This is a genomic window from Phyllobacterium sp. A18/5-2, from assembly GCF_025452215.1.
Classification (GTDB): domain Bacteria; phylum Pseudomonadota; class Alphaproteobacteria; order Rhizobiales; family Rhizobiaceae; genus Phyllobacterium; species Phyllobacterium sophorae.
Window position 1 is genome coordinate 1,491,920 of sequence record NZ_CP104967.1, and the last position, 57,394, is coordinate 1,549,313.

Annotated in this window: 52 protein-coding genes and 9 pseudogenes (1 of these 61 only partly in view); 29 read left to right on the top strand and 32 right to left on the bottom strand. The window is 56.0% G+C overall.

Going from position 1 to position 57,394, the window contains the following annotated elements; all coding sequences use genetic code 11:
• Positions 1-513 precede the first annotated feature (513 nt).
• The gene (locus tag N8E89_RS25885; protein WP_262262614.1) at positions 514-1,563 is read left to right on the top strand and encodes an aldo/keto reductase; all 1,050 of its coding nucleotides are present in this window, start codon (positions 514-516) and stop codon (positions 1,561-1,563) included.
• 221 nt (positions 1,564-1,784) lie between these two features.
• A pseudogene (locus N8E89_RS25890) lies at positions 1,785-2,246 on the top strand (aminoacyl-tRNA deacylase); the annotation flags it as partial.
• 197 nt (positions 2,247-2,443) lie between these two features.
• Here N8E89_RS25890 and ybaL read toward each other — a convergent pair.
• Together ybaL and N8E89_RS25900 are read right to left on the bottom strand one after the other, a co-directional pair.
• Positions 2,444-4,159: a cation:proton antiporter domain-containing protein gene (gene ybaL / locus N8E89_RS25895; RefSeq protein ID WP_262262615.1), complete on the bottom strand. Its 1,716-nt coding sequence runs from the start codon at positions 4,157-4,159 to the stop codon at positions 2,444-2,446.
• Positions 4,160-4,388: 229 nt separating this feature from the next.
• A complete protein-coding gene (locus tag N8E89_RS25900) occupies positions 4,389-5,327 on the bottom strand; it encodes a hydrogen peroxide-inducible genes activator (protein ID WP_262262616.1) in 939 nt (312 codons plus the stop codon).
• 290 nt (positions 5,328-5,617) lie between these two features.
• Between N8E89_RS25900 and katG the strand changes: the two genes are divergently transcribed.
• Positions 5,618-7,813, top strand: a complete 2,196-nt coding sequence (katG, locus tag N8E89_RS25905) for a catalase/peroxidase HPI (RefSeq protein WP_262262617.1) — start codon at positions 5,618-5,620, stop codon at positions 7,811-7,813.
• A gap of 111 nt (positions 7,814-7,924) precedes the next feature.
• On the opposite strand, the gene N8E89_RS25910 is transcribed toward katG, so the two are convergent.
• Positions 7,925-8,353 (bottom strand): hypothetical protein, encoded by a 429-nt coding sequence (locus N8E89_RS25910; RefSeq protein ID WP_262262618.1) that lies wholly within the window; start codon positions 8,351-8,353, stop codon positions 7,925-7,927.
• A 35-nt stretch (positions 8,354-8,388) separates the two neighbouring features.
• Between N8E89_RS25910 and N8E89_RS25915 the strand changes: the two are divergent.
• Together N8E89_RS25915 and N8E89_RS25920 are read left to right on the top strand one after the other, a co-directional pair.
• Positions 8,389-8,669, top strand: a pseudogene (locus tag N8E89_RS25915) (DUF6516 family protein).
• Positions 8,666-9,025 (top strand): HVO_A0114 family putative DNA-binding protein, encoded by a 360-nt coding sequence (locus N8E89_RS25920; protein ID WP_262262619.1) that lies wholly within the window; start codon positions 8,666-8,668, stop codon positions 9,023-9,025. Before N8E89_RS25915 ends, N8E89_RS25920 begins: the two are co-directional and overlap by 4 nt.
• 187 nt (positions 9,026-9,212) lie before the next feature.
• Here the strand turns inward: N8E89_RS25920 and N8E89_RS25925 are convergent, their stop codons facing one another.
• Genes N8E89_RS25925 through N8E89_RS25945 form a run of 5 tightly spaced genes read right to left on the bottom strand, consistent with a single transcriptional unit; the run spans position 9,213 to position 13,679 of the window.
• A complete protein-coding gene (locus N8E89_RS25925; protein WP_262263335.1) occupies positions 9,213-9,992 on the bottom strand; it encodes an amino acid ABC transporter ATP-binding protein in 780 nt (259 codons plus the stop codon).
• A 14-nt stretch (positions 9,993-10,006) separates the two neighbouring features.
• Positions 10,007-10,969, bottom strand: coding sequence for an amino acid ABC transporter permease (locus N8E89_RS25930; RefSeq protein ID WP_262262620.1), 963 nt, complete (start codon positions 10,967-10,969; stop codon positions 10,007-10,009).
• Entirely contained in the window at positions 10,966-11,862 is an 897-nt protein-coding gene (locus N8E89_RS25935) for an ABC transporter substrate-binding protein (protein WP_410010421.1), read from the bottom strand. Before N8E89_RS25935 ends, N8E89_RS25930 begins: the two co-directional genes overlap by 4 nt.
• 39 nt (positions 11,863-11,901) lie before the next feature.
• Positions 11,902-12,690: a deaminated glutathione amidase gene (locus N8E89_RS25940; protein ID WP_262262622.1), complete on the bottom strand. Its 789-nt coding sequence runs from the start codon at positions 12,688-12,690 to the stop codon at positions 11,902-11,904.
• Positions 12,687-13,679, bottom strand: a complete 993-nt coding sequence (locus tag N8E89_RS25945) for a substrate-binding domain-containing protein (protein ID WP_262262623.1) — start codon at positions 13,677-13,679, stop codon at positions 12,687-12,689. The genes N8E89_RS25940 and N8E89_RS25945 overlap by 4 nt, the downstream gene beginning before the upstream one ends.
• A 102-nt stretch (positions 13,680-13,781) precedes the next feature.
• Between N8E89_RS25945 and N8E89_RS25950 the strand changes: the two are divergent.
• Positions 13,782-15,123, top strand: a pseudogene (locus N8E89_RS25950) (PLP-dependent aminotransferase family protein).
• A gap of 143 nt (positions 15,124-15,266) precedes the next feature.
• Here N8E89_RS25950 and N8E89_RS25955 read toward each other — a convergent pair.
• The 8 genes and pseudogenes from N8E89_RS25955 to N8E89_RS25990 all read right to left on the bottom strand — a co-directional run bounded on the left by N8E89_RS25955 (position 15,267) and on the right by N8E89_RS25990 (position 24,724).
• A complete protein-coding gene (locus N8E89_RS25955) occupies positions 15,267-16,589 on the bottom strand; it encodes an NAD(P)/FAD-dependent oxidoreductase (protein WP_262262624.1) in 1,323 nt (440 codons plus the stop codon).
• Positions 16,590-16,603: 14 nt separating this feature from the next.
• Positions 16,604-17,491 (bottom strand): ABC transporter permease, encoded by an 888-nt coding sequence (locus N8E89_RS25960; protein WP_262262625.1) that lies wholly within the window; start codon positions 17,489-17,491, stop codon positions 16,604-16,606.
• Between the two features lie 10 nt (positions 17,492-17,501).
• Complete coding sequence (locus N8E89_RS25965) at positions 17,502-18,452, bottom strand: ABC transporter permease (RefSeq protein WP_106663837.1); 951 nt, start codon at positions 18,450-18,452, stop codon at positions 17,502-17,504.
• Between the two features lie 96 nt (positions 18,453-18,548).
• Positions 18,549-20,226, bottom strand: a pseudogene (locus N8E89_RS25970) (peptide ABC transporter substrate-binding protein).
• 109 nt (positions 20,227-20,335) lie between these two features.
• Positions 20,336-21,668, bottom strand: a pseudogene (locus N8E89_RS25975) (NAD(P)/FAD-dependent oxidoreductase).
• Entirely contained in the window at positions 21,669-22,367 is a 699-nt protein-coding gene (locus N8E89_RS25980) for an SDR family NAD(P)-dependent oxidoreductase (protein WP_262262626.1), read from the bottom strand. It abuts the pseudogene before it with no gap.
• A 16-nt stretch (positions 22,368-22,383) separates the two neighbouring features.
• Entirely contained in the window at positions 22,384-22,866 is a 483-nt protein-coding gene (locus N8E89_RS25985; RefSeq protein ID WP_262262627.1) for a MarR family winged helix-turn-helix transcriptional regulator, read from the bottom strand.
• A 214-nt stretch (positions 22,867-23,080) separates the two neighbouring features.
• Entirely contained in the window at positions 23,081-24,724 is a 1,644-nt protein-coding gene (locus N8E89_RS25990; RefSeq protein ID WP_262263336.1) for an ABC transporter ATP-binding protein, read from the bottom strand.
• Positions 24,725-25,059: 335 nt separating this feature from the next.
• Between N8E89_RS25990 and N8E89_RS25995 the strand changes: the two genes are divergently transcribed.
• Complete coding sequence (locus N8E89_RS25995) at positions 25,060-27,297, top strand: putative bifunctional diguanylate cyclase/phosphodiesterase (RefSeq protein WP_262262628.1); 2,238 nt, start codon at positions 25,060-25,062, stop codon at positions 27,295-27,297.
• Positions 27,298-27,595: 298 nt separating this feature from the next.
• Here N8E89_RS25995 and N8E89_RS26000 read toward each other — a convergent pair whose 3' ends face one another.
• From N8E89_RS26000 to N8E89_RS26015, 4 genes are all read right to left on the bottom strand, one after another.
• Positions 27,596-28,552, bottom strand: a complete 957-nt coding sequence (locus N8E89_RS26000) for a S1C family serine protease (RefSeq protein ID WP_262263337.1) — start codon at positions 28,550-28,552, stop codon at positions 27,596-27,598.
• A gap of 241 nt (positions 28,553-28,793) precedes the next feature.
• The gene (locus tag N8E89_RS26005; RefSeq protein WP_262262629.1) at positions 28,794-29,513 is read right to left on the bottom strand and encodes a DUF1194 domain-containing protein; all 720 of its coding nucleotides are present in this window, start codon (positions 29,511-29,513) and stop codon (positions 28,794-28,796) included.
• A 122-nt stretch (positions 29,514-29,635) separates the two neighbouring features.
• Entirely contained in the window at positions 29,636-30,187 is a 552-nt protein-coding gene (locus N8E89_RS26010) for an MBL fold metallo-hydrolase (RefSeq protein ID WP_262262630.1), read from the bottom strand.
• Between the two features lie 7 nt (positions 30,188-30,194).
• A complete protein-coding gene (locus N8E89_RS26015; RefSeq protein WP_262262631.1) occupies positions 30,195-30,584 on the bottom strand; it encodes an MBL fold metallo-hydrolase in 390 nt (129 codons plus the stop codon).
• A gap of 251 nt (positions 30,585-30,835) precedes the next feature.
• Between N8E89_RS26015 and N8E89_RS26020 the strand changes: the two genes are divergently transcribed.
• Positions 30,836-31,036 (top strand): DUF2905 domain-containing protein, encoded by a 201-nt coding sequence (locus N8E89_RS26020; protein ID WP_262262632.1) that lies wholly within the window; start codon positions 30,836-30,838, stop codon positions 31,034-31,036.
• 193 nt (positions 31,037-31,229) lie between these two features.
• Here the strand turns inward: N8E89_RS26020 and N8E89_RS26025 are convergent, their stop codons facing one another.
• Positions 31,230-31,463, bottom strand: coding sequence for a hypothetical protein (locus N8E89_RS26025; RefSeq protein ID WP_262262633.1), 234 nt, complete (start codon positions 31,461-31,463; stop codon positions 31,230-31,232).
• Between the two features lie 441 nt (positions 31,464-31,904).
• Here N8E89_RS26025 and N8E89_RS26030 point away from each other — a divergent pair.
• A pseudogene (locus N8E89_RS26030) lies at positions 31,905-33,213 on the top strand (mechanosensitive ion channel family protein).
• A 28-nt stretch (positions 33,214-33,241) separates the two neighbouring features.
• Here N8E89_RS26030 and N8E89_RS26035 read toward each other — a convergent pair.
• The 4 genes from N8E89_RS26035 to N8E89_RS26050 form a co-directional block, all read right to left on the bottom strand.
• Positions 33,242-33,427 carry a hypothetical protein gene (locus tag N8E89_RS26035; protein ID WP_106663848.1) on the bottom strand — a complete coding sequence of 62 codons (186 nt, stop codon included), beginning with the start codon at positions 33,425-33,427 and terminating at the stop codon, positions 33,242-33,244.
• A 64-nt stretch (positions 33,428-33,491) separates the two neighbouring features.
• Complete coding sequence (locus tag N8E89_RS26040) at positions 33,492-33,950, bottom strand: NUDIX hydrolase (protein WP_262262634.1); 459 nt, start codon at positions 33,948-33,950, stop codon at positions 33,492-33,494.
• Between the two features lie 16 nt (positions 33,951-33,966).
• Positions 33,967-34,974, bottom strand: a complete 1,008-nt coding sequence (locus N8E89_RS26045; RefSeq protein WP_262262635.1) for an ATP-dependent DNA ligase — start codon at positions 34,972-34,974, stop codon at positions 33,967-33,969.
• A gap of 220 nt (positions 34,975-35,194) precedes the next feature.
• Complete coding sequence (locus tag N8E89_RS26050; protein WP_410010422.1) at positions 35,195-35,722, bottom strand: cytochrome c family protein; 528 nt, start codon at positions 35,720-35,722, stop codon at positions 35,195-35,197.
• Between the two features lie 1,409 nt (positions 35,723-37,131).
• Here N8E89_RS26050 and N8E89_RS26055 point away from each other — a divergent pair.
• Positions 37,132-37,452 carry a hypothetical protein gene (locus N8E89_RS26055; protein ID WP_262262636.1) on the top strand — a complete coding sequence of 107 codons (321 nt, stop codon included), beginning with the start codon at positions 37,132-37,134 and terminating at the stop codon, positions 37,450-37,452.
• Positions 37,453-37,538: 86 nt separating this feature from the next.
• Positions 37,539-37,799: a hypothetical protein gene (locus tag N8E89_RS26060; protein ID WP_262262637.1), complete on the top strand. Its 261-nt coding sequence runs from the start codon at positions 37,539-37,541 to the stop codon at positions 37,797-37,799.
• A gap of 77 nt (positions 37,800-37,876) precedes the next feature.
• Here N8E89_RS26060 and N8E89_RS26065 read toward each other — a convergent pair whose 3' ends face one another.
• Complete coding sequence (locus N8E89_RS26065; RefSeq protein WP_262262638.1) at positions 37,877-38,332, bottom strand: phasin; 456 nt, start codon at positions 38,330-38,332, stop codon at positions 37,877-37,879.
• Between the two features lie 377 nt (positions 38,333-38,709).
• Here N8E89_RS26065 and N8E89_RS26070 point away from each other — a divergent pair, with 377 nt between their 5' ends.
• The 11 genes and pseudogenes from N8E89_RS26070 (at position 38,710) to N8E89_RS26120 (ending at position 47,756) form a co-directional block, all read left to right on the top strand.
• A complete protein-coding gene (locus N8E89_RS26070; protein ID WP_262262639.1) occupies positions 38,710-39,216 on the top strand; it encodes a hypothetical protein in 507 nt (168 codons plus the stop codon).
• 709 nt (positions 39,217-39,925) lie between these two features.
• Positions 39,926-40,501 carry a serine hydrolase domain-containing protein gene (locus tag N8E89_RS26075; protein WP_262262640.1) on the top strand — a complete coding sequence of 192 codons (576 nt, stop codon included), beginning with the start codon at positions 39,926-39,928 and terminating at the stop codon, positions 40,499-40,501.
• Complete coding sequence (locus N8E89_RS26080; RefSeq protein WP_262262641.1) at positions 40,434-41,105, top strand: serine hydrolase domain-containing protein; 672 nt, start codon at positions 40,434-40,436, stop codon at positions 41,103-41,105. Before N8E89_RS26075 ends, N8E89_RS26080 begins: the two co-directional genes overlap by 68 nt.
• The gene (locus N8E89_RS26085) at positions 41,102-41,515 is read left to right on the top strand and encodes a DUF3471 domain-containing protein (protein WP_262262642.1); all 414 of its coding nucleotides are present in this window, start codon (positions 41,102-41,104) and stop codon (positions 41,513-41,515) included. Before N8E89_RS26080 ends, N8E89_RS26085 begins: the two co-directional genes overlap by 4 nt.
• Before the next feature lie 23 nt (positions 41,516-41,538).
• Positions 41,539-41,721, top strand: a complete 183-nt coding sequence (locus tag N8E89_RS26090) for a hypothetical protein (protein WP_262262643.1) — start codon at positions 41,539-41,541, stop codon at positions 41,719-41,721.
• A gap of 241 nt (positions 41,722-41,962) precedes the next feature.
• A pseudogene (locus tag N8E89_RS26095) lies at positions 41,963-42,278 on the top strand (ArsR/SmtB family transcription factor).
• The gene (locus N8E89_RS26100; protein ID WP_262262644.1) at positions 42,275-42,631 is read left to right on the top strand and encodes an SRPBCC family protein; all 357 of its coding nucleotides are present in this window, start codon (positions 42,275-42,277) and stop codon (positions 42,629-42,631) included. Before N8E89_RS26095 ends, N8E89_RS26100 begins: the two are co-directional and overlap by 4 nt.
• 36 nt (positions 42,632-42,667) lie before the next feature.
• Positions 42,668-43,300, top strand: coding sequence for an ATP-dependent Clp protease proteolytic subunit (locus N8E89_RS26105; protein ID WP_262262645.1), 633 nt, complete (start codon positions 42,668-42,670; stop codon positions 43,298-43,300).
• Between the two features lie 279 nt (positions 43,301-43,579).
• Positions 43,580-44,092 carry an isoprenylcysteine carboxylmethyltransferase family protein gene (locus N8E89_RS26110; protein ID WP_262262646.1) on the top strand — a complete coding sequence of 171 codons (513 nt, stop codon included), beginning with the start codon at positions 43,580-43,582 and terminating at the stop codon, positions 44,090-44,092.
• A 573-nt stretch (positions 44,093-44,665) separates the two neighbouring features.
• Entirely contained in the window at positions 44,666-45,031 is a 366-nt protein-coding gene (locus N8E89_RS26115; protein WP_262262647.1) for an SPW repeat protein, read from the top strand.
• Positions 45,032-46,529: 1,498 nt separating this feature from the next.
• On the top strand, positions 46,530-47,756 hold the full coding sequence (locus N8E89_RS26120; RefSeq protein ID WP_262262648.1) for an adenylate/guanylate cyclase domain-containing protein: 1,227 nt from the start codon (positions 46,530-46,532) through the stop codon (positions 47,754-47,756).
• A gap of 192 nt (positions 47,757-47,948) precedes the next feature.
• Here the strand turns inward: N8E89_RS26120 and N8E89_RS26125 are convergent, their stop codons facing one another.
• Positions 47,949-48,077: a hypothetical protein gene (locus N8E89_RS26125; RefSeq protein WP_262262649.1), complete on the bottom strand. Its 129-nt coding sequence runs from the start codon at positions 48,075-48,077 to the stop codon at positions 47,949-47,951.
• Between the two features lie 174 nt (positions 48,078-48,251).
• Positions 48,252-48,599 (bottom strand): hypothetical protein, encoded by a 348-nt coding sequence (locus N8E89_RS26130; protein WP_262262650.1) that lies wholly within the window; start codon positions 48,597-48,599, stop codon positions 48,252-48,254.
• A 469-nt stretch (positions 48,600-49,068) separates the two neighbouring features.
• Here N8E89_RS26130 and N8E89_RS26135 point away from each other — a divergent pair, with 469 nt between their 5' ends.
• A complete protein-coding gene (locus N8E89_RS26135) occupies positions 49,069-49,359 on the top strand; it encodes a DUF1236 domain-containing protein (protein ID WP_262262651.1) in 291 nt (96 codons plus the stop codon).
• 166 nt (positions 49,360-49,525) lie between these two features.
• Here N8E89_RS26135 and N8E89_RS26140 read toward each other — a convergent pair whose 3' ends face one another.
• Positions 49,526-49,690, bottom strand: a complete 165-nt coding sequence (locus N8E89_RS26140) for a hypothetical protein (RefSeq protein ID WP_262262652.1) — start codon at positions 49,688-49,690, stop codon at positions 49,526-49,528.
• Between the two features lie 259 nt (positions 49,691-49,949).
• Here N8E89_RS26140 and N8E89_RS26145 point away from each other — a divergent pair, with 259 nt between their 5' ends.
• From N8E89_RS26145 to N8E89_RS26165, 5 genes and pseudogenes are all read left to right on the top strand, one after another.
• Positions 49,950-50,084, top strand: a complete 135-nt coding sequence (locus N8E89_RS26145; protein ID WP_262262653.1) for a hypothetical protein — start codon at positions 49,950-49,952, stop codon at positions 50,082-50,084.
• A 710-nt stretch (positions 50,085-50,794) separates the two neighbouring features.
• Positions 50,795-50,989, top strand: a complete 195-nt coding sequence (locus N8E89_RS26150; protein WP_262262654.1) for a hypothetical protein — start codon at positions 50,795-50,797, stop codon at positions 50,987-50,989.
• 449 nt (positions 50,990-51,438) lie between these two features.
• On the top strand, positions 51,439-51,717 hold the full coding sequence (locus N8E89_RS26155; protein WP_262262655.1) for a hypothetical protein: 279 nt from the start codon (positions 51,439-51,441) through the stop codon (positions 51,715-51,717).
• Positions 51,718-52,567: 850 nt separating this feature from the next.
• Entirely contained in the window at positions 52,568-52,795 is a 228-nt protein-coding gene (locus N8E89_RS26160; protein ID WP_262262656.1) for a hypothetical protein, read from the top strand.
• Positions 52,796-53,350: 555 nt separating this feature from the next.
• Positions 53,351-53,672 (top strand): annotated as a pseudogene (locus N8E89_RS26165) (DUF1214 domain-containing protein); the annotation flags it as partial.
• 1,144 nt (positions 53,673-54,816) lie between these two features.
• Here N8E89_RS26165 and N8E89_RS26170 read toward each other — a convergent pair.
• Both N8E89_RS26170 and N8E89_RS29600 read right to left on the bottom strand, forming a co-directional pair.
• A complete protein-coding gene (locus N8E89_RS26170; RefSeq protein ID WP_262262657.1) occupies positions 54,817-55,146 on the bottom strand; it encodes a DUF7940 domain-containing protein in 330 nt (109 codons plus the stop codon).
• 820 nt (positions 55,147-55,966) lie between these two features.
• Positions 55,967-57,025: pseudogene (locus N8E89_RS29600) on the bottom strand (phage minor head protein).
• Positions 57,026-57,107: 82 nt separating this feature from the next.
• Here N8E89_RS29600 and N8E89_RS26180 point away from each other — a divergent pair.
• Positions 57,108-57,326, top strand: coding sequence for a hypothetical protein (locus N8E89_RS26180; RefSeq protein ID WP_262262658.1), 219 nt, complete (start codon positions 57,108-57,110; stop codon positions 57,324-57,326).
• A gap of 3 nt (positions 57,327-57,329) precedes the next feature.
• Here N8E89_RS26180 and N8E89_RS26185 read toward each other — a convergent pair whose 3' ends face one another.
• A protein-coding gene (locus N8E89_RS26185) for a hypothetical protein (protein WP_262262659.1) crosses the window boundary here: on the bottom strand, positions 57,330-57,394 show its end. Its footprint extends 310 nt past the window's final position; 65 of the gene's 375 nt are visible here — the last part of the coding sequence; its start codon lies off the right edge, out of view — the gene reads right to left on this strand; it ends in the stop codon at positions 57,330-57,332.

A 57,394-nucleotide genomic window follows, 5' to 3' on the forward strand; every position in this document is an offset into this window, starting at 1 on the left:
AACCCGAAAGACGTCACAGCGCCAATGCTGTTGCAACCATAGAAGAAAGGCCAATACCATGAACACATCATTTCTCGCCAGAGCAATCGGGTTTGTGCGGCGGCATCACGCGCCAAGCGCTTCCGATCAACGCCTGCTCGAACAGCTTGATGATTATACCTTGCGCGACATCGGTTTGTGCCGCGGGCCTTCAATCCGCGTGCGAATTGATGGACACCGACTGACGCCGAGGCGAAGTGCCGCTTTTTATACAGCGCCCCCAACAATTTAGATTATAGTCCAGGCGATCTTTTGACGAAGAAACAACAGTTTTCAATGACGATGAGCAGCCCGTTCGCGTTGGCATGTGCTCCTCTCACGCCGCAACAGAACACGAATCGTCACCGATGCTATGGAGCCACGGCTACAGGTTCCTGATAAACGTCTACTAGCAACTCTCTTGCGAGCCATGCCCGAGGTTGGATATGGACTGTTTCAGCTTTCAAATCGAATTGGGATTGGAAGGAGAATGCGTTGAGAATTCGTCGTTTCGATCGCGTGGGTAACGGTGGTCTTGGCTTTACAGAGCTAGGTTTTGGCGGCGCACCGCTCGGCAATCTCTTCAAAACGGTCTCGGATGAGGACGCCTTCGGCATCCTGAACGCTGCTTGGCAAAGCGGGGTGCGATACTACGACACGGCGCCCCTTTACGGGCTCGGTCTTTCAGAACGTCGCGTCGGCAGATTTCTGACCACCAAACGTCGAGACGATTTTATCATATCAACAAAGGTTGGCAGACTGTTGCAAGTCTGTCCTCCAGGACAGAGAACTGGCATCGGCAAATTCTTTGATACGCCCAATCGCCGCGAGGTTTACGATTACAGCTATGACGGCGTCATGCGCTCTTTCGAGATATCGCTGGAGCGGACGGGGCTCGATCGGTTCGACATTCTTTTTGTCCATGATCTGGATGTCTTCAATCACGGAACGACCGATAAGTGCCAAGCTTATTTCGACCAGTTCATGCGTGGTGGCTACCACGCAATGCTGTCGCTCAGGGATCAGGGTGTGGTGAAGGCCATCGGCGGGGGCATAAATGAATGGCAAATGTGCCAAGCTCTGGCCGAGCGGGGCGACTTTGATCTCTTCCTGCTCGCGGGCCGATATACATTGCTCGAACAGGATGCCTTGGAAAGCTTCCTGCCCCTGTGCGAAGAACGCCGGATAGGCATCGTGTTGGGAGGTCCTTATAACTCCGGGATCCTCGCTCGCGGGCCAGCTACAGATGCCCAATACAACTACTCACAAGCGCCACGGAACGTCATTGAGCGGGTAAGGCGTATCGATGCCATCTGCAAGAAGCACGATGTTGCATTGATAGAGGCCGCACTGAATTTTCCACTCTATCATCCTGCTGTCGTCTCAGTGATCCCGGGAGGGCAGAGCATTTCAGAGGTCAAGGCCAATAAGGGAATTCTTGGAAGAGAACCGCCGAGCGCACTATGGGCCGAGCTTAAGGCCGCTGGATTGATGAGACGCGATGCGCCAACCTTGCGAAATGTTGCTTGCAACGGCAAAGGTTGATGTCTTGAAGGCAATCGTGCGAAGACCGGTCCTTGCGCGGTTGTTGCAAGTGGTCGATTGGCCCAATTGCCGTTCAGCGATCAGTGGCAGCACCGAACATGGCGGCCAACAGAACTGAGTCATGGCTTGCATTGGCGCTGTTTAATCGTCGGTGACTTCGCAGGTTATGAGAGGAAAATGTCTTTTTATGCCTCACCACGCAACAAAAGGGGCGGCCTTCCATGACAATTGCAAGGAAACTTCAGGACTATATCGACGCTCAGGGCATCGCCTACGACACCGTCGCTCATCACCGTACAGCAACGACCAGCCAGTCGGCGCACGCGGCGCGGGTTCCGGGCAGCAAGCTGGCCAAGTCCGTGGTCGTGCATCACGAAATGGGCTACGTCCTGGCCGTTGTTCCAAGCACGCACCGGATCGAGCTCTCCACCTTGCAGGAAGTGGTGGACAGGCGTCTTGGTCTCGCCTCGGAGGAAGAAGTCAGCGCGCTCTTTGCCGATTGCGACATCGGCGCGGTGCCGCCCATCGGATCGGCCTACGATGTGCCGGTGATCCTCGACGAAAGCCTCGGTGACGCCAGCGACGTCTATTTCGAAGGCGGCGACCACAAGACACTGGTGCATGTCAGTGGGCCGAACTTTCGCAGCCTGATGAAGGATGCGCGCCTCGCCCGCTTCAGCCACGAGATCTTAGACGGCGCGATCCCTGACCCCAGAATACCTCCGTCGCAATTTCGACTATGGTCGAGAGAGACCGATCCTTTCGACTTAGCGGTACCCGCCGCCCTCGTATCGCATATGATCTTCTTGCCATCATCGATCTCCACCCTCATTTCACCGTTGCGAACGTGCTCCCAAGGTCTTGTCGATCTGGATCTGCTTTAATGCTTTGTGCGGCTCGCCCGAATGTGTTCGACAATGCCGCGCGCAATTTCTTGCTCTCCCATAATGATAAGGTTCGCTCCAAACTTACCAAGGTGTTCAACCTCAGCGTCAGTGTGCGCACGTGCAATGATCTCCAGATTCGGATTTGCAGCCCGCGCCTGTTGGACAAGATTTCCTCCTTCGAAAGGATTGGGAATGGCACTGATAAACCAGCGTGCGTGCGCAAGATTTGCGGCATTCAAGATATCAGGCTGCAAGCCATTTCCGGAAAATGCCTCTATGCCACGGGCATGTAACTGCCCGACAACTTCCTGGCGTTCTTCAATAACCAGCAAGGACACATGGTCAGCAAGCAAAGCTTCGGCGACACGGCTTCCAACACGGCCATGACCAACAAGGACCGCATGACCAGTGAGCTGTGTCATATTCGCTTCACCTTTCCTTGAAACAGATTCAGGCTGATCAGGCGTATTATCCTCTCGCTCATGTTCGGCAATCCACGGCATTGCACGATTGAGAACAGCAAAAAGTAACGGATTGACGAGAATTGATAGAATTGCACCAGCCAAAATGAGGTCGCGTCCCTCCTCTGGCAGCAGCTTGAGAGCGACGCCGAGTCCGGAGAGAATGAAGGAAAACTCGCCAATTTGCGACATGCTCGCACCCATCGTCAGCGCGGCCCGAAGCGGATAGCGGAGAGCAAGGGTTATGAAGAACGCGACCATGGCATTGCCGGCGACAATAACCAGGAATGTGGCAACGATCGGCACCGTCTCGCGCACGAGAATTGTCGGATCAAACAACATCCCGACAGAAACAAAAAACAGAACTGCAAATGCGTCGCGCAACGGCAGCGTTTCTTGCGCCGCCCGCTGGCTAAGCCTTGACTCTGCAAGGATCACGCCCGCGAAGAAGGCTCCCAGAGCAAGGGAAACACCAAATAATTCCGCAGCGCCATAGGCAACCCCGAGTGCCACGGCCAACACTGCTAGCCGAAAGAGTTCTCGCGAACCGGTGTGGGCGGAGTAATGAAGTACCCATGGGATTACCCGCTTTCCAACCACCATCATCAGCAGCACAAACGCGCCGATCTTGACGACGGTGAGGCTGAGCGCACCCCACACGGTCTGCGTCTCGAACCAACCGAACAGCCCAGTGGTCCGTGTCGTGCCTTGTCCCAGCCCTCCTAGAGTCTCGGCGAACAGGGGCAGCAATACAAGTGCGAGGATGACCGCTACGTCCTCGACGATCAGCCAGCCAACCGCGATGCGTCCCCGCTCCGTTTCTAACAATCTGCGCTCTTCGAGGGTCCTCAAGACGACGACGGTACTTGCAACCGATAGCGAAAGACCAAAAACGATGGCTGCTCCAATGGTCCAGCCCATCGCATGAGCCAACCCGCCGCCGAGCAGCGACACGAGCCCGATTTGGCCAAAGGCCGCGGGCACTGCGATTGCCCGCACCGAGAAGAGTTCCTGAACCGATAGATGAAGCCCAACGCCGAACATAAGGAGCAGAACGCCGACTTCGGCGAGTTGTTGCGCGAGCGCCTGGTCTGCAACGAAACCGGGGGTGAAAGGCCCAATCACCACGCCCGCGATGAGGTAGCCCACGATCGTCGGCAGGCGCAGCCTATTGGCAATCGTACCAAAAACGAATGCAAGCCCTAAGGTTGCGACCAAAGTAGCAATCAGCGGTGTTTGGTGGATCATTCTGCCCTTATGCGTCTTTTGACGGTCGACGCGTCGTCTAATGCGATAAAGAGACAGCGCACCCTCAAGCCTCCGTGCCGATGAAATGCATGATAACGGTGCCACCCAAGATTGAAAGCGGATAACGTGGGAAGGAAAGGTTTGTCAGAGAGAAATGCGCTTCTTTTGATCCTGATCTTCCATGCAGGCGCGTTACCCGTCATTAGCCATCGCACAACGGACTTGGACGTCAGGCCAGAGACATGCGCGATGACGATGCTTGATTGTGCTGCTCGCGCAACGCGGCGGCCGACTGACGAACGACTTCAGAAATCTGCAAGAGCTGTTTGGCAATCGGACTCGTCTTGCGCCATATCATGCCAATGGTCCGCGAGGGCTGGGGGCTCTTGAAGCGGGAGACAGATACTGACGCCGAGCGTGTCTCCACCGCCACTGCCATTTCTGGGATCAGAGTAACACCGATGCCGGCGCTCACCATTTGGACCAGTGTGGACAAAGAGCTCCCATCCAGCAATTCCCGTGGCCGTGCCGAATGCAAATTGCAAAACGACAGTGCCTGATCGCGGAAACAATGCCCCTCTTCCAGCAGAAGCAGCCGCATTTCGCGTAACGTTTCGCGATTAGGCACCGGCTTTCCCTCATCCTCTCCTGGCCGGACCAACACAAAATTCTCTGTAAACAGCACAACCTCCGTCAGCGAAGGTTCGGACACCGGCAGAGCGACAATAGCCGCGTCGAGTCGACCTTCGGCCAGCTCTTGGATCAGCCTCTGCGTCAGCGTTTCGCGCACGTGAATATCAATGCCGTCATGCATGCTGGCTAGGTTGCCGATTATGGTAGGCAGCAGGTAGGGCGCGATCGTCGGGATCACGCCCAATCGCAGCCGTCCCACCAGCTGGTCCCGTGAGGCGCGTGCCAGGTCGCCCAGTTCATCGACCGCGCGCAGGATGTCGCGGATGCGCAGAGCAAACTCTTGTCCGAAGCTGGTCAACCGAACCTGTCGGGCGCTTCTTTCGAAGAGCTCCGTGCCCAGCGTTGCTTCCAGTTCCTTTATTTGCACCGAAATAGCAGGCTGAGAGATCGCACAGGCATTCGCCGCGCGTCCGAAGTGGTTAAGTCGTGCCAATGCCTCGAAGTAACGAAGCTGCTTCAGCGTCAGGTTGGTCATAACAATATCTTATCCCAGCAATCAGTAAATCGAACTTAAATTAATCAATCCGCTCTGCTAAAGATTTGCAAGGGAGATCATGGGCAGCCAATGTCGCAAGCGCCTTGGGTTTTTTGCACTGATTTGTCCAACTGTCCGGATGATTGGCGCTTCTCAGGCATTTTTGCTTCAGGCTTTTTGTCCAAGGCAGATCAAAATAGTGGGACATTCCACAAATTTGGCTGAAACGGACTGTTTTTAAGGGCATTCCCGCAGCAGTTCCAGCAACGTAGATACGATCGGAGAGAACGATGGACGCAAAGACTGATGACATTAGCGCGGGCAAATGCCCGGTGGTGCACACAACCGCTGCTAGAGCCAACCGCGACTGGTGGCCGAACCAGCTGAACGTCCAGGTTCTCCACCAGCAATCCGCACTCTCCGATCCGATGGGCGAGGCGTTCGACTACGCCAAGGAGTTCAAGAGCCTTGACCTGAACGCCGTGATCAAAGACCTGCACGCCCTCATGACGGACTCGCAGCAGTGGTGGCCGGCTGACTTTGGCCATTACGGGCCGCTGTTCATCCGCATGGCGTGGCACAGCGCCGGCACGTATCGCATCGGCGATGGTCGCGGCGGTGCGGGAGCTGGCCAGCAGCGCTTCGCACCGCTGAACAGCTGGCCGGACAACGTCAACCTCGACAAGGCCCGGCGGCTGCTATGGCCAATCAAGCAGAAGTACGGCCGCAAGATCTCCTGGGCCGACCTCATGATCCTCACCGGAAACGTTGCGCTGGAATCGATGGGCTTCAAGACGTTCGGTTTTGCCGGCGGGCGCGCCGATGTCTGGGAGCCCGAACAGGACATTTACTGGGGCCCGGAAGGCAAGTGGCTGGCCGACGAGCGCTACAGCGGCGACCGCGATCTCCAGAACCCACTTGCCGCCGTGCAGATGGGTTTGATCTACGTGAACCCGGAAGGTCCGAACGGCAATCCTGATCCGCTTGCCGCCGCGCGGGACATTCGCGACACCTTCGCGCGCATGGCGATGAACGATGAGGAGACCGTCGCGCTCATCGCCGGCGGACACACCTTTGGCAAGACTCACGGGGCTGGCGATGCCACGCTGGTGGGCCCGGAACCTGAAGCCTCCGATATCGAGCAGCAGGGCCTCGGCTGGGTGAACAAATTCGGCACCGGCAAGGGTGGTGATACCATCGGCAGCGGCTTGGAGGTGACCTGGACCACGACGCCGACGAAGTGGAGCAACAACTTCTTCGAAAATCTGTTCGGCTACGAATGGGAGCTGACCAAGAGCCCGGCCGGTGCGCACCAGTGGACACCCAAGGGCGGCGCGGGTGCTGGCACCGTGCCGGATGCGCATAATGCGGCTATGCGCCACGCACCTGCCATGCTGACCACCGACCTTGCCTTGCGGTTCGATCCTTCCTACGAAACAATTTCAAGGCGCTTCCATGAAAATCCCGATCAGTTTGCCGACGCCTTTGCCCGGGCTTGGTACAAGCTGACGCACCGCGATATGGGCCCGATCGCGCGCTATCTCGGCCCGCTCGTTCCGACGGAGGAACTGCCCTGGCAGGACATCATTCCCTCCGTGGATCACGTCCTGATCGATGAGCAGGACATTGGCGCCCTTAAGGCCAAGATCCTCTCTTCCGGCCTTACAGTGTCGCAGCTGGTTTCGACGGCCTGGGCGTCAGCGTCGACGTTCCGTGGCTCCGATAAGCGCGGCGGCGCCAACGGCGCGCGCATTCGCCTCGCTCCGCAGAAGGATTGGGACGTGAACCAGCCGGCTCAGCTGGCAAATGTGCTTGAGAGGCTTGAAGCGATCCAGAGCGAGTTTAATGCTTCGCAATCGGGCGACAAGAAAGTTTCGCTTGCCGACCTGATCGTTCTTGGCGGCGGCGCGGCAATCGAGAGGGCCGCGAAAGACGCCGGGTACGAGGTGGACGTTCCTTTCACACCGGGGCGCATGGACGCGTCGCAAGACCAGACGGACATCCACTCCTTTGCTCCGCTGGAGCCGGTCGTTGACGGTTTCCGCAACTATGTCCGCGGCAAGCAGCGCTTGAGCGTCGAGGAGGCGTTGGTGGACCGGGCGCAACTGCTGGCACTAACGGCCCCGGAGCTGACGGTCGTCATCGGCGGCCTGCGCGTTCTTGGCGCCAATGCAGGGCAGTCGAAGCACGGCGTCTTCACCAAGCGGCCAGAAACGCTGTCCAACGACTTCTTCGTTAACCTGCTCGACATGGGCACGGAATGGAAGGCAACATCAGAGGCCAAGGACGTGTTCGAAGGACGTGACCGCAAGACGGGTGAAGTCAAATGGACCGGCACCCGCGCCGATCTCATTTTCGGTTCCCACGCCCAGCTGCGCGCCATCGCGGAAGTCTATGCCACCGCGGACGCGAAGGCGAAGTTCGCCAGGGACTTCGTGGCGGCGTGGACCAAGGTTATGAACGCCGATCGCTTCGATCTTGCCTGATCTCGACATGACGCGGGGGCTGTTGAGCGCGGCGGCGGCAGTCGATCGTGTCCGTTGCGGATATCATCCGCCTGCGACCCTGAGGACGCTGGTAGATTGAGACACTTGAAATCAGGGTGGCGTTTCAAAGCGAATTGAAACGCCGCCGTGACGAAGCACCAGATCGCCTCGCTGGTGAAACATTCGGGTTTTGGTCGGCTCATCATCGGCTTGCTCTATATCTGAGCTCGGTTTGCACAGAGTTGGAATCCGTCTTTGAAACGCCATTAATTGCAATTTTGGATTGGGGCAAAAATTCGTCATGTGCTCATCCGTATTGGAGAGGTTCGTTGCGTCCGCTAAAAATTTTAGAAAGTCTGCTCTGGCATTCGCTGCGGACTTGCGACGGGACGACAATCGCGGGTGCAAGGCTGCCCGGAGGGCCAACGACAACGCATTGTCATCGTGAAATACCGCGCCTGCCTCGTCCGGCATGATCGAAAGAATACCGTTTGCGAGAAGGAGAAGACCGACCTTTGGTGAAAAATGCGTTGTTATCATTGACAACACTCTAATGTGTTGTTATGGAAAACAACATGAAGGCCAAGCTCATCGAAAAGTCGCGGACAGTGATTGATGACACCAGCTTTTTCGAAATCGTTTTGTGGCACCTGCCCACCCGGTTCCGGGAAGCGCGCATCCCTTCAAGTACCGACTGGCTTTCATCGTGAACGGTAAATGCATCCTGCGCTATGATAACGAGCACGGGAAAGGCGATCATCGGCACATTGAAGGTAGAGAGGAAACCATCGAATTTACGTCTCTTGAAGCTCTGTTCGATGGCTTCCTGTCTGACATGGAAAGGATACGCCAATGACAACATTGATCGTGCGCTTGAGTACCATAGCCGACGCTAAAGCTCGCTTTGTTGCGGCGGGAGAACGCGCTCTTGCGGGAGAAGTTGTCGATGCGGTGCCTTCGGTTAATTTCTCCAGCTATGACGACATGCACCGCGTGCTCGCCCCTTCACGCCTTGCGATCGTCAAGGCCCTCGCCGGACGGGGCGCTTTGTCGATCCGCGAAGTTGCGCGGCGCGTCGATCGAGATGTACAGGCCGTTCATCGGGATATTACCACGCTTATCAATGCTGGTGTTATCGACCGTACCGAGAGCGGGGTCGAGTTCCCCTATGACCGCATACATTTCGAGTTCGACGTAAGCGCTGCCGCCTGAAAACGGAGACCGCGCCCCCTGCAACACCCGTGTGGATCGTTGGTGTCCAACGAAGACAGGGTTACTTAGGAAACATGAGCACATCGCCCTTGCTTGCTGCTGCCCATCTTCCAGTACGTGCCAATCAAGATGGCGTTAGGCCTGTTGTGAAACTTGTCAAACTGCAAAATATCAACGTTCCCGTATTCTAGATGAACCGGCTGAGGAAAGCCCGCGTGCGCGAATGCTGTGGGTTGCCGAGCACATCATCGGGCCGTCCCTGTTCAACGATAATTCCATCATCCATGAACACGACCCGGTCGGCTGCTTCCCGCGCAAAGCCGATCTCGTGTGTAACGACGATCATCGTCAGGCCCTGATCGGCGAGATCGCGCATCGCCGCCAGCACTTCACCCACCAATTCTGGGTCAAGCGCCGACGTCGGCTCGTCGAACAGCATGAGCTTCGGCTTGATGGCAAGTGCACGGGCGATGGCAATGCGCTGCTGCTGCCCGCCGGACAATTGCCGGGGATACGCGTCGGCCTTGTGCGTCAGCCCGACGCGAGCCAGCAGTTCCATCGCCAGTTCGGTCGCTTGCCCGCGGCTTTGCTTGTGCACGCCGATCGGTGCCTCGATGATGTTCTGCAGTGCCGTCATGTGTGGGTAGAGATTGAATTGCTGGAACACCATGCCGATCTGCCGCCGCTGTACGGCAATTGCCCGGTCAGGCAATTTGTTGAGCCTGCCATTGTGCAGGCAATAGCCAATCTGCTCCCCAGCAACCACGATCGAGCCGCGGTCGATGGCTTCAAGGTGGTTGATGCAGCGCAGGAATGTCGATTTGCCTGAACCTGACGGTCCGAGAACGACGACGACTTCGCCGGTCGCAACATCAAGGTCGATGCCTTTGAGCACTTCGACTTCGCCAAAGGCCTTGTGCACATTGCGCGTCTGCACCAGTGGCTGGACGGCTTCAACAGTATTCATGGACAAAGCGGCGGTCATTTGCTGCCCTCCGGCACCATGGCTGAAATCTCGGCCACGACAACTTGCTCCTGCTTCTTCACTGCCGTCGCGGAGCCGCGCTCACCACGCCCGTAATAGCGCTCGATGAAGCCCTGGCCGATATTAAGGATGGAGGTGATGAACAGATACCAGATGACGGCAACCATGAGCATTGGGATGACTTCGAAGGTTCGGTTGTAAACAGCCTGCACGGAATAGAGCAGATCGGCCATGGCGATGACGCTAACGAGCGATGTTGCCTTGATCATGCTGATCAGCTGGTTGCCGGTTGGCGGGACAATGGAGCGCATGGCCTGCGGAATGATGATCCGCCAGAGAGCCCGGGCGCGGGTCATCCCGAAGGCTTGCGTGGTTTCGATCTGGCCCCTGTCGACGGAAAGCAGCCCGCCGCGGATAATTTCAGCCATGTAGGCCGCTTCATTGAGCGCAAGACCGGCAATTGCGGCGGTCATCGGTGTGATCAGATCATTGGTATTCCAGCTGGCCAGCGTCGGCCCGAACGGAATTGCAAGCGATATCTCCGGAAAAAGCGTGGAGAGATTGTACCAGAATATGAGCTGGACCAGCAGCGGCGTGCCACGGAAGAACCATATGTAAAGACCCGCCAGTGAACTGGCGAGCCGATCGTTAGACATGCGGGCAATGGCGAGAAGCAGCCCGATCACCACACCAATGGCCATGGCGACCACAGTCAGGCCAAGAGTAACGCAGAGGCCTCGCAAGATTGTTTCTTCCGTGAACCATTGCGCTACGGTTGGCCAGCCGAAGTTCTCGTTATGGGCGACGATCCAGAGGAAGTTGGCGGCAATGAGCAGCGTGATCCCCCAGAGAAGCCAACGGTCGGCTCGAAAGGGCTTGTGCGCATTCGCGACATCGCGAAGCGCCGCCTCTGCATCGCCCCGAGGGGGCGATGCCGTGGTCCGGTTGTTCTGGGTCATTTCGCACCCTGGCCCGCAAGATTGATTGCGGGCGCATTGATCATGTTCTTCTCAAGGCCCCATTTCTTCATGATGATGGCATAGGTGCCATTGTCCATGAGAATTTTCAGGCCATCGCGAAGGACCTCCGCCAGCGGCGAGCCTTTCGGCACGACAGCGCCTTGATAGAGGTTATCAAAGCCGTTCTTCTCCCCAGTTGCAGCAAGCTCAAGCTGGCCGTTCGTCTGCTGAACGAAATAGGTCAAGGGAGCCTGCGAAGAGAAGAAGGCGTCAGAACGCTTTGACCGGACCGCCAGGATAGAGCTTGGCTGGTCGGTGAACGACTGTACCTCGATCGCGGCCTTTCCATCCTTGGTGCATTTTTCTGCCTGCGCCTTGATGACCTTTTCGGCCGAACCCGCCGCCATCACGGCAATACGATTGCCGCAAGCTGTATCAAGCGAGGTAATGCCCTTGGGATTGCCCTTCTGCACGGCGAATACAACATACTCCTGCACATAATCGACAAAATCATTAGCCTCCTCGCGCGTGGCGAAGTCGCCCACCGGGCCAAAGGCGAACTGATAGCGGCCAGAATTGATGCCGCTGAGCAGGGCGGACAAGCCGCTGACAGTGGCGTGCTTGATCTTAACCCCCAGAAGCTCACCAAGTGCATTGGTCAGGTCGGCACTGGCACCGGTCATCTCGGTCGGGCCGGCGACGATCTCATAGGGCGGGAACGAGCCGTTGTTCACCGAGATCATACTCCCGGCCTTGCGGATCTCCTCCGGCAGCTTTGCCTTAAGCGCCGCGTTGACGGTCTGTTTGGGTACCACTGTCTCCTCAGCCATGGCTGATCCCGCCAGGACGGAGGTTGTGAGCAACACGGCTGATGCCATTTTCATAAGTTTCATTTTCATTCCCCTTTTCTTGATTCAGTAGAGTTCAGTTGGTCAGGCGAGTTCGGGTCGTGCGAAGCGACGGTTTGCCAGGACCGGCAAGACCGATCGCGCATGGCTGATGCGTTTTGGTGCGATGTCGGCGAAGATCAGTGCCGGTGCTTCACCGGCGCGAACAACTGCAACGCCGAGCGGATCGACAACCATGCTGGCGCCGATATTGCGCTCACCGCATTCACCGACGGCGACGATATAGCAGGTGTTCTCCAAGGCTCTCGCCGTGACAAGCACGTCCCAATGCGCCTCCTTGCCTGGTCCCTTCACCCAGGCCGCGGGCAGGATCAGCACATCAGCACCGTCAACAGCGTGGCGGCGGGCAAGTTCCGGAAAGCGTAAATCGTAGCAGGTCATCAGGCCGAGTTTCAGGCCCGCAACCTCGATCAATTCCGGAATGACTGAGCCGGGTTGAACATTCGTGGATTCCTTGGCGGCAAAAGCGTCGTAGAGATGAAGCTTGCGATATTGCGAAACGATCTCGCCACGCCGAATGGTCACGAGATTGTTGAAAACGCGCTGGCCAGCGGTCGGCACATGAATACACATCATTATGGTCAGACCGCTCTTGCTGCTCGCGGCGAGAAGCTGCGTCATGAACGGCCCGTCAAGCGGTTGAGCTGTCTTCAGCACGATATCCGGATCTGCAATATCGCGGGCAAGGATGCCCTCAGGCAGAACCAGCAGATCGGCACCGCCTTCCGCGGCCCGCCTGATCAGGTCCACACAGATATCGGCATTTTCCTGCCAGACCTTGCTGACGGCAAATTGTCCGAGCGCCACTTTCATGCTGAAACGCCCACGCGGCCGGTTTTGGAGGAATGCCTCATTTCATTGGGGAAGAGATCGGTCGGTGTTAGCAGCATCGGTGTCAGTCCTTGCACATGCAGTTGTTCGGCAAAATTGGCGATCATTCGTTCGTTGGCCGCAAACCCACTCGCATTCCAGCTTTGTGGAAGATCGCGCGCCACATGGCCGAGTTCCTCGATGATCCATGGTGTCGTGTCGGCATATTTGCGGCGCTTGTTCAGCCAGACCCGCTGCGACTCGTCGAAGAGGTCACTCAACTCCTGAGCCAGCCAGGGATGCTCGGCCGCGAACGAGGCCTTGACGCCGAGCAGATGCATCCCCGGCACGTAACCAATCTCGCGGAAATAGGCGAGCTCTTCGGCGCGGAAATCTGGCAAGACATGACGGAAGTTCGAACTGGCGCCAAAGAAGCTGTCGGGCATGAAAGGCGTGAAAACCGCATCCAGCTCGCCGGTCTCGAGCAGTTCCATCATAGGCCGCTCGCCCGGCGCAGCTTCGATGCGGCCAGGACGACCGAAGCCGTCAAGCCGGTCGACAATCGGGTGCACCCCGGTCAAACGGCCGGCGTACCAATACGCATCCTCGATACCGACACCCGCATGAGCAAGCGCAGCACGCGTCCAGGTATTGCCGGAGTCGCGCCAGCCGGTGACGCCGATCTTCTTGCCTGACAATTGTTCGAGACGGATGATCGGGCTATCTTTGGCGGTTATGACGCAGCGATGGCGAAAACCGCGCATGATGAAATTGGGAATGCCGAGTATATCTGTCTCGCCCTTTGCCCGGCCGCCGGCATAGCGGCTAAAGGAGATTTCCGCTGCGTCGTATTGCGGATCGGCGCCGAGATCCGCAACGAGCGTGCCAATCCGATCGATCTTCAGATCCAGCCTTTCTGAACTGACGTCGCCAAGCACAAGCGGTGTCAGATAATCCCAATCGCGGACAGCCAATCGAACAGTGATACGCAAGACATTTCCTCGCAGGTTTGTATTTTCCAACGGGAAGCTAAATGTTCATTCTTGACTGATCAAATACTATTACGTTACTGAACATTAAAAAAGGGGTCTAAAATGAGCGAAATTGCCTCGGTTGAATGGTTTGCTGAGAAATTGAGTGACCGAACGATGCGCGGCATCGCCATTGAGACCAGCGCCCTTATCCGCGCAGGCGCCATCCCCGTCGGCACCAAACTACCGGCAATACGCGATCTGGCATTTATACTCGGCATCAGTCCGGCGTCGGTATCGGAAGCATGGAGCGAGCTGCGGCGGCAAAAGATCATTACCGGTCGCGGGCGCAACGGCACATGGGTGAGCGGCGACCGGATTGCACCACGTCCCGCCCGCCTTGCCAGCGCGGGCGACTATGGCGATGAAGTTCTCGACCTTTCCATGGCCGTTCCCGATGTTGAATTGCTGCCGCCGCTTGGCGAAGCGCTCCGACACGGCGCTTCGGCAGAAAATCTCAACAGCTACCGGCGCGTTCGGATTCTTGCGGACCTGCAGGCGGCGGTGGAACCGCGATGGCCCTACAGACCGGAAGCCTTTCTTGCTACCAACGGCGGCTACAACGCCGTCTACGCGCTTCTGCATGCGCTGGTGATGTCGGGATCCTTCATTGCAATCGAAGACCCGACCGCCATGCGCCTTCTCGACATTCTGGAGGATCTCGGTGCCCATATTCTTCCCGTGCAATGCGACGCCGATGGTCCGCTGCCGGATTCGCTCGCAGCGGCATTGGAGAAGAAGCCCGCCGCTTTCCTGTTTCAGCCCCGCACCCATTGCGTCACGGGATGTGGGGTGAGCAGTGCTCGCTTGGATGAACTTGCCACAGTTCTGAAGGACAGTGACGCCCTTATTATCGAGGATGACGGCGTTGGCGATGTTTCCAGCGCTGCCGCCGGCAACACTTGGCAATCACTTTCCCGACCGGGTCATCCACATTGTATCTTATTCCAAGAGCCTTGGCCCGGATTTGCGGCTCGCGGTGCTATCCAGTTCAAAGCGTATCGTTGAACAGATCCAGTCCTATCGCAGTTTCAGTGCCGGTTGGACCAGCCGAGCTCTGCAGTCCGCTGTTGCCTGGCTGCTCCACGATGAGGAAACGGGCAAGAGCATGGTGCAAGCCCGAACCATCTACAAGCAGCGGCGAGACGGGCTGATGCGGGCACTCGGCGAGCGCAATGTTCATCTTTCTGGAGGCGATGGGCTTGTGCTTTGGATCCCCGTCGCGTCCGAACAATTTGCATTAGTGACCCTTGCTGCGCGCGGCATTGCAGTCCTGGCGGGTGAGAAATGTTCGGTCCGGCCGATCAACTATATTCGCGTCGCAACCAGTATCCTGAGAGAGCGGCAAGAGGAAGTCGCCGACGCGATCGCGCTTGCCGTCCGCAGTCCGGATCAACGATTTTGAGGGGCCTCAGATATCGTCATTTACAAATAGGTCGTTTCACATCCGCCCGGCCGAACGAACCTTCGGTCCCGCCCTCCAAGCGCTCGGCAGCCCAGTCGGGCCAAAGGCAATTGGAATTTCTGCAATCACTGTTCAACATGATATCAGGCGTGCGGCGGAAGCGGCGCGCCATCGCTTTTTGCTGCAAGCCAGTCCCGAACGCGGTAGTAGCGCAGTGTCAGCTGTGGTCCGAAACTCATGTAGAATGGTGCTGCCTTCAATGGTTCCAGTTTCAGCCCCAGCTCCTCCTTCGGCATTCCCATCGCCCACTCTGACAAAATGGCGCCCAGCATACTTCCTGTCGGAACACCGCGCCCGGAGAGACCCGTAAGGCCAACCACGCCCGGCGCGAGATTATAGAGCCTGGGGATCGTTCGATATTGCATATCCAACTCGCCAAACCAGAAATACTCCCAGTGGATTTCGTCAAAAATTTGCGGATGAAGCCATTTGAGGCGATCGGTCATCACTTGCTTGGTATAGGCAATGTCCCTGCCGCGCCGGCCCATCGGAAACATCGAGGCAACAATACGGCCTTCGCCATTATATTTATAGACGTAGATATCGCCTCGGCCGTCATGGATTGTGGTATTTTGTGGAAGGACGCACTGTCGCAGATCCTCGGCAAGTGGTTGGGTTGCTGCCACAAATACACGCTGTATCTTGAACGTCTTGTCCAGTCCCGGCCAGCCTCCAACCGTATAAGCGCCCGTGCAAAAGATGACTTTTTCGGCCAGAACTGAACCTTGGGGCGTGTTGACTGCCCATCCTTCACCGACACGTTCAAGCCCGGTTACGCGTGAATATGTATGCACGCTGCCGCCTTCCGACATCACAGCGCGAGCCAGTCCGCGCGCATAGCCGAGTGCATTTAGATGCCCGCCCTCTGCGTGGAACCAGCCGCCATGAAAGCGCGGACTTCCGGTCATTGCCTCAATCTCGTTCTTGTCGAGAACACGCGTCCTTGCGCCCACGCCATTGTACTCCCGCGCCTTGTCCCTGATCGCTGCCATGGCGCTAGGGGTATGTGCACCCATCACATACCCGTTTTGCTGCCACTCGCAGTCGATCTTGTAGTGCGCTATCATTTCCGAGACGCGGTCATTGGCGCGCGTCTGCCGCTTGATAAGTCTTGCCGCCCACGGTTCGCCCAGCATCTTACGCAGCTGCGGCAAACTGTAATGCGTGAACGTTGGCGTGCAGTGTCCGGCATTGCGCCCGGATCCGCCAAAACCGATTTCCTGTGCCTCAAGCAACACGACGTTCACACCCGATCGCGCGAGCTCCAGTGCGGTGGTCAGCCCGGTATAGCCGCCGCCAACAATACAAACATCAGCCTTGATCCCGCCTTCCAGCCTTGACGTCCCCGGTGCCGGTGCGGCCGTCGCATACCAGAGCGTTGCCTCGAAGGGGGAGAATTTCGCCATGGTTCTTGGATCCCTCAAATCAGGTCGCTACGGGCATCAAGCGCATCGCGCAGGCCGTCGCCGATAAAATTGAAGCTGGTGACGGCAAGCGTAATGGCCACGCCAGGGACGATCGCCAGCCACGGAGCCGATTGGAGGTACTGTTGCGCGCCGTTCAACATATTGCCCCAACTTGGCAGCGGCGGTTGAATGCCGTAACCGAGAAAACTGACGTACGCCTCAAGAAGGATCGCCCGCGCCACGGTCAGCGTCGCTGCCACGATGATCGGACCCATCGCATTTGGCAGAAGCTCGCGAAACATAATCCAGCGATTGCTAAGACCAAGCATGCGCGCCGCCATGATGAAATCGCGTTCACGCAAGGAGCGGACCTCCGCCTCGACAATACGGGCCACCTCCATCCAGCTCGTGATGGCAATGATGACCGTGATCATGATGGGACTGGGCTTTATAAATGCGGCGAGCGCCAGCAGCAGGAAAATGCTGGGAAACGACAGGACCGCATCGACGAAACGCATCAACACGGTCCCGATCCGTCCGCCATAGTACCCGGCCACGACACCAATCGTGGCACCGATGAGCGTGCTCAACACCATCGCGGCGAACCCGACCAGCATTGAAATGCGGCCGGCCATCAGAAGGCGAGCAGCAATGTCGCGGCCGAGCGGATCAGTACCAAGGAAATGATAGCCGGTGAGCGGTGGCGAAAAACGCGCGCGCAAGTCAATGTAGAGGTCATTGTAGGGAAGAAGATAAGGCCCGATGACACAGGCAAGCGTGAGGACGCTCACCATGACAACGCCAAGTGCCGCGAGGCGGTGGCGCATGAACCGCCTGAAGGTACGGCTGTTCCACCAGCCGGATCTCACGGGCGGATTTACGGGTGGGGAAGAAACGGACATGACAATTTCCCTACGTTAGCCGGATGCGCGGATCAACAAAGGCGGTCAGCAAGTCTGCCGCAAGGTTACTGAGGAGGACGAGAATGGCAGAGAACATCAGCAGCCCCATCACCACCGGGTAGTCCTGGTAGCCGAGACTATCGAGGAACAGCCGGCCCATCCCCGGCCACGTGAAGACCGTTTCGGTGACAAGTGCCCCACCAAGCAGGGTGGGGACCTGCAACCCGGCCAGCGTGATCATGGGCAACAGGGCGTTGCCCACCACATGTTTCATCAGCACGCGTCGGGGCGTCATGCCTTTCGCCTTGGCTGTGCGGACAAAATCTTGATTGATGACATCAAGCGTAGCCGTTCGCATGTACCGGCTCCAGACCGCTACATCGACCAGAGCCAGAACCATGGCAGGCATAATGAGATGGATGGCATAATCCAAGAACGATCCATTACCGATGGTGTACATATTGCCGGCCGGCAGCCATCCGAGCTTCAGCGAGAAAATGTAAATCGCCACGAGACCAAACCAGAAGGTCGGGATCGAGAGCGCCACCATAGCACCGACGGTCGCGGCATAGTCGAAGAGCGAATAGCGCTTGGTCGCGCCCTTGATGCCGACCCATGTACCGACCGTCACGGAGATGACGGTTGCTGTTCCCATCAAGAGCAGTGTGGCGCCAAAATGCCCGCCAATGACATCGAGGACCGGACGGCTGTCACGGAAGGATCGGCCCCAGTCGCCGCGCAGCAGGCGCCAGGCCCAGTCCGCATATTGGACAATCAACGGCCGGTCGAGGCCCATTTGCACAGCAATCCGGTCAAGGTCTGCCTGACTCATGCCGGGCGTCAGCGCAAATTGTGACAATGGGCCGCCTGGGGCGAGGTTGAGAACGGCAAAGCCGATCATGGATACCAGCACCAGCAGCACGAGGCTTTGGCCGAGCCTGCTGAGAATGTAGCGGGTCATGGCATGGATCTCCAATAAAGTGGTCTGGGCACAGACTTGACCGGCGTCCGGTCAGCCCCAAGCTGGGGGCCGGAGCTGATCTCCGGCCCCCTCGCCCTACGCCTGTTCCCAGTACCAGGTACCGACATTCCAGGAATCGATGCGGTTGTTCACGTTTGGCGTGAAGCCGACCATGCCCTTCTTGTGGCCCCGGACTGTCGCGTATTGAAAGATCGGCAAAAGCGGCAGATCGTTGCGGATGACCTCCTGGATCTTCAGGTATGCCTTCTTGCGTTCTTCTGGAATAAAGACACGCCCGCCCTCTGCGAGCAGCCGATCGACTTCCGGATTGGAATATTGCGAGGTGTTCTGGCCCGCGCCACCCTTGGCGTTAATGGACGTCGACAGGAAGTAATCCGATGTGTCGGGATCCGGTCCGGTAAGGAAATTGATACCGACCACGACAGAATCGAATTTCGACTGCATCCAGTATTCACCCCACATGACAGCAGGCGGCAGATTGGAGATCGTCATCTCAACGCCGATATCCTTGAAGGATTGCTGCATGTACTGCTGAACCTGTTCGCGGATGTGGTTGCCGGCTGTTGTCGAATTGGAGAAGGAAAGGCGCACGCCATCCTTGGCGCGGATACCGTCCTCACCCGGTTTCCAACCGGCATCATCCAGCAGTTTCTTGGCCTTCTCGATATCAAACTCATGCTTGGGCAGATCCGGATTGAAATAGAAGGACTGTTGCGGCATGTAGGTTTCCGTTGGTGCCGGCAAACCATAGTAGAGCGCATCGATGATGGTCGTCTTGTCCAGCGCGTGGTAGAGCGCCTGGCGCACCGCAATGTCCTTAAATTGCGGCCTTTCCATATTGAATGTGACCGATCTCGACGGTGGCGCCGGGGACGACCGCCACGTCTTTGCCCTCCAAAGCCTTCGCCTCATCATAATGATCGGGCGTGATCCACTGCAGACCCGTCACGTCGATGTCGCCAGTCTTGAACTGGGTGTAAAGGACGGTAAGGTCCGGAATATATTTGTAAATGAGCCGTTCGAGATAAGGGCCGTCGCCGTAATAGTCTGTATTGGCGGCAAGTTCGATATGATCACCCGCGACACGTTCGACCCATTTGAACGGTCCGGTCCCGACCGGTGCATTGTTGAACGGCGCAGCGTTGCGATCGGCTTCCGGTTCCAAAATATGCTTGGGCACGATAAAGGTGGCCGCGAGGATCGAGGGATAGGGCGCATAGGGTTTATCCATGCGCCAGGTAATTTCGGTCGGTGATACGACCTTGAGGTCGCGTACCAGGTCGTGACCTGCGCGCCTGCCACTGCGAAAATTCGGATCGACCACCAGTTCAAGCGTGAATTTGACGTCTTCGGCGGTGAAAGGTTTGCCGTCATGCCATTTCACGCCATCGCGCAGCTTGACTTTCCAATTGAGACCGTCAGCTGAAATACCGCCATTTTCGACACTCGGTACTTCGGCTGCAAGTGCGGGGATGAATTTGCCTTCCGGATCAACGTTGAAGAGAGGATCAAAGACACTGAAGTGAATCCCCTCATCCACCTCGATATGCAACATGTGTGGATTGAAGACGGTTGGTTCCTGAGAAAAGCCGATAATGACCTGGCCTTTGGGTGCAGATGGCGGTGCGGCAAAAGCCTTGTCACGGCCGAAAATCCCCGGCATGACCAGCCCAGATGCCCCGACCAATCCCATCATGGTGAGAGTCTGGCGCCGGGTGGGACGAAGAATTGAATTTTGATGCTTATCGGACATTGTCGTTTCCCTTCATTATTGGTTTGTTCAATGTTCAGGTCTGCATGCGTATCTGCCCCTTTACGGCAGATCATTCTTTGGTGGCGCGGCTCCTCAACCGTACTGTTTGTCAGAACCCGCTGATCGGCTGCACCTTTGAGCCATCGCTGAAACGGGAAAATCGGAAATCGGCCGGGTCAACGACGGGCGAACGGCCAGTAACAATATCGGCCATGAGGCGGCCGGCCGCCGGGCCAATACCAAACCCGTGACCTGAAAAACCCGTGGCAATATAAAATCCCGGAATCTGGTCCACGGCGGAAATCACCGGGACCGCATCGGGCGTCACATCAATATATCCGGCCCAGCGTTGCGCAACCTGTGCCTGATTGAAGACAGGGAAGGCAGATTTCAGATTGTCGAAAGCCCGGCTGGACATATCGAGCGAAGGTTTTGGATCAAGGACCCGGTTGTATTCAAACGGGCTCGCCTCATCCATATTCCAGCGGGTCGGCATACGCATTTCATCAAAGAAGCGCCCGCCAAGGCGAAACGACAGTGAACGCCATTCCATTTTGAGCGCCGGCAGGAACTGGAATGCATAGCGGAATGATTTCGGCACGATATCGACAATATTCTCGTGGCCCGATGCGATGGTATAGCCACCATCTTGTCGCTTGCGTATCGCAAAATCCTTGGACCAGATGGCGGATTCAGGACCACCCTCCAAGGGTTGTGTCCGCATTACGGTGTTCATGACCTTCAGCTGCGGCAGATCGATATCGTAACGGCCGCAAAAAAGATTGGACCAGGCACCGCCAGCCAATACGACACAATCGCACGCGATGCGGCCACGCTCGGTAACAACGCCGGACACCTTTCCTGCCGCAGTTTCAACGCCACGCACAGCACATTCGGTGAGGATCGCCGCTCCCTTGTCGCGCGCAGCCTCCGCCACGGCCGGCGCGGCCTTTTGCGGCTCGGCCCGACCATCGGCGGGCGTATAGAGCGCGCCTTTCAGTTTCATGTTGCCCCCGGGCAGGAGATCCTGAAGCTCCTTGCCGCTCAGCATGCGGCTCTCGAGCTGATATCCGTGGAGATTCCTGCCCCAGCGTTCATGCTCGTCATAGGACTTTTCGTCCGGACAGGTGAACAGGATGCCGGCGCGCTTATAGCCCGTGTCGCGGCCCAGCCTCTGGTCAAGCCCGGACCAAATACGCAAAGCCTCTGCCATCAGCGGCACTTCACGTGGATCGCGGCGTGAGATGCGCACCCAACCCCAGTTGCGGCTCGATTGTTCCTGGCCAATGCCACCCTTTTTCGCACAAAGCCACCCTGTGACCGCGTTCAGCCAGTTCCAAAGCCGTGGAAGTGCCGATGATGCCGCCGCCAATCACAACCACATCGACTTTTTCCGGCAGGTTTTCATCACCGTGAACACGAACGACGTAGGGACCGGGCATTTAATAGGTTTCCTCTAATTGGCAGTTGATTGTGAATTCGGCAACGCTCGCCTCATTGGGAAGATCGAGCAACATCGCGGTGATACGGGCAATGTCGGCTGGATTGGTCATCAGGCTGTCTTGGCGGCTGGTCAGGCTGCGCGCCATGTCCGTTGCGACAAATCCAGGACAAACGGCGGTGGCACGAATGCCAAGATCCCAGCCCGTGTGGCGAAGGCCATGGGCCAGCGCCACGGCTGCAAATTTGGAGACGGAATAGAGACTGGCACGCGCGGATTTCACGCGTTTTCCCGACAGCGAGCCGAGGACGATGATGCGGCCCCGGCCGCTCTTGCTGAGCGCGTCCCAAGCCGCGGCAGCCAACCGCCGCGGCGCCTTTACATTCACCGCCAACAGTGCATCAAGATCGGCGTCTTCAGCTTCGATCACATTTTTTGCGATCATGATCCCGGCATTGGCAACGACCGCATCGATGCGGCCGAACCGTGTCAGCGCTTGCGCGACCCATTGTGCCTCCACTGCAGTATCGTTCGCGTCATAAGCGACGACCTGAACCAGATCGGGGTCAGCCCAGTCCGGCAATTGTGGGTTACGCATGCCAAGCGAAAGCCGCCATCCTGCATCGCCGAGAAAGCGGGCAATCGCCTCGCCTATACCCCGATTGGCTCCTGATAGGAGTGCCACACGTTCTTCTGCCATACCTCACTCCTGGCATTCATTTCGTTCCCACCATTTTCCGGTACGCCCGGCGCAGAATATCCATGAGTTGCGCTTGCTCTTCTTCCACGATGAAAGAAAAGAAGTCTTTCGACTGCTTCGTCACGATCGGCCTGATTTTTGCCGCAAGTTCAGCACCTTTAGCTGTAACAAACAGCTCGTGTGCCCTCCGCTCTCTTGCCGACGTTTGCCGAACGAGCAGGTCATGATCGATCATCTGATCAATAAGACGCCCCATCGCAGAGCGATCTTTCATGATGATTTGTGCGATGACCGATGGTCGTATGCCCGGATGGCTGTCGACCAGAAGCAGTGTGGTAATCTTGCCTGTCCCCCGGGCCACATCAAGGCCATCCAACCGCTCATCGAGATCGCGCGAAACGGCAATGTTCATGGTGCGGATATAAAAGCTCAACGTATTCTCGAGCACGTCAAGATTGACATGTTCGATCGATGTTGGCTTTGGTCCGCCATCAGACATTGTGGCAAACTCCTTCCACTCCTGCCTCGAGGGTCCGAGCAGGTTCCGGATAGATCGTTATGCAGCTTTCAATTTCCATGGTTCGGCAAATAGTGGATAAATGCAACTATTATTTTGCCTCGGGCTATACGAATGCGATCAAAAAATAAATTTGCCCGTTTTGGAGGCAAATCCTCGGCAAACGGGCACAATATCAGCGTTCAATGCGCAAAGATCAGGCGGCGGGTTCCCACTCGTGTCCGGGGATAGCCGAGACCAGCTTGCGCGTGTAGGGGTGTCCGGGATTGCGAAAGATCTGCGAGGGAGGACCGAATTCCACGATCTCGCCGCGATACATCACGGCAATGTCGTCGCAAATCTGGCTCGCTACACGCAGGTCATGGGTAATAAAGACCATCGCTACGTTCAGCAGCTTCTGGATCTGTGTCAATAGTTCAAGGATCTGTGCCTGGATGGATACGTCTAAAGCCGAGACGGCCTCGTCGGCGACAAGCAAGACGGGGTCGAACATCAAAGCGCGAGCAATACCAATGCGCTGACGCTGGCCGCCGGAAAACTCGTGCGGATAGCGATCGTAGGCGCCTTCATCGAGCCCGACGAGCTTAAGCAGTCGCACCGCCTTGGCCCTGGCCTCAACGCCGCTGGTGCCATGCGCCATGGGGCCAACCACGAGGATTTGACCAATGGTGTGGCGCGGGTTGAGCGAGGCAAACGGATCCTGAAAAATCATCTGAATGTAGGGGCGCAATGACCGGAACTCGTTCGGTGAGAGCGGCGCTATGTCCTGTCCATTGAACAAGATCTTGCCGCCATCAGCATCCATCAATTTAAGCAGGACACGCCCAAGTGACGATTTGCCCGAACCCGACTCGCCGACAATACCAAGTGTGCGGCCCTTGCGGATGGTGAAACTCACATCATTGACCGCATGCACCGTGCGACCCTTTGAAAAGAACCCACCACCAGTTTTGTAGATCTTGTTGAGTTTCTGCACGTCAAGCACGACCGGTGCTTGTGCATTGCTTGCCCTGTCCTCGTCGCGCATGCGTGGTACAGCCGCCGTCAAGCGCTGAGTGTAAGGATGGGTAGGATGATTGAGAACGTCAAAAGCCTTGCCCTGTTCGACGATCCTGCCTTTTTCCATGACCACCACCCGATCCGCGATCTCGGCCACGACACCAAAATCATGGGTAATGAACATCACGCTCATGTTCTTGTTGCGCTGGATCTTGCGGATCAGTTCAAGGATTTGCGCTTGTGTCGTCACATCCAGGGCAGTCGTCGGTTCATCTGCGATCAGCACGTCCGGTCCCAACGCCAAGGCTATCGCAATCATGACGCGCTGGCGCTGGCCACCTGAAAGGCGAAAAGGATATTGATGTTGCATGAGCATGGGGTCAGGAAGACCCACTTCCTCAAGCAAATCGAGCACAGCTTTCCTGCGGCTTTCCGGTGTCCCCACCTTGTGAACTTCCATCACTTCGGCAATCTGGTCACCGACCGTCATCAGCGGATTAAGAGCGGAAAGCGGGTCCTGGAATATAATCGAGACCGAGCGACCGCGCAGTTCGCGCACCTCGGTCTCTTTCGCTTTAAGGATGTCCACACCCTTGAAACGGATTGCGCCTGCGCTGGCGCGAATGGATGATGGCAAGAGCCCCATTATGGCATTGGCCGTGACGGATTTGCCGGAGCCGGATTCACCGATGATGCAAAGGATTTCTCCCGCTTGCAGATCAAAGGAGATGTCCTCGACGGCATACCGTCGCTCCATGCCCTTTGGCAGATCGATGGAAAGGTTTTCAACGGCAAGAATTGCGTTTCTGTCAATTTCGGTGCTTCGTTGAACGTCGCTCATCATCACAAAGTGACCTCTCATTGCCAAGCCGATACGGCTACCCTTCCATTTAGCGCTTGTAATTTCAAGCAAGAAGCAGGCCAAATTCGATCCACTCCAACATACATCGGTGATCGAATTTTGGGACGACGAACCATGTTCGTCGGCGCCTGTGAGCGGTTCTCAAGATGGGCCCGGTGAAGCGAGCGGAATGGCTGGCCGCATCCCCGGCTGTGCACTTGTTTCGCCAAGGGTGTTTTGAGGCGCTTGGCCAGAAACGATCGCCTCCCTTCGAAGCAGCGTCTACCTTCGATTAAATAGTTTGTCATATAAAGGCCGAAATGCGAGGTCGCACAATGCCTGATTCCAAGCCGTCCCTGATATCCCGACTATTCCTGTTCAAGGCGGTTTTGCCCATTGTTGCGATTGCGATCGCCTTGTTCTGCGGCGTGTTCATGCTGCTCGCCTGGTCCAGTCGCATGACTGACCAGATCGCTGTCGAACGACAAGAGCGCCTCATCGCCCTGGTTTTGTCTCAGGCGCAGTTCTCGATCGCGCATGATCAGGAAAGCGCGACCGTATGGGATGATGCAGTCCGCCAGGTCAAAGGGTCGGATAATTCGGAGTGGCTTAACAACAATCTCGGCGGATGGATGACCAAATATTTTGGTCACGATTTGATTTATATCCTCGACCCAAACGACGACGCGCGATTTGCTTTTGCCGGTGGCCAAATTGTCGAGCGCGCGACATATCAGTCTGTCAGATCCAAAGTGGCGCCACTGGCCGCAAAACTCAGAGGTCTGCTGCGAGGACCAGCCCAAGACGAGCTCGGCGCGCGCGTGTTAAGCGCCGGTGCGTCAGAGATCTCGACCCTTGGCGGCAGGCCTGCAATTGTCAGCGTCAAGCCCGTCATCTCTGACACAGGCGATATCAAACAGACGGTAGAAGAGACCTACTTGCATGTTTCCATTCGTTATCTCGATAAAAGCTTTATCGCCGATCTTGAGCGGAACTATCTTTTCTCCGGCCTGCGCTATTCCGCCCACAACTTATTGCAACCCGGCGAATACAGCTATCCGCTTCACTCGTCCGCTGGAGACTCGATGGGGTACTTTATCTGGAGCCCTTATCGTCCCGGCTCAACGGTCATGGCGCAAATCGCACCGCCCTTCATAGGCATCGCGGCGGTGATGCTGGGCCTGGTGGTCACCCTTGTCGCGATCCTGCGGCGGCGGTCTGCGAAATTACGCGCCAGCGAAGAGAGGTTGAATTTTCTCGCACTGCATGATTCCCTGACTGGTCTGCCAAATCGGGCACACTTCAATGACAGGCTTGATGCGTCATTGTCGAACATCAAGAACGCCTCGGTGGCAGTGCTTTATCTTGATCTCGATCGGTTCAAGCAGGTCAATGACACGCTCGGGCATCCGGTCGGTGACGAACTTATCCGGCAATTCACCCGGCGCATCAAAAACATCATCGATCAGAAGAACTTCATGGCTCGGGTCGGCGGTGATGAATTCACCATCATTGTCAGCGACTGCGTACCACTTTCGGCGATCGAGACGCTTTGCGAGAAAATGATTACTGTCGTCCGGCATCCCTTCGACATCGATGGAAATCACATTTTCGTCGGCGTGAGCATCGGGGTCGCAATTTCCCCTCAACATGGCACAAATGGAGAAGAACTTATTAGAAAAGCCGACATTGCGCTTTATCACGCCAAAACGGCGGGGCGAAGCCGATTTGCGGTGTTTGGCAAAGAGATGGACGCAATGCTTCAGCAGCGCCGCATATTGGAACGCGAGTTACGCGAGGCAATGAAGTCGGATGTCCAGATACAGGTTCACTATCAGCCGCTTTATTCCGCCAAGGAAGGGCGCCTCACCGGAGTTGAAGCTCTCCTGCGCTGGCAGCATCCGGAACGGGGTTGGATTTCACCGGATATATTCATTCCCATTGCAGAAGAAGCCGGCTTGATCGAGGCGCTGGGCGAATTTGTCCTGCGACAGGCCTGCCTGGAATCAAGGTCATGGCCAATCCAGACCCTTGCAGTAAATGTGTCAGCAGTGGAACTGAGAAATCCCGCCTATGCCATGCGCGTTGCAAAATTGTTGCTCACAATTGGAGTGGACCCTCGCCGGCTGGAGCTTGAGGTTACCGAAAGCGCCCTTATGGACAGCACCGGCCATTGTGAACACAATATCCGGGCACTTCGTGCATTGGGCGTGACCATCGCGCTGGATGATTTTGGCACGGGTTTCTCGTCACTTGGAAGACTGCAGCAGCTTGAGGTCGACCGTATTAAGATCGATCGAAGCTTTGTTCAGGGCTTCGGCCGCTCAGCCAATGACGAAGAAATCGTCAGAGCCATTGTTGACCTCGCCCACGCGAAAGGTCTTCGTACGACAGCAGAAGGCGTGGAGACAACCGAGCAAAGCGACTATCTCCGTCGCATTGGGTGCGATGATCTCCAAGGATTTCTTCTGTCCCGCCCTGTGCCCGTTGCGCAAATCGAACGTTTGCTTGGTGTGTCAGACTTGCTCGTTGTGGATGTTGAAGCGCCGGGAAACCGTGCCAAGACCCCTTGAGTGATGCGAACCGCCGCCAGAGATCATCTTCGCTCAGAGACAACGGGCGGAAGAAGCCCTGGTGCGTGAGGCAATCAGCCGGCTGCGTTGGTCATAAGTGCAGGCCAGAAATAGAGGTTTCGATCCGTAGCAGAGAAATATCGAACCTATAAAGCCGCCTTTTGGCGGATCAACCGGCGATGCAGATGATCGAAGACACCCAATAGGTTTTTAACACGCCAACTCCCGTTGATGAGCGCAGAAGCTCTTTTCGGCGCGAAGCCTTGATCGTGCGCGGCTAATCTTCAGGTCACAATATTCAGGACCGGGCAATCGGAACCAACATTTTGGTTTCGATTTGCCCCGCGACCGAAAATACAACAAGTTCCGTGTTCTGTCCGATCTTGTCGCCCCCCATCAATCTGACAATGTCATCAACGCCGCCGACCGGCTTGCCATCGATCGCAAGAACATAGTCGCCTTCCCGCAGGCCGCCACGCTCGGCAGGCCCGCCGGGTTCCACGCGTCTCACGCGCACTGACGTCGTTTGTGCAGTCCCTGCTTGAAGAGCGATTTTGCGCGGTAGCTCAATACTATCACCGGCGATCCCGATGAACGCGCGCCTGACCTGGCCAAAGCGAAGTATTTCTGAAACGACAAAGTTCGCCGTATTGGAAGCCACCGCAAATGCAATGCTTTGCGCACCTTGAATAACGGCTGTGTTCACGCCGATGACCTCACCGTTCGAAGACACCAATGGCCCCCCGGAATTGCCGGGGTTAAGGGCCGCATCAGTCTGGATAACATCCTCCATGAGGCGCCCGCTCGCAGCTCGCATTGAGCGCCCGAGCGCCGAAACAATACCAGCGGTTACCGTCCATTCAAAACCGAGCGGATTGCCGATCGCAATGGCAATATGGCCCCTTCGAAGGCGCTTGGAGTCTGCGAGCCGAGCCCAGGCTCCAATGCTCGCCTCGGCCCGAATGAGAGCAATGTCCGTATCGACGTCACGCCCTAGAACCCGTCCTTCAGTGATAAATCCATCCGGCGCGGTAATGCGCGCAATTTTTGCATCGCCGACGACATGGCTGTTCGTCACAATCAGCCCGTCGGGCGAGATGGCAAAGCCGGAACCATGTCCGGCTCTCCCGCCCACTCGTTCGATCCGGCTCACCGCTGGTCCAACGACGTCGACCGCACTTGCAATGGCCTGAGAATATGCATCCGTCAGCGCACCGTCATCTGCGGGCACTATGTCTTTGTCTATGTAACCCATCATCCGATCCTTGAAACGGCGGCTGCGTCGCCGCTGCCGCCGGCGGACGGACCACAGTGGCATCCATTCCGTTGTGATGTTTCTGTCATTAGATGGATGGGCGTCAGTTGGCTTTCAAGGCGCTCACCGCGGACACCGGCATTGATCGCCAGTCGCGGATGAATTGGCGACGATGAAGCCAGGGCTGGGACGTCCGCTGTGGGGCAGAAACTCACCATTTGTCGTTGGATTGCAAGCCAAACTACTTTCCAATCGACTGCTCCTGAAGTTCTTCGCCCACCAGGCAATTATAGGGCTTGTATTGCACCAGTCGCATTTGCTGCCGCCGACCTTCGGTTAACTTGAGACCTGAAATCTCAATAAGGAGCTTGTGGCGAATTGCCTCCGCAAACTGGGTGATGTCGGTAACGGGCAGGATAAATGCCCCTTCGCCGCCGATGACGCATTTTTCGTAGTAGACATCGATTTCCGAAAACGAGACCGAACGAGGAGGGCCCTTCAACACGATCGGGAGGCCGTCGATGACGATCCCCTCGGCGACTGCAGCATTGCGGGCAACGGGCACGGGTGCCCCAGCATTGTTGGGTCCATCCCCAGATACATCGATTATGCGGCGGCTGGCCCGAAATCCGTTGGATCGAAAAAGCGCTCTTGCAAACGCCAACGCGTTTGAGATCGATGTAAAGGATATCCGTCTGACGGGTTGACGTTGCAACGCGTCGGCAAATCGGGCCGCAGATTCTGAACTGTCAATCAAGCTCCACGGAACGACCTGAACTGCTGACCCACCCCACTCGATATAGGTTACTGCAACCTTGCCAAGCGCGCCCCCACGCAAGGCATTGACAATCTCGGGGCTTCGGAATGCCGCCACGTAGCCCTGACGTTGAACTTGCTGCTCTTCGACATCCATCGAATAGGAGACATCAACGGCGATGACCAGCTCGAGATCTACGGCCAAAGGGTATCGTTCGGCAAAACTAATCCCGCCTAAAACACAAAAGGAGGTAATAACCGCCCATTGCAGTCTCATTTTTGTTCCCTGCGACCTTAACCAATAAAGTCGTTAACAATGGCGACACATCAACTGTCCCAAACCCAGTCCGTTGGCAGCCAGCGAAACCCCATACCGTCTTTCACCACGTGACCAACGCCAGGAAACGGATAGTCATATCCGGCGACCAACAGCCTGTCGTTTGCCGCCCGGTCCAACAAGGCCCGGCGCGTCTTGGCTCCTTTGTCGGGGTCATGGTCCCACTTGATGTGCCATTCCGGTTTGTCAAATGTGATATGGATGCTCGGTGCGGCATCCCCGGTAATCAAAAGCTGCTCGTTTGCGGAAGCTACCAGCAGCGAAATATGGCCTTGCGTGTGCCCTGCTGTATCGAGAACAGTTACACCCGTAACCACATCGGTTCCTGTCTTGATCGGATGCACACGGTCGCCAAGGGCGGCGAACACCTTTTTTACCGCTGGCGCCGTATCGGCTGCCCATTTTGGCAGTTTGGACGCCGCATCTGGTGAATTCCACAGGTCCAGCTCGATTTCGGAAAGCACCAATTCGGCGTTGGGAAACTGCTTGGCCGGATCCGCCCCAAACCCGCCTATATGATCGGGGTGGCAATGAGTGAGCACAATCGTGTCAATCGAGATCGGGTGTGATGCCCGCCGCTGCCAAAGTTTTGGTCACACGCCCCGCGTGAACGGCCCAGCCCGTACTTGGCCCAAGGCCGGTATCGATCAGGATACGTTTCTGCCCAGTATCGATTAGCAGCGGACTAGCCTGGAGCCGGAACACATCCGGTGCGATGTAGTGCGCGTCAAAGTATGCCTTCTTCTCGTCCGCTTGGACATTCGTTGCAATGCTGTCCGTGGGTAAAAAGAACACCCCGTCGCAGAGCGCTGTAATGTGGAACTCACCAAGGGTGAACGAATAGTGGCCTGGGGATGCTTGGATCGGGCCGGCAGCTGCCGATGCGAATTCTGGGATTTCCAAGGCTGAAACAACGGTTCCAGCGACTGCGGCTTTCAAGAAAGCCCGCCTATTTGTTGCCAACATGGTGACCTCTCTTTCGAAAAAGTCCGCCCAATCCCCACTTGTTTAATCCTGTCACTGAAATTTACCACGAACAGGGGCGCTGGGCGATCTAATTCGACCAACGCAAATGTCCCTTGGCGCAGCACAGAGGAAACCTTATCATTCCCGGCTTCGACCGGCAGCGTTGCAGATATTGGAATTTCCATCATTTTATTGAACGAGAAATTTGCCAAACAGAGCGATCCATGTCCCGAACCTTGATCATTATCGGTGTTGTTATCGTTGCGATCGGTATTGTCTGGCCATGGCTCGCACGCGTTGGCTTCGGAAGACTTCCCGGTGACATTCTGATCCAGCGTGAGAACTTTACTGTTTATATCCCGATTGCCACGGGTTTGCTTTTCAGTATCGTGCTCTCGGTCCTGCTTTGGCTGATCAATCGTTAAAAAGGCTAAGGGCGAGGATCTGCATTGGTATTCGCGCGACCTACGATGTCTTGCCGCCAGCATTGATGCGCATAGGTTCGGGGAACAGTCCGCGGCCCGTCACCAGACGTCGGCGGTAATCGTCGCCTCTATTTTTGACCGCTATCTGGGGACGTGGCTTGTTCTTGGGCAGTTGCGCGCCCGGGCGGCTTTGTTAATGCATGCTTCTGATGAACGGTATGCCTTCACCACCCTGAGCATCGCGCCTTGCCTTGTTCAATAGGGCTTCTTTTTCTCTCCGCCGAAGATTCACGATCGATTTGAGTGCGCTTCTGGAAATCCGAAAGCGGCCACAACCAGGACAAACAAATTCGGCAAAATCGCCATTAGCGGGCGATACTTCTTCAGCCGGTTCCTCTGAGATCGGGCAATGGTTTGACAGGATCATGGTTCCTCCCTTGCGACATTATCATTGTCGCAGTGCACAAGCAGCAGCCTAAAGACGGCTGTAACGGTCAACCGCCAAGGGGTCCGGTCTCCCTTAAAGACAATGACCGCTGATCGACTTCCCGCGTTGAAAAAACCGTGTCCGCCCAACGTTGAGGGGAGTGCGGTTTTCCACGCATCATTCCCTCCGGGTTATGGTCAGCGCTCGTGGATAAAGCTACTCGACTTTACATCATTAAGTGTCCAGTCCGCCAGCTTAGGACTGTCGGCGCGATAGAAACCAATGAAGTAAACGATTCATACAAAAATGGAAGTGTTTCGAAAGCGAGCCTATGTGGACGAGTCCCGTCGCACCTTGATGGTCGGCTTGACCATTCACCGGGCCGGCGTCATTGTGGACGGCGAGTGCTGTTCGCTAGCCAGTCAAGAACGGTCGGTGGGAATGGATTTTCGCAACGCCATCGATGAATCGCTGACCTGGGCCAGCGGGTGGTTCGACTACGCTGCAACGCCCTGGTTTTTTTATCAGATCGCCATCATCGTCGCCCTTTTCCTAGCGGCGAAGCTCGCGGCGCAGCGCATCGAACCACTCGCGGAGAATCGGGCACGCCAGATTAAGGGGCATCCTGGAGTGTTAAGGGTCGTCGTTGCCTTGTTGCGGCGCACCGACTGGATACTTTTCACGGTCTTCCTGCTGGCCGTGCTCATTGTTATGCGCAGCATCACTTGGCCCAGTCGAACCCATTTCATCTCTATCGCGCTCTCACTATCCCTCGCCTGGCTGTTTGCGTCAGTGCTATCGCGCATCGTCCGCAACCGACTCGTCGCGCATACCCTCGGCTGGCTTACCTGGGTCTATGCGGCCCTTGTGATCCTCGGCATCAATGACGACACGGCAGCTTTTCTCGACAGTCTGGCAATACCCTTGGGCGCGGTTCGCCTGTCGGCTCTCATGGTGCTTAAAGCGGCACTGCTGCTGATCGCGACGGTTTGGCTTGCCGTCGTCGTCGGGAATTATATCGATGAGCGCGTCCAAAACTCTCAAGAGCTGACACCATCGATCCGCGTCCTCGTTGGTAAGATCGCAAAGATCGGCCTTGTGTTGGTGGCCGGTGCTATCGCTCTTTCTTCCGTCGGTGTTGACCTGACGGCTCTGACCGTATTTTCCGGCGCAATCGGCGTCGGTCTGGGCTTCGGGATGCAAAAGGTGGTTTCAAATTTCGTCTCCGGCGTGATTATCCTTCTCGACAAGTCAATCAAGCCGGGCGACACCATTTCGCTGGAGGGAACTTTCGGCTGGATACGCGAATTACGGGCGCGGTTTGTCTCAGTGGTAACGCGCGATGGCCGCGAATACCTCATCCCAAACGAAGACTTCATCACCCAAAGGGTCATCAATTGGTCGTTCAGCGACAATCTCGTACGGCTCGACGTGAATTTTGGGGTTTCTTATGATGCCGACCCGCATAAGGTCAGCCAGCTGGCGATTGAGGCCGCCATGAGCGTCGCCCGGGTGGAAGCGGAGCGGCGTCCAGTCTGTTGGCTGACGGACTTTGGCGAGATCCTCGCTCGATTTCGTCCTGCGTTTCTGGATCCGCGACCCTCAACAAGGTCTGACCAACGTGCGTGGCAAGGTGCTACTGGCGCTGTGGGACATATTCAAGCAGAACGGAATAAGCATCCCTTATCCGCATCGCGAAATTATAATGCAGCGGGATGAACGCGTTGGCAGATCAAACCGGCGGCCATAGCGCTTCGAAAGCCTCGGAAACTGCTTTTTCAGGAATGAGCGTGCTCCTGTTCGCGCGCCCGATATAAAGCATCAATTGCCGTCTGGATCTCCACCAGATTTTTGAGGGGCCCCGGGTTCGCACCGTTTTGCGCAATCTGCAGGATCTCCTGACGACGCGAGGATATCAACTCCTTTATCGCCGCGTCGATTTCCCTGACGTGCTGTTCTGCCATGTGGATTCTCCGAAACTGTTGAAGTCGTCATGTGCCAGCCGGGGGAAGTCGAAGTCAACCAAACCTACGCAAGAATTTGCTTGAGCCGCTCGAGGAGTGGGCGCTGACCGGCTATGATTTTCCGGTGCGCTTCATCCAGTGAAAACCACTGTGCGCGATCTACCTCGGGAAAGGACTGCAGCCGGCCGCTACGCGGCGGCCATTCGATCTCGAATATGTTGCTCACCAGCGTTGCGACATCGAAATCGCCTTCGATGCTGAAGCCGGTAACAACCTTGCCGCCCGCCTGGCGGATGGAGCCCAGAGACTGGAGTTTTCCGTCAAGGACCACCCCGATTTCCTCAGCGAATTCGCGTCGCGCGGTCAGTTCCGGGTCTTCGCCTTCGCTATACTCACCTTTGGGAATGGACCAGGCAGACAAATCCTTGTTGCGCCAGAAGGGGCCGCCGGGATGCACCAGCAGGACCTCGTGATCGTTATCGTTCCCCCGGTACATAAGAATACCCGCGCTCTGCCTAGCCACGCGCCTCTCCTCAGTTTCATCCGATCTGTTCGAACGTGCACTGCCGCGGAGCCTTTTCGGGTCTCCAGCGCACGAACCGGGTACCGTGGCGGAAGCGGTCGTTCGTTACGTGATCGAATTTTACTTCGACGACCAATTCCGGCCGCAAGGGTTGCCATTGCCTGCTCTTCTCCGTCTCCCAACGGCTCGGGCCGCCGGGCGCGCGGCCCGTAAACCCTTCTCCCTTCAGAGCTTCAAGCTTTCGCGTCAGCGCGGCCGCGTCAGATGCGGGTATCATTGAGGTAAAACCGACATGATCGAGCGTGCCCTCGCGATTGTATAATCCAAGCAGCAGCGACCCGGCCAGTTTCGTGCCGCTTCGGTACCGAAACCCGCCGATGACACAATCTGCAGTGCGGATACGTTTGACCTTCACCATCGTCCGCTCACCCGGCGTGTAGGGCCCGTCGAGCAACTTGGCGACGACGCCGTCCGTCGCTCCATGACCCGCCGCCTCCAGCCAGGTGCGCGCCAGCGCGGGATCGGTAGTCGTGGGTGAAATTCCCAGCCGGTCATTGTCGCCAATCGATTGTATGATCCGCTCAAGCGCCCTGCGCCGCTGTCGAAGTGGCAGATCAAGTAGCACTGTGCCATCCCTATCTGCCAGAATGTCAAATACAGTGAGCTTCGCCGGTGTTGCCAGTGAGAGTTTGTGGATCCGGCTTTCGGCCGGGTGCAACCGCATTTGCAGCGCATCGAATTCCGATTTGCCTTCAATGATTACGACGAGCTCGCCATCGATCACGAATTCAGCCGCCTTGACCCTCTTCAGGTACGAAACCATCTCGGGAAAATAGCGTCCGAGATCCTTTCCGGACTTGGCGAGCAAACGAATGTTTTGGCCCTTTTTGAATGCCAGACACCGAAACCCATCCCATTTCGGCTCGTATTGCCAGCTACCGCCGGCCTCAGGCAACACTTCAGATGTGCGCGCTTCCATCGGCTCAGTATCGAGCGGAAGCGGAAATTCAGCTGCAGCAGCCATCGGTTTTCCTTTCCCATCGATAATCGCTTTGCTGAGCTTCCGGTTCCGGATTTAGGCTCTTGCGTGATCGATGCGGGTGGCCGCACTTGCTGGCTCCAACAACACGCAGCTAACCCACCACAGTCGGCAAAGATTGGACAAGTCAGGACATTTCGAAGATGAGCTTTATCGACTTCGCATCTGGCCCATTCTAACATTGTTGATCACACTCGAACCCGGACTAGTTTGGCGCAGCCGCCGCGGTTTCGCCCGGTGGCAATATCCGGAACATAAAGGTCGAAACTTTTTCCCCGGGTTTAACCGGATCGGGAACCATATTGTTGACCGGCTTTACACTTTGAAGAAATTTTGCAATCGCCATTGCATCATCTGCGGTAAGTTGTGCAAAAGCGTGCCAAGGCATGATCGGCGCGAGGACGCGGCCGTCAGGCCGTTGGCCGCTCTGAATAGCGGTAACGATCTGCTCAACGGTCCAGCTGCCAATGCCGGTCTCCTTGTCAGGTGTGATGTTGCGGCCGACAACAACGCCGACACCGGGAATTTCGAATCCCACATCCGAGCCGCCAAGAAAGCGCGACATGTCAGGCTTCCCGAAGAAATAACCTGGTGTGTGGCAGTCGTTGCAACCGCCAATCGTAACGAGGTATTCGCCGCGCGTAATCTGTGCGTCGTCCGCCGTGGCCCCGAATGACATCAACGCAGCACCCGATGCAATCAAAAAGGCAAAACGGATTGGTCTGTGAAACATCTTTTCCTCCCTTCCCTATTGAAGCCCGCGCATGAAGATTCGTTTTATGCTGGCGCAAAGTCGACTGCTGTTGTTCACCGGATTCATCAGATACGTGTCAAGGGGTGCCTGACCACATCACAGACGGCCCGGATGTGCCGGGCTTGGATGTACCAATGGGCACCTTCTCATCATGGCCAAGCTTGCGACATTCAGTGATCAGTTGCGGGCTTCACGGCGACAAAACTGTCCGCTATATAGCGCCATGCTTGTCGGTCATGGATCATAACAGATTGGGGGCATTCGGATAAGCCGCTTTCCTGCGGCAACGAGCCAATAGCGATGTCGGCAATGCGATGAAGGCTACCCGCGGGATCCGAAGGCTGACCCGGCCAAGCCATACGTTATGTGGATGGGAACCCCATACGAACACCTCATGTTGCCGGTGAAATAAAGATAAAAAGCGCACCCGGACGAATTAGCTCGGGCGTGCCATTTTGGATGTCATTTGCCCATGATCGCAATGTATACGCGAGTGGCCCCACCTGTTGCGGAAAAACTTCTTCACCTATCCGATGGCATCCAGGGGAACCGCTTGATGAAGGCCTTGTGGAACGACTGCTCTTATAAGGATGTTCCATTCTGCGCATTGCTGCCTTTTATTCTCTGACGCGCCAGCAAATAGCGATCAAATAGGGTTGCCAGCATCAGCGCTTGGGCCGCAGGTACGTTTCTCGCATTTATCCGAATTGTAGGGCCGAGCAGTGATCGCTCTCAAATCAAGGTAGTGCCGATCTGGAATTCATGGACGATGAGAATCCGTCCATCATCCCGATGATTGTGGACGGCAAGCTTGTCGTGACACGCCTGGATTGAGCGAGAACCAGAACACTGCCTACACCCACCAATGCGCTGCATAAGGCGCGCTCGGCTCGGATCCTTGCTCGCCAAAAATGGAATGGCGCTGTGATTTACCCAATGCGTCCGCCGAGCCAATATTGTTTGTGCAGTTTTAAAGTTGACTACACTTGATGTGCTGGCCGTACCTGGGCTTTATTTTCCATGGTTCCACGGAAATGATCCGTTGGTCTGACCGTACGCCATCACCTCGCTTGGTGAGGCGAGTACCTATTGACCTTTCTGATATCGGGAGGTCGCTATTGCGAAGCTGCACCCTCTGCGCTTCTCACAAGCAAGCGCCCGAGAAGCCTTGGCGCTGTCCCTGCACCAGTCGCTGGGGGGCCCGCCTTCTGCCCTTTTGTTCGCGCGGCCGTCGTAGACGTCACCCAGCGGGGGTTCTCTATGGTCGCTCCCGTACGGGAGGTGCACGACGACCCAACTTTCGAGCAAGGGCCCCGTTCACAGCTGTCTTATTGAAGCCATTCCTTTGTGGCTCACTAACGTTCGTAACGAATTTTAAGGAATAACTCATGACCCAAATTGAATATCGACTGCATGCATTTGATCTTGCCAGCCATCGGGGATTTGCCGACGGGAATATGTTCGGACACCTCCTGCGAGAGAAATGGGGTAAGTTCGCACCCGATAAACGGGCCGTCCTTGTGGAATGCGTCAAAAGATTTTTGATCCCGGCCATTCCAAGACGCCTCAACACTATTTTGTCCGCAAGTCACAACCCGATCCGGATAGCTGAAAGCGAGACGATCGATGATGTTGAGAACGTCAGTATTGGCATTGCTGAAGATTTGGTGCTGAAAGTGGCGGCAGAAATCTCTGTACTGCCAAAATAGGATTTCTTCATCCTGGCTCATATGTTGTAGAAAATCGATCCTCTACATTCAATCGATCCTTAGCTCTTCCTAGATAGACGCGCCTCATGAACACCGATCAGGTCCAATTTCTTATCAGCCGTCACGCAGGCATCGAAGCGGTTGCCACTGCCTCTCTCAACGTGATTATCCAGTCGCAAGGTTCCAACGCAAAGGTCTTTCTCACCGCAATGATGGAGGCGCTGGTTTCTCGAGTAAAGAATTCCGATATCATCGCGGAACGGGAAATGGATCATGCGGCAATCGTTGGTCCAGCCCTCGAAGAAATTCAGCGCATTATCACCGCGGCGATAGATAGCATCAAATAATTGCCTCCCAAGGCTGTCGTCTCGGCAAAAGCCCCGATAACCGGGACTCCCGCATAATCCAACGACAATGATCAAAATTAAATGACCTTGACGTCCTTGATTGCCTTCTCGACAGCCGACTTGACCGGTGCGGAGATTTCTTCAACGGCCTTGGTGGCAACAGCCTGGAATTCCTTGGCCTGACCGGAGATGGCTTCTGCCTGCTTGCGTACGAATGCGCTCTGCAGTTCGATTACTTCGCCGAAAGACTTCACGCCAATCAGGGCTTCGATATGCGCGAAGCTGGCTTCCGTGTTGGCGCGCAGCGCAGCCAATGCCTTCAGGGAAAGAGCAGCGGTATTGGACTGGGCGGTCTCGAAAGTGGTTTCAAGCGTCTTCTGTGCAGCTTCGGCCTGATCCTTGATCTTGGCATAAGCTTCCTTGGACTGCGCAACGCCCTTATCGGTGAATTCGCGAACCTGGTCGGTTACAGCGGTGGCATCGAAAGCAGGGATCGAGAAAGCATCGGCAGTCTGTTTGGTGGTCTTGCTCATTGTAAAATCCTCCTATGACGCAGCCAGTATTTACTGGTGCCTTGGTCATCCTCACGATTGAATAGGTACCTAAGTTTGTTGTGCATAGCAATAACTGTTTTGCGGTGCACAATAAATAACGGATGTTTATTTAACATTGCTGTTCTCTATGGTTAGCCTACTGACGCCACGAACGCTCGAACGAAGTATTTATTCCCTAATCCAGGGAGACCAAGCCTCGCTCGGAACAATTATTGCTCAAACAGGTTGTGTAGCTGTCGAGGCCGCGGGGCGAACCACAGGCCTCGCGATCAAGGCTCCGTTCGTTCATGCGCAATGTGAAGAACCGGGCCTCACCGGGTTTAGGCTCACCCAAGCATAATAATGGGAGACAGAATATGACCGACAAATCGACGTTCACACCCGAGGAATGGAACCACATTCTCGGAGGCGTCATGCTCGCCGGCATGGCCGTGACCATGGCCGACCAAAGCGGGTTATGGGGCATGCTGAAAGAAAGCATGGCAAGTACCGGTGCCGTACTCAATACGCGCAACGAACCCGATTCAAATGGTCTGGTTCAAGCTGTCGTAGCCGACTTTCAGACATCGGAGGGCCGGGCCGCGGCGCGTGAAGAGATTAAAAGCGTGCTTGCGGGCGCCACCTCGTCACCTGACGCGCAGGCCAAGGCCGTTGATGCCTTGAAGAAGGTGGCCACCTTGCTGGACACCAAGGCATCTGCCGACGCTCAAGCGTTCAAATCATGGCTTCAGGCGATCGGCCAGCGCACGGCGGATGCTGCGAACGAGGGCGGGTTCCTTGGTTTCGGCGGTGTGGCGGTGAGCGATGCGGAAAAAGCGGCTCTTGATCAGATCGCCCAGGCGCTGAACCCATCGGTGGCCTGAAAAGTGGCCATCAATATCTAAAGGGCGTCCCCTTGCCGATCGGACGGGTATCAGCAGGCCAACCATTTCAAGGCACAGCGTCATGATCGATTCCGATGTGACCCTCGGTTTATAAGTTATCTGTAACGGCCTGTGCCTTTGCGATGTCGATTGGTGCCCGAATATAATAGGATCAACAACATCAGAATCGCTCAACGCCCGGATGGTGCCACTTGTACTTTCCTTGCCGTTCCAATTCGCCAGGTTGATGACCTCGCTGGTCGTGGCCGGGGCGTTGTTACCCATACTGATTTCCGCCCCCAGCTGCGATGGCGGGGCGTCGATGCCGGCGGCCGAGGGACCCATTCGGTGCGCGTGGCAAGCTCGGCCGTGGTGACAACGAGTGCTTCTTGCGCAGCGACTGTTTCAGCTAAACCGTCGATTAACGCTGTTGGCTCTCGGCATCGATTTTATGCAGCGATGGCTGCGGCATAGATAAAGTCTCCTGGTGCAGCGGACATCAGGACGCGCACATCCCGCTTTAATGCACTCATTGTTCCATGTGGTCATCGCTGTTTGCGCCCGCTGATCGCCTCGAACAGGGACGCGCATGCCGTTGGATTGCAGAAGGTGCAAGATAGGGCATCTCCCTTGCTGAAATGGCACTGGAGGTGTCCAACCATCGCAAAGCCAGCTATAGTTCCGCCATCGGCACTCAGGGGGAATGAGCATGACCGACACATTTGACCGAGCCACCAAGCATATCCGCTTCTTTAGCCTCCAAATTCTTTTGTTTACGGCCGTGCTGACGGGAATCGTCCCGCCGGCCGCACACGCGCAATCCTTCGAGCATGCGACAAAAGACAAGGTAATCGCTGCTCTTCCTGCGCTGGAGAAGTTGGCCCAAGGCATCGTGGATGGCGACAGCGTTCCGGGCCTGTCGATCGCTATCATCTATCAGGATGAGGTGGTTTACTTGAAAGGTTTCGGCGTCAGGGAAGAGGGCAAGGGCGAGCCGGTCGACGCCGACACGGTATTCCAGCTTGCCTCGTTCTCCAAACCGATTGCCTCGACCGTCGCGGCGGCGATTGTGAGCGAAGGAATGGCGAGTTGGGATTCGAGGATCGCCGACATTGACCCATCCTTTCAGCTCTACGAGGCCTATCCGACAACACAGGTGACTGTACGCGATCTCTTCTCTCACCGTAGCGGCCTACCTGGAAGCGCTGGCAACGAACTTGAGGAGCTCGGTTACGACCGCGACGCGGATTCTTCAACGGCTCCGCCAGGTCAAGCCGTCGAGTAGCTTTCGATCGGGCTACTCCTACAGCAATTTCGGCCTTACCGCGGGCGCCGTCGCCGTCGCCAAGGCTTTCGGCATGAGCTGCGAGGATGCGGCCGATGCGAAGCTCTACAAGCCACTTGGAATGTCATCAACCAGCTCGCGCTACGCCGACTTTCTGACGCGCACTAACCGCGCCACCCTCCACGCCCAGCTCGACGGCAAATGGCGAGCCCTTGCCAAGCGCGATCCCGACGCGCAGTCACCTGCAGGCGGCGTCAGCTCCAACGCGCGCGATCTAGCTCAATGGATGCGGCTTCAGCTTGGCAACGGCAAATACAACGGCAAGCAACTGATCAAGGAAGATGCGATCGGCTCGACGCATGTCCCCCTCATGCCGCTCGGCAAGAACCCCGTCAGCGGGACGCCGGTCTTCTACGGTCTCGGCTGGAATGTTGATTACGGCAAATATGGGGAAGTATGGGGTCATGCCGGCGCCTTCAGCGTTGCGCACGCACTGTGGTCGGTCTCCTTCCATCCGAAAGCCTCGGCATCGTCGTACTCTCGAATGCGTTCCCGACCGGCGTTCCAGATGGCCTTGCCAATGCGTTCTTCGACCTGGTCATGACGGGAAAAGCCTCTCGCGATTGGATCGCTGATTGGGACCAAATCTATGCAGGGCTGTTCGGGCCCGCCGTCGAGGCGGCTGTGGCCCGCTACGGCACGGCACCCGCCTCACCATTGGCGGCGCTGCCACTTTCGGCCTACACCGGCTCCTACGGCAACCCCTACATCGGCAGGGCCGTCATTGCCGAAAAGGACGGCGCGTTGGAAATCCGGCTCGGACCGGAAGGCACGGCGGTGTTCCAGCTCAGCCACTTTGACCGGGACCTCTTTACCTACCGCCCATACGCGGAGATGCCGACGATGCCGTTTGTTGTGAGCTTCGCGATTGGATCAGACCAAAAGGCGACCGAAATCACGCTCGATGATCTGAACGACCTTGGACTCGGGTTGTTGAAGCGCACTGGGAACTGAGCACCGCATCAGGATGCGCGGACATGACGTCGCTCGAAGTTCGTTTGCCCCATTGTCGTCACACCCCTAATGAGCATGGCGCTCAGATGGCTTTAGGCATTGGGAATGGCGCGATGTTTGGGAAGACGATATTTGACCATATCTCGATGGGAATTGTTGCCGGCATAGCAATCGGCGCCGCAGTCCGGCACGTTCTCTCAAAATGAGATCACCCGATGCCCGCGAAATGCAGGACTTTTCGATGAGCCATCACCTGCAATCTTGAAAATACTCGTCTGCTACAGATGATCGACCGAGTTTTCGCCAGCCGACTGACCCAGCTCAAGTCCGTCGTCGGTCTACCGGCAAGGCGACTGTTCGGTCGCCGCAGAATTGATGAGACTGCAATCCGGTAGAGGTTGATTTTGTTGTGTTGCGAATCATATAAGTCTGTGCTTATGTATTCGCATGAACGAAACAGAACTTTTCAAGGCGCTGGCTGATCCGACAAGGCGCGCTGTCTTCGAGCGGCTAGCCGATGGGGAGATGAACGCCACGGACTTGCGGCAAGGGTTTGACTTGTCGCAGCCAGCCATGTCGCAGCATCTGGCTGTCCTACGGACGGCTGGTCTAATCGCGGAACAGAAAGACGGCAGAAATGTCCTCTATCGGATCAATCCCGATGGCGTGGCGCAGAATCCATCAATGGCTTAGCCGCTATAACGCGTTCTGGCCAAGCCGCGTGGACGACCTGAAGCAACTTCTTAAGGAGATGGATCAATGACACGCAAGACCAACACGAGCATAAACCTCACCTATGAACTGGATGCTGCTCCATCTAGAGTATGGCGGGCTTTGACCGAGCCGGAATACGTATCGCAATGGCTCAAAAGACCCGCCGGCAAGAACAAGGTTCCGGAGGAAAATGCGCTGGTGCCATCCTTCGAATTGCGCCTGATCTCAGCCGATCCAGATACGCGCGTGCGCTACAGCATCAAAGATAATGATGCCGTTAGTGTTGTGACATTCCAGATCCGAGCAAATGCCGGCGGTGGCACGACCTTCAGCATTGTGCATGAACTTGCGATGAGCGCAGCCAACAGTAACTGGCAAAATCCGCTGCGCGCAGCAGCCTAAAGACTATTCTTGAAAGACCCCGAAAGGAGCTCGCCCATGCGCGACATGATGCAACTCGTCCCTATGGTAGTGGAACAATCAAGCCGCGGCGAACGATCATTCGATATTTACTCGCGCTTGCTACGCGAACGTATCGTGTTCCTGAACGGCCAAGTCGAAGACGCAATGGCAGCACTCATCTGCGCGCAATTGCTGTTTTTGGAATCGGAAGGCCCCACAAAGCCGATTTCAATGTACATAAACTCCCCCGGTGGTGTTATCACCAGTGGTTTGGCGATCTATGACACGATGCAGTTCATCACATGCCCGGTCGCAACCTTGTGCATGGGTACGGCGCGGTCAATGGGTTCTTTCCTGCTAATGGCCGGTGAACCCGGTCAGCGCGCTGCCCTGGTAAATTCAAGTATTCACGTGCATCAACCGCTTGGCGGGTTTCAGGGACAGGCCTCCGACATTTTCATCCATGCGGAAGAAATGCGGCAAACCAAGCACCGAATGATCAGCCTCTACGCGCAGCATTGCGGACGCTCGTTCGAGGATGTGGAAAAGACATTGGATCGCGATCACTTCATGACCGCGGAGGAAGCCAGGGAATGGGGCCTTGTTGACACGGTTCTATCAAAGCGAGCCGGGATGGAGCTCCCCTCGACCAGCACACCCTTTGATTGATTCCCACTGGGTGCCCAGTATGGGTATTCAGACTCGCTAGGAACTGAATCCCTCCCCAAGTTCACTGTTCAATTAGCAGGTTGCATCGGCTTGTTCTTTCGACGAAAGCGCCTCAGAACTGTACAATGCGAGCAGGCAGGCAACAGTATCCGATGCCCAACCACCTGCCAATCGACTATCACGCTTGGAGAAAGACCTGATGTCGCTTATAGACCAGCAGACCAGAGGAGATGATTCGACGGTCAGAACGCACAGGTTCGTAGGGAACAAGAGGCTGTGATGCTTATTCTGTTTATCACTCTGGCTGTTGTATTTCGGGTGGCGACGCTCCTGATTTCCATCAGCAATGAGCGGAAATTGAAAGCTGCCGGAGGCACGGAAATTGGCAAGACCAACTCGGGCATCCTGGCTGTTGCGCATGTTGCATTTTATCTGTGTGCAATCACCGAATACGGATTGTCTGACTACAGTATTGACGCCGTCACTTTGATCGGTCTGGGCATCTATCTTGTTGGTGCAATGTTCCTGATAGTTGTGATTGCGAGCCTTGGTCGACAGTGGACAGTCAAACTCATCATCGCTCGAAACCACCTACTGGTTACGTCTCTGCTGTTCCGCCTTGTCAGGCATCCGAATTATTACCTGAATATCATTCCGGAGCTCATCGGCTTTGCGCTCACGCTACACGCGTTTTGGACGCTTGCCGTAGGCATGCCTCTCTATCTAATCCCGCTTTTCGTTCGAATTGGTCAGGAGGAAAAGGCCATGCGTGTGCATTTCCCCCAGTACTGATAACAATTGTGCGACCACCGAAACACCCAGCACGATCGTATCGCGATGACTTTTTCAGGGAGCCGGTTCCGCGTCCGGCACCGCTTTGGTTTTCAAATGTACATACACCGTCCTATAAACGGTTTTTGGAAAATGCTGACAAGGGTTCCGATTGTTGCCTGGTTGTCTCCAATGGCCTTGCTGCGATATTTAATCTGGTGCAATGCCAAGTTTATAGCGAGACGCTAAACGCCAGAATCAATCCTGGTCCAAGTCAACCTCTCTGTCGGCTTCAACGACAGCATTAACTGCTCGATCGTAGAGCGCGTAGCACAGCTGCTCGTCGTCATTGCCGCGCGTTGCGGTATGGTCGAGAGCGAATTGTGAGCCAGGTCGAGAGCGGGCAAACGCCGCAGACCGTTGCCGAAGCCGCAGGCGTGTGCCCGCGCTGCAAATGGGTCGATCGGTATCGCGTAGGCTTGGTGCTCGTTTGCCCAAATACCGCGCCTTTGAAAGCGCTGAACGCTGACTCCAGGAACCTAATCGGTCAACAACGTGTTTCGGTACAAGAGTGATATTTCATGAAATTGGGAGGTGGTCGCTGTGAACAGACAACATTGGCAGAATATTTTGGTGGCAATGATTGGTGTCTGGCTTGTCGCGTCCCCTTGGTTATTGGACTACAGTAGCCCGAATACCGTCGGTCGGGATATTGCATTGAAGAATTTCACAATTGTTGGTATCGCATTGTTTTTCATCGGGTTCATGGCGATTGCCAACCACCGACTCTGGCAGGAATGGCTGGATGTTGCCGTTGCCGTATGGTTGATCATTTCACCCTGGGCGCTCGGCTTGCAGGCAATGCCGACGGCGATGTGGAATGCGATAATTTGTGGCCTTGCTGTGATCGGCATTTCAGGATGGATTATTTTTTTCGATCGATCGGCGCGCGCTCTATAGAAATTCTTTCTCACAGTAAGCCTTGCCAGCGCGTCGTTTGAACATACAACCACCAAACCTGGCATCTCTGTGACGGCTCATTGGATCGTGACAATCCGTCTTGCCAATCGACTATCAACCGTACTTGACCTGGAAAGGGGCGCGCTGCTCAGAGAGGCGGTCGGGTTGGATAGTTGCTTGGCTAGATCGGCGGCGCCTGCGACAGATGCGAGAGCTGCTCCGCGCATCCAGACACGAGGCGTACTACTCATTCATCCGGTTACTTCAACGTCGCTATCCCGGACATGAGCGCGCTCATCTCGCCAACTGATTCCCCGACCATTGGGAGCTTCATAGTCAAAATCCATGGATCGACGGATTTCTTCGGCTGCGACCGCCAGCGCGAATTGTGGCGCGTTGCGGCAGCCTCAACGCGCAATCTTTCGCGGCGCTCCATGGCACGAGATACCCCAGAGTATGGGACCCGCGCGTCACGAAGTACGCAAAACATTCGAGATGCTTTTCTGGGCAAAAGTTGCTCAGGCATGAGCCCGCGCCACGCCATGTAACCGGCAAGCTCGTTTTCCGGAACCAATCCCGTCTGCGCCGATCACAAGATCCGCGGTTTCGGAGGTTCCGTCGGCAAAGACAATTTCAGCTCCCGCGGCGGCATCCTGATGTCTACCGCCTGCCGACCGAGAACATATCGATCGCCCTCGATGCGGGAAGCGAATGTGTGATAGAGGTAGTCCCAGGAAATCTGCATTTGAGGCGTGTGGTTCGTCTCAGCCACGTTGCCGTCCCGGCCTAAGTCGATACGCTCCTGCGCCACGACGCCGGCGCGGGCTACATGTTCGCACCCAATCTGACGTAGTACCGAAACAAGTCGTGTTGGCCTACGGGGCCAGCGCCCGCCCGGCCAGTGCGCTGCCATGCCATCCCAAACCATAACCTTGAACCAAATACCCTCCGGTAGAACGACCCTAAAGTAGACAAAGCTTGCTCTAGAGGGTCGCAAGCCTATGTCGGCACTCTTGAACGGTGGCAATCGACGACCATATTAGAGGCACGATCCGTGCATCAATGTCCCGGTTGCGACCGCGCTACCACACCTACTCTTTGGAACAGGGCGAGCCGGTCTTCGCAATCATGCAGTTCCTCGCGCAGTGGGCTACCCAATGGGCTTCGTAGACAAACAAATCCTCCCTTCAGATGACACAGACCTGATTAATGGGTATTCGAGAACGGTCGCCGATGCTGTCGAACGTGTCGGACCGGCGGTTAGTCGTATCGGGCGGGTCGGGCACGGATCCAGGTTGGCTATTTCACCCGGTGGTCTCATCGTCACAAACAATCATGTGCTCGAAAATGCACAGAGGGTGGGCATAAAGACCCCGACGGTAATCGCCGGGTTCGGCCGCGTCGTCGGCGCGACGCCGATGCGGACATTGCGGTTGTGCGCGCCGCGACCAGCCTCAGCGCACCTGGTAGCCCAAAACGACCGCAATGGAGAGTTAAAATGATGTCTGTGTCAAACGTGGCCATTGCGTCGCCGGACGAAGGTGTCTGGCCACAGCAGCGCCGGAAAATACTTGATTGGTTGGTAACCGAAACCCGTCATGAACGTTTCATCGACAACATCCTGGTCGAGATGTGCCAAAGGCTCCTGGATGCCGGCGTGCCGGTCGGCAGAGCGACGCTGCATTTCAGAATTCATCATCCCCAATGGATTGGCGCACGAATCCTATGGCGCACCGGGATTTCAGAGGCGGAAATCCAGACCTTCGAATATGGTGTTGAAGAAACCGAACAGTATCTGAACAGTCCCCTGTACGAGATCAATAGTGGAGCCGGCGCTGTCCGCCAGCGGCTGGGGGAGCCTGGTTCCAGGTATTCGCTTTATGATGAGCTGCGGGCCGATGGCTATACCGACTACATCGCCTGGCCGCTCGAACACACGCTCGACAAGCGTCACGTCATCACCTTCGCCAGCGACCGGCCGGGCGGCTTTAGCAATGATCATCTGGCGTTGCTTGCGGACCTGCTTCCAGCCTTTGCTCTGGTCAGTGAAATCAGGTTGAAGAACCGTCTCGCTCGCACGCTGCTGGAAACCTATGTCGGCCCGCATGCCAGCGAGAAGATCCTCGCCGGCGCGACGACCCGCGGTAGTGGTGTGACGGTTGGCGCTGCGATCCTGATCTGCGATCTTCGCAACTTCACGGCAATTTCGGATCTTTGGCCCCGGGATGACGTCATTGAACTTTTGAACGGCTATTTTGACGCAATGTCGGGACCGATCGAGAGCCACGGTGGGGAAATCCTCAAATTCATGGGCGACGGGCTTCTGGCGATCTTCCCGCTGAGCGACGGGAGGGCGTGCGCCAATCTTCTCCAGGCGATCAGCGAAGCGCAGACCGCAGTGGCCACGCTGAACGAGGAAAACATGCTGAAGGGTCATGACCCGCTTGGTTACGGCATCGGCGTCCACGTCGGTGACGTCATGTACGGCAACATCGGTTCCCGCCGACGGCTTGACTTCACGGTGATAGGGCCAGCGGTTAATGTTGCCTCGCGGCTCGAGAGCCTGACCAAGGAAATCAAGCGTCCCGTTCTCCTGTCGAAGGCGTTCGTCGAAATGGCGTCGTGCCAATCCCAAATGGAAAATCTCGGCTTGTTCCCGTTGCGAGGTGTCGGTGAACCTATCGAAGTTTACGCGTTATCCGGCGACTGTGTTCCGTCGAATTGACAGGTCTCGGCTCCTCCCGCTCCACGATGGCCTCGGCAGCGGACGGCAGTAGGGTATTGGTCGGGTGCATGGCACGCCCGGGTAGCGCCACCTCGCAGCCGTGCTGATCGCCGATGTCGTTGGTCATAGCCGCCTACACCAGATCAACGAAGAGGGTGCGCGCGTGGTTTCAGACAGACCTGAAGGAGGGCTTCAAGGTACGCGCAACGCGTTCTGCAAGAGGATGGTTTTTAGGTCACCGTCGAGGATGGCACGCTCTTTGGTGCGCCAGTTCAAGGTGCGCCATTCGTGTTCGCAATAGATATAATTGTTGCTGGTCAAAAACATACTCCCTTCCGTGCATTCAGGCGGGAGCACATTCCATCGCTCAAACGCTGGCACCCCTTAATATACCAAGCGATAAAAAAGTGTCTGCTAAGGGACCATGAGAGCCAATTCACTCTTAAAAGAAACGCACCTACGGCGTTCAATCTGATTGGCGACTAGCAAGGCTCGTCAGGCGGCGGGCACCAACCGCTTGTAGTTCGCCCGCAACGTCTTCCTGCCAGGCTTGAGCGCTGCTTCTGTCGCTTTGTTGACAGCTTGCGTCATCAACCCGGACGGTGATTTGCCGGTCATGACGTCGAACCAGAATGTTGTGGTTGAATACATCATCGACAGTTGCGCGGAAACAGTGCCGTCCATAATCGCCGCGACTTTTTCAGAGACCGCCCGGGTCGTTTCCGGCCCCTTCGTCTTGCCGGCGAAGCATTCCAGTGCCATCACTGGAAGTCGCATCGCAATGACCATGGAGGCCAGCTGAAGATCGACGACGCCTCGCTGCTTTGTTCTGACTTTTGGCATGATGGTCCCTTGGGTCGCAGGCGGCAGGAATTCAGAATCCTACAACTATCGGATAACGGATTGGTTTCATAAAAAAGATCCTCTTGACTCTTTCGCGTCACGAACACTTGCAGGTCATACGCGGTGGCGACGACATATGAACATGAAACCTCTGTCTCGCGGGGGAACAGAGAGACTTGTGCAGGAGAGGGCGCGTGAGCGAACCGGCATCCAAGCACGAGGATAAATTGGGCGATTGCTTGCTGAACAGATGGTCATGCTGCGATTGCAGCGTTGGCGGAGCGCAGCTTTCTCATAAAAGAACTGGAATTCGCCTCGCTCGCCACGATGTTCGAACCCGCCCATTAATGATTTGACCAATCGCCTCCGTCTGAGAAAGATGTCTTTCCGGATTGCGATACTGCCTTTGGAACCAAATCGCATATCGATGGTTTCAGAGGCGGCCAGAGTCGCCCCAAGGGAGAAAATCATGAAACGGCTATTTCTATTAACCGCGGCGATGGCGGTCGCGAGTGTTGGAAACGTGTTTGCGCAAGACACAGTCATAATCGAGGTCCCCCAGCCAACCCGGGACTATGTGATTGCCCACCCATCCGACCCCATCGTGATTGAAGGGGATGTGGCTGTAGGAACTGCTATACCGGAAGATATCGAGTTGGTGCCGATTCCAGACAATCCGGACTACAGTTACGTTTATGTCGAAAAGCGCCCCATCATCGTTTCGACCAAGAACCGCAAGGTCGTGTATTTGTCGCAATAGTGAATGCCTTCGCGACTGTCACGTGCAACAGCATCTTGCTTGATATCGCTGTTCTCAAAAAAGGAGCTCCGCCCACAGCAACCTTCAGAGAATGGCGGTGCTGTAGGTGTCTGACAATGAAATGACAACATATTCCGATGCCGCAGCGAAACCAGGTATCACCCCCCTATTCCTTTGGCTCTTTCTCCGCCAGACGCTTTAGCAGATCGTCAGACTGTTCGTCATTGGCTATGGGCTGGTAGCGACTGCGCAGCGCATCCCTGTAGGACGAGCGGTTCAGTTGTTCCCTGACCACTTTGGCGATTTCTGGTTTCTCGTCTTTCTCATCCATGACTGTGTCCGTCATTCGTGGCAACAACCAGTGTCAGCCCAAATGGTTCCGGGCCGAGGATTGCAAGCATTAGAATTTGTTCGGCAAATGCGAATTGTTCGACTCAGAGCGTCCGCTGGAGGACAATTCTGGGGTCGCCGGCATCTTTGGCCACCGGCGCTTGAGAGTGCTCCCGCCGTAGCTAGGCAGTGCACCATGCTTCCCCTGATCAGCCAGCACACTTATACCACCGAACAATGGGACCTGATGCAGCGCGCGCATGTCAAAGCATCCGAGATGCTTAGACGCTGCTCGCATACCAGCCTACGATGATGTGATCATCGCCATCATGGCCGCGGAGCAGGAAATGACGGAGACAGGCATCGAGAACGACAATAACAGCAGCGCATCCTGACTATTGGCTGCAAAACTGAAAAATCGGCAAAATGACTGGTTCTCTGCTGGGTTTTTCACTGATCTCAGCAGAACATTCGAAAGGACTAGAGTTAAGCCAGGAATCGGCGCTATCCGCAGACGTTTTGCTGGCATGGCCGACAACAAAGATTACAAACCGTTCAGAATCGTCTCTGTCCTGCAGGGCAGTAAGACTATCGCCATTGAGTGCGTTTACGACGCCTCCAAATACATATTGGAGAAATGGCCAGAAAACGCGGGCTGATCAGGGGCGGTTATAAGTGCCACCTCCGACTCGCATCGAGGGACCAGACATGACTCAACCGTTTGCAGTCGCGGGTTCGACGCCAATTCGAGCGAGTCTTTCTTGCTCTTGAGATATCGCGTTCAGAATATATTTAACTGGTTCGAGAACACGAAAGCTAAGATTGTCGCCAGCGCCGGTACCTGCCCAAATTATTGTACGCTCGTCCTCAGCGTCCCGGTAAAACCTGATGACATTCGTCATATTAACGACAACTCGCTCGCTGTCTTCGCCTCGCGTGAGTTCCAACCACATGTCCGTATCCTCCGCAATCAACCGCCCCGCCGAGCAGCCAAGGCGGCAAGCCACTCAAGATAAATAGATACCACTCCAGGCCGCGTCCATGGGGGATCATCGCCGTTCGTCCCGAACTCCGTTACCCTCAGCACAACCGGGCGATCACGGGCATGGCGGAAGATGAAGAACTGATAGAGGACATCATGGCGCTGGCCAAAAATGCCGAAGAAGCGCGTCCTAGGACGATTGATGTGTCGGCTTTGGCGATGAACCTTGGAGCCAAGTTTCCACACCGACAGGTCGATGAGATTAAGCCGAAGATCATTGACGTGTGGCGAGCCAACGATCTGTTCTACACAGAATAGAAGACCCTGGCTCCGGATTCAAAGCGCCGACTGTATTGGGTAAGATGGACATGGGCTTACATCTGCACTGGACGTCAGGCGATCCGCTTCTTGTTGACCCTGTTGCCGTCATCTTCAAAGGCAATCTCGCAATCGACGATACCGCATTCCATGCACCCGAGATCTCAATCTGTCGAACGATCCTGGCAACGAAGACGCCGACCTTCTCGCAATGGCGGCACATCGCCCGTACCATGCCTTGGCGGGCCGCCTGCCCTATAAATTCACCGCGGGACGCTTGCTTGCAGCGCTACCACCTTTCACGTTCCCCCACCCAAGGCTATGTCCGCCGGATGACAAAGGGACGCAAAGCTGGCCAACGCGTTTATCGGCAACCGCGAGCTTTCCATTCCCGTGCCGTATGGCACCGTGGGGGCCTGACAGCGCGGGGCAAACAAAGGGTCAGGACAATGGCCAACAAACGCAACCATAGGAGTGACGATTCTCATTCAGGCACCTACGTCGGCGGGACGTTACCCCCTCGGGGTCATGTCAGTGAGCAGATCGCGGAGTACTTTTTAGATGCGGTGCATGGTAGTTTCGGGCGAGTGATCTCGTTTATAATGATCGCGCTCATAGCTGTGGTCACCATACTGTTGGTTACCATTTTCAGTATTGTTGAAGCGATCATACCGAGTCTCGCTGAAGAGCATGCGGGCGGCGAGCGTAAGAATGATGGTGAGTTCTAGCACTGTACTTGGGCTTTTTCCGCCTGCTCCAATTCCTCGAGGAATTTCCTGCATCGGTCGTCGGCGCGCTGATTGAAGTGGCTGCGAAATGCCTCTCGCATGTCGCCCTGACTTAATTGCCTCCGAACAACTTCTACGTGAAATAGCTTGCCCATTCTGAAAGCGGCCAGAGCGAAAGGAGGGAGGAGAGAGTCGAGTTATATCCCCCGATGCCCCCTGCCTCTACCCCTCCCAAGTGGGCCGACAGCGTGACAGGACACCCAGGCAAGCAGCCCTTCCGCAATCAGCCGAAAATACCTCTAGGAGGTGGATTAAGTCAGCTTGGCCATAGGGTGTGTATTGGGTACAACTTTCAGCCGTAAGTTGTACCTCCGCTGTACGTGATTTTCTCTCTCTTCATCGTCCATCATCGAGCGCGCCTAAACGCCTCGAACCATCCCAAATCCACTTGGTTCCATCTGCGGACACACCGTCTATTGGCGGACAAAAATCATTGACGACCCCCAAGATGAGGTTCTTAATATATCCGTCGCTGGGCCTGTTGATGGCGAACCGGCGCTTGAGAGATGGTACGGGCTCCCGCCACAATCGCGGAGGACATTATGGGTCGCCATCGCCTCAAAAAACTCATCTATTCAAGCCAGGACTGGGACCTAATGCAGACTGCGTTGCTCTTGGCTTCTAAACAGTTTGAACCCCCGAATTATCCATATGCTGACCGACTTGCACGCAGGGTAATGACACTCTTCGATCAGGGTCTACGCGATGCAGAAACGCTGGCGTCGGCGGCCGTGCATCAGGAACGATTGATTGCCCAGATTGGGTTGTTCCGTGACACTGCGAGGCAACCATGAGCTACACCGCCCTCCAGCGCTTGGACAACAAGCTCGTTTGTCCCCAGTGCGACACCATCTACCTTACGCTCACGCAAAACATGTCCGGCTACACCCCGATCCATTGCAGCTCCTGCGGTGAATATTTGGGAACCTGGGGCGAACTTGAGCAGGATTTCATCGCCCAAGGCGGCGAGAGCGGCGTCTTCGAAATGCACGACGGTCAGATCATTCGAAGGGACTAGCGCGATCAGGGAACCACTCGCGCGTTTCAAAAGTTAAATTCATATTCGGGAATGTACACCCATCCCGAATAGCCCACTGGCCAGGCCCCCGTGGTCTGGCCTTTTTTGATTTGTCACTAGGAAATTTGATGGGGGTGGCACCAAGGCACCGGTATGCTGCAATAAGCACATGCAAGACTATAAGTCGTTTCAAATCGTCTCAGTCCTTCAGGGCAGTAAGTCCATTGCTGTCGATTGCTCTTGTCGAAGCGGCGAAAGATTTACATTGAGACGACACCTCGACCGCCAGCAACGGGAAAGTTGGAGCGCTGGCACAAGAGCAAGCCGAGACGTCGATCTTAAACGGGTCGGAATGTGATTTGACTGTGAGTGGGCACAGGTCGAGACTTATCAAGTCAGATAATCATACCCCTGACATGAGGCCTGGCCGTTGTTCCCTCTCCTGAAGCCGGGCCTCACTCTTGTCCGGAGGCGTACAAAGACGGAACGAAGTCGGTTTTGATTTGTTGTTTAGCTTGCTGATCTACGTCAGCTGAGCCCCTGATTTTCCGCCCCTATGCCGTGGACGTTGACGGGAAGAAGCTCAAAGACCGCTACACGTTGCACCAGTCCTCCTACCTCCCGTTAATGCATTCTGGTCGCTGACCATGTATGAATTGCCGCAGAGCCTGCTTGTCGCAGAATCCAATCAACCGTTACCCCATCCACTCGCCGATGCTTTCGCAACTCGTGAAGGGTGCCGATGGTGGCCCGAAACTCTATATTCAGAACAGATCCCCCGGAAAGGACAAGGAACCCAATTGGCTACCTGGTCCGTTTAATGCTTTCATGCGGCTCTACTGGCAGGCCAGAAGCGCTCGACGGAATGTGGAAATAGCCGCCGACACAGGCGGTCGTATAGGCTAGCAATTGGCCGAAGCCGTTTTTGGCCCGCGTAGCGTTTGTCGAGGCTGCTAGGGAGGCTGATATCTATACCGACACCACGCCACGGCCGCCGCCTACCGGCAAGCTCGGACCGAAATGGGCAAACGGAGGCCAGCGCGTAGGCCTAAGTTCATGAATAACTTAGACATTTTTAACGAGTGATCGATCTATTGTTGCCTCCGTTATCTCGAGCAATATTTTTTGCTGGTTAAACCCCGGCGACAAGGCCTGGCTCACTGCTCTCCAAAGGTGGAAGGCCGGGCCCCACCTTATTTATATCCTGGCCACTTCCGTGCTACCACTCGTCCGCTGGCAGAAACATGGTTGCCGGCGCGCGGAAAGAGAACATTCTTGCCTCTCGTGCCGATGCCCCGCGGCACCAGGCTCGGCGTTGAGGTGTGCAACGGCCCCGAAATATGCTCCACCAGCCTCTCCTTTTTTCCCGGCCGCAGACGCAAAGATCACAGCATCCATATAATGAATTCTAGCGAACCCACGATTGATTGATACTCGGTAGCCGATGCGCCAAAATGCCAAAGCTGGTACTGGCACGGGGCTCGGCGTTCTGCATTTTCACTGGTGCGTGCGTCGCGCCCCACACCCGGCGCCCCCAACGCCCTTGATAGGACTCCAATCTGGGTATTTAATGATTAGGCTGAACCCCAAATTTCAGCAAGAGGCCTGGGGATCCAACTTTGCTTCACACTGTTGCCAGGCCTCCTTCTTTGCTCTTTCCACCACTTACTGGAGAAGGCGGCTACCTTGCCGGCAGAGGGGCGGCGGTGGTGACATAAAGCCGGTCCTTTAACCGGCATGTCGACATTCACATTCTGTTGCTGGTGGTTCGACAGTGTTTTTACCCACACCGGAATTTCGATCGACAGTAGATCAGTGTGAAGATTCCAATGATTGCTCCGTCCGATGCTGCCTTGGTGACGGCTACAATCAGAAAATGGGTATCAGGAAAACTGGCCCTTAGCTCGTCGCAAGCGGCAGCAATCTTTCTGTGAATCGTCATGTTACGGCACCCTCGAATTTGCCATGATCGCAGGATTAACACAAAGCCGTGGGCGGCAAGCCTGTCCTCGGGCCTTGATTCAACAACGCTCCTTAGGACACCAGCGCGACCAGTTCCGCCATCTCCAGGGAGCGAGAGCCCCGATACAGGCCGAAACGAGAGAAACCAGCTTCTCGAACTCCGCAACCGGTTTCTCGATCATTTTCAACCGGCCGTCGATCCCATCGATCTTGAACGCGGCCGTCACGGTCACGAATGACAGAGCTGCAAATAAGCCGGGAGGGATTGGGAGAACCCGTCTAGCAACGGCAACACGACTACCGGAAAACAGATCGGCAAGCAGCATCAGGCGGATGCTCCACGTACAGCGCAGAACTACCCGCCACTCGTCGATGAGACGCTTGGTCATTTCCTTGTTTTCGGATTGGCGGTATGTTGTCGGGTGCTGTAGTCCCCTTTGCAGCAGAGGCTTGGCCGAGGGGTATTCTTCCAGCACGCCATGAGGCCAAGCTTCATTGCAGGAATTATTTCCGAAGATTTTTTAGATCCTGTGCCCTGGCTGTCCTTGCCGTCATTTTTCCCTGACATCGGAACATTTCTAATTCTTCCCGGTTCGGGCCGTGTCGGAGAGCGCCTAACTCTTCGGCAAGGGGCCTGGCGTGTCACCGCCCAATGAACCCCGCGTCGGGCCCCACGGGCGGCTCAATGGGTGCTGGTGTCTCCACCTGCAATGCGGATTTTGGCCATACTGCGCTTGGCAGGATTTTGGCATGTTCATCCCGGCCAGTGACTAACACGCCATCTATGACCTTGCGCGTGTAGCTCACCATTCGCTCGGCCGATATCGCCGAATATAAAAGGACGATCAACTGCGGACGCGGGCAAGATTGCACCTTTCCGGCACAACCAAGAAATCGAAATCCTCGCCGCCATTTTTGACAGCGTTTAGGGTGTCATCACGTCGTTGAGCGGTGAACGAAATGCGCATTGGAACCACCTTCCTATAATTATGACATCGATTGCGGCAGTACCTTTGGCGAAGTAAGCGGTGACAAGCCCAGCGGTATTGGTGGGTTTGAAACCCGGTATCGACCCGCATCCGCCCGTCACTGCGACAGGCGTTTGCATTTCGAAACAACCTCTTGCACGCTTTCCTTGAACACCGCTTCGATAGCCGGGTCTCTTCTCGGCGAACGCTGCGACCTGCGCACTGAAGGATAGTTTACCCATCATGCGCTTTCATAGCGTCGAACTATCGATGCGAAGTAATCGACCTTGTATTCGAGGTGGCAGCGGCAGCCCACAATCTCGCTCGTTGGCGCGAGTGGATCGCCGGGATAACGCAGGCGTGCTCCGGACGGGCTGATGAAGCTCTCATCCATACCAATTGGCTCAGCACTCGAAAGCGTGGCATGCGTATGCCGGACACGATTATCACCAGCCGACCGCCACTTCTTCTTGATGTCATGTTCAGCGACCTTGCCGGCATTGATCTGCTGACGCATGGCGTTGTCGCGTGCAGTGCCAAGCGTCATCATTGTTTCGGTTCGGGCAAGCATTTCCCCACGAAGCTGCACCATACGGTCTGAATACCGGCCGAGGATGCGCATAACGACGTCGGATGGCAGTGGCTTCCCTTCGCGAATAGCGTTCATGACGGTGCGGTCAAATCGTTTGTCACGGCGCTGGCGGGTAAGGCAGTGCTTTAGGAGCGCGCTATCGCCTGAAGCGAGTTCCGCCTGGGCTAATGACACAAAACGCTCCTGCTGGCTCGTGAGGCCGATAATCCCGCCTTCCCTTCGCCCGTTGACGGGGTTAATCCGACCAATAACATCGAGCGCCGTCGAATGTGGATTGCGACCAGCTGCAAGCCCTTCTTCAAGCGCCCGGCGCCCTGCTTCTGGTCATCGGTGATACGGGTTACAAGTTGCGATGAGTGGTCTCGCAGCCACGCCTCGCCCTCCGGGTGGCGTTACGCCAGAGCGAAAGCTGACCCGATTGCCTTCCGGGTCCTTCAATCGCGGAAGGTTCTCGACCAGACTGATGCCGCCGGCGTTGTAGGCTTCTGCCAGCGCCAGCTCTAGCGCCGAAAATGCTTCCCGCTCGACCTGGATAGCATCGATCGCTCCGTTGATATCGCCTCTTTCCAGACGCTCGACCACCACACGAAGGGTTACGGCCGACTTGATCGCCTCAATGCTTTGAAAGGAGGCATCGGCAAGGACTGCATCGTGTCGAGCAACTGATCGAAGATGCTGCGGTTGCTGGCCATGGTTCGAACTTCGCAAGCTACGCCGAATTCTCGGCATTTGGTTGACGAACATGTCATCTTGGATAAGACTCCACGCATCCACGCGAAGGGCAGAACGGATGGAATTTGACAAGGAGACGATTAATGGCTCGACGGACGGCTATGGACGCGGAGCAACGTTTGAGCTGACCAATGGTCAAGTGTGGGTACAGACGAACGATGAAGATGAATACCTTCACCAGTTCATGCCTGAAGTGCTGCTGGAGACAGCGGACAATGTTGGAAAATTGAAGATCAACGATATGAATGCCTGGTTAGAAGTGAAGCGTATTCGTTGAACCTTACGCTCTTGCCTGGACTTCGAAATACACGTTGATACCCGCCGGATTGAGCGGCATGACACGGA

What these genes read in the sequence shown, in the direction of transcription:
- N8E89_RS26075 (WP_262262640.1), top strand. Translation starts at nt 39,926, where the DNA reads ATGACCGACACATTTGACCGAGCCACCAAGCATATCCGCTTCTTTAGC.
- N8E89_RS26140 (WP_262262652.1), bottom strand. Translation starts at nt 49,690, where the DNA reads ATGGATGAGAAAGACGAGAAACCAGAAATCGCCAAAGTGGTCAGGGAA.
- N8E89_RS26130 (WP_262262650.1), bottom strand. Translation starts at nt 48,599, where the DNA reads ATGCCAAAAGTCAGAACAAAGCAGCGAGGCGTCGTCGATCTTCAGCTG.
- N8E89_RS26055 (WP_262262636.1), top strand. Translation starts at nt 37,132, where the DNA reads ATGACCCAAATTGAATATCGACTGCATGCATTTGATCTTGCCAGCCAT.
- ybaL (WP_262262615.1), bottom strand. Translation starts at nt 4,159, where the DNA reads ATGATCCACCAAACACCGCTGATTGCTACTTTGGTCGCAACCTTAGGG.
- N8E89_RS26160 (WP_262262656.1), top strand. Translation starts at nt 52,568, where the DNA reads ATGAGCTACACCGCCCTCCAGCGCTTGGACAACAAGCTCGTTTGTCCC.
- N8E89_RS25990 (WP_262263336.1), bottom strand. Translation starts at nt 24,724, where the DNA reads ATGAGCGACGTTCAACGAAGCACCGAAATTGACAGAAACGCAATTCTT.
- N8E89_RS25955 (WP_262262624.1), bottom strand. Translation starts at nt 16,589, where the DNA reads ATGGCGAAATTCTCCCCCTTCGAGGCAACGCTCTGGTATGCGACGGCC.
- N8E89_RS25985 (WP_262262627.1), bottom strand. Translation starts at nt 22,866, where the DNA reads ATGTCTGATGGCGGACCAAAGCCAACATCGATCGAACATGTCAATCTT.
- N8E89_RS26170 (WP_262262657.1), bottom strand. Translation starts at nt 55,146, where the DNA reads ATGACCAAGCGTCTCATCGACGAGTGGCGGGTAGTTCTGCGCTGTACG.
- N8E89_RS25965 (WP_106663837.1), bottom strand. Translation starts at nt 18,452, where the DNA reads ATGACCCGCTACATTCTCAGCAGGCTCGGCCAAAGCCTCGTGCTGCTG.
- N8E89_RS26000 (WP_262263337.1), bottom strand. Translation starts at nt 28,552, where the DNA reads ATGGGTTACATAGACAAAGACATAGTGCCCGCAGATGACGGTGCGCTG.
- N8E89_RS25920 (WP_262262619.1), top strand. Translation starts at nt 8,666, where the DNA reads ATGACAACATTGATCGTGCGCTTGAGTACCATAGCCGACGCTAAAGCT.
- N8E89_RS25930 (WP_262262620.1), bottom strand. Translation starts at nt 10,969, where the DNA reads ATGACCCAGAACAACCGGACCACGGCATCGCCCCCTCGGGGCGATGCA.
- N8E89_RS26060 (WP_262262637.1), top strand. Translation starts at nt 37,539, where the DNA reads ATGAACACCGATCAGGTCCAATTTCTTATCAGCCGTCACGCAGGCATC.
- N8E89_RS26090 (WP_262262643.1), top strand. Translation starts at nt 41,539, where the DNA reads ATGACGTCGCTCGAAGTTCGTTTGCCCCATTGTCGTCACACCCCTAAT.
- N8E89_RS26145 (WP_262262653.1), top strand. Translation starts at nt 49,950, where the DNA reads ATGTCAAAGCATCCGAGATGCTTAGACGCTGCTCGCATACCAGCCTAC.
- N8E89_RS25925 (WP_262263335.1), bottom strand. Translation starts at nt 9,992, where the DNA reads ATGAATACTGTTGAAGCCGTCCAGCCACTGGTGCAGACGCGCAATGTG.
- N8E89_RS25935 (WP_410010421.1), bottom strand. Translation starts at nt 11,862, where the DNA reads ATGAAACTTATGAAAATGGCATCAGCCGTGTTGCTCACAACCTCCGTC.
- N8E89_RS26050 (WP_410010422.1), bottom strand. Translation starts at nt 35,722, where the DNA reads ATGTTTCACAGACCAATCCGTTTTGCCTTTTTGATTGCATCGGGTGCT.
- N8E89_RS26120 (WP_262262648.1), top strand. Translation starts at nt 46,530, where the DNA reads ATGATGTCTGTGTCAAACGTGGCCATTGCGTCGCCGGACGAAGGTGTC.
- N8E89_RS26070 (WP_262262639.1), top strand. Translation starts at nt 38,710, where the DNA reads ATGACCGACAAATCGACGTTCACACCCGAGGAATGGAACCACATTCTC.
- N8E89_RS26155 (WP_262262655.1), top strand. Translation starts at nt 51,439, where the DNA reads ATGGCCAACAAACGCAACCATAGGAGTGACGATTCTCATTCAGGCACC.
- N8E89_RS25980 (WP_262262626.1), bottom strand. Translation starts at nt 22,367, where the DNA reads ATGGCAGAAGAACGTGTGGCACTCCTATCAGGAGCCAATCGGGGTATA.
- N8E89_RS25995 (WP_262262628.1), top strand. Translation starts at nt 25,060, where the DNA reads ATGCCTGATTCCAAGCCGTCCCTGATATCCCGACTATTCCTGTTCAAG.
- N8E89_RS26085 (WP_262262642.1), top strand. Translation starts at nt 41,102, where the DNA reads ATGACGGGAAAAGCCTCTCGCGATTGGATCGCTGATTGGGACCAAATC.
- N8E89_RS25940 (WP_262262622.1), bottom strand. Translation starts at nt 12,690, where the DNA reads ATGAAAGTGGCGCTCGGACAATTTGCCGTCAGCAAGGTCTGGCAGGAA.
- N8E89_RS26025 (WP_262262633.1), bottom strand. Translation starts at nt 31,463, where the DNA reads ATGATCCTGTCAAACCATTGCCCGATCTCAGAGGAACCGGCTGAAGAA.
- N8E89_RS25910 (WP_262262618.1), bottom strand. Translation starts at nt 8,353, where the DNA reads ATGATAACAACGCATTTTTCACCAAAGGTCGGTCTTCTCCTTCTCGCA.
- N8E89_RS26135 (WP_262262651.1), top strand. Translation starts at nt 49,069, where the DNA reads ATGAAACGGCTATTTCTATTAACCGCGGCGATGGCGGTCGCGAGTGTT.
- N8E89_RS25960 (WP_262262625.1), bottom strand. Translation starts at nt 17,491, where the DNA reads ATGTCCGTTTCTTCCCCACCCGTAAATCCGCCCGTGAGATCCGGCTGG.
- N8E89_RS25900 (WP_262262616.1), bottom strand. Translation starts at nt 5,327, where the DNA reads ATGACCAACCTGACGCTGAAGCAGCTTCGTTACTTCGAGGCATTGGCA.
- N8E89_RS26150 (WP_262262654.1), top strand. Translation starts at nt 50,795, where the DNA reads ATGGCGGAAGATGAAGAACTGATAGAGGACATCATGGCGCTGGCCAAA.
- N8E89_RS26100 (WP_262262644.1), top strand. Translation starts at nt 42,275, where the DNA reads ATGACACGCAAGACCAACACGAGCATAAACCTCACCTATGAACTGGAT.
- N8E89_RS26180 (WP_262262658.1), top strand. Translation starts at nt 57,108, where the DNA reads ATGGAATTTGACAAGGAGACGATTAATGGCTCGACGGACGGCTATGGA.
- N8E89_RS26035 (WP_106663848.1), bottom strand. Translation starts at nt 33,427, where the DNA reads ATGGCAGAACAGCACGTCAGGGAAATCGACGCGGCGATAAAGGAGTTG.
- N8E89_RS26020 (WP_262262632.1), top strand. Translation starts at nt 30,836, where the DNA reads ATGTCCCGAACCTTGATCATTATCGGTGTTGTTATCGTTGCGATCGGT.
- N8E89_RS26110 (WP_262262646.1), top strand. Translation starts at nt 43,580, where the DNA reads ATGCTTATTCTGTTTATCACTCTGGCTGTTGTATTTCGGGTGGCGACG.
- N8E89_RS26105 (WP_262262645.1), top strand. Translation starts at nt 42,668, where the DNA reads ATGCGCGACATGATGCAACTCGTCCCTATGGTAGTGGAACAATCAAGC.
- katG (WP_262262617.1), top strand. Translation starts at nt 5,618, where the DNA reads ATGGACGCAAAGACTGATGACATTAGCGCGGGCAAATGCCCGGTGGTG.
- N8E89_RS26065 (WP_262262638.1), bottom strand. Translation starts at nt 38,332, where the DNA reads ATGAGCAAGACCACCAAACAGACTGCCGATGCTTTCTCGATCCCTGCT.
- N8E89_RS26045 (WP_262262635.1), bottom strand. Translation starts at nt 34,974, where the DNA reads ATGGCTGCTGCAGCTGAATTTCCGCTTCCGCTCGATACTGAGCCGATG.